The 56,087-nt window shown below is 69.0% G+C and carries 60 protein-coding genes (1 of these 60 running past the window's edge); 44 read left to right on the top strand and 16 right to left on the bottom strand.

The annotated features are described in order from the left end of the window. A protein-coding gene (locus tag ACH413_RS47175) for a hypothetical protein (RefSeq protein WP_360047391.1) crosses the window boundary here: on the top strand, positions 1-135 show its 3' end. Its footprint begins 1,149 nt before the window's first position; 135 of the gene's 1,284 nt are visible here — the last part of the coding sequence; its start codon lies beyond the left edge, outside the window; its stop codon occupies positions 133-135. Here ACH413_RS47175 and pucL read toward each other — a convergent pair. Both pucL and uraD read right to left on the bottom strand, forming a co-directional pair. Continuing rightward, the gene (gene pucL / locus ACH413_RS47170) at positions 62-940 is read right to left on the bottom strand and encodes a factor-independent urate hydroxylase (protein WP_360047390.1); all 879 of its coding nucleotides are present in this window, start codon (positions 938-940) and stop codon (positions 62-64) included. The genes ACH413_RS47175 and pucL overlap by 74 nt on opposite strands. A 4-nt stretch (positions 941-944) precedes the next feature. After that, positions 945-1,466, bottom strand: a complete 522-nt coding sequence (gene uraD, locus ACH413_RS47165) for a 2-oxo-4-hydroxy-4-carboxy-5-ureidoimidazoline decarboxylase (RefSeq protein ID WP_360047389.1) — start codon at positions 1,464-1,466, stop codon at positions 945-947. An 83-nt stretch (positions 1,467-1,549) separates the two neighbouring features. Here uraD and ACH413_RS47160 point away from each other — a divergent pair, with 83 nt between their 5' ends. The 16 genes from ACH413_RS47160 (at position 1,550) to ACH413_RS47085 (ending at position 21,078) form a co-directional block, all read left to right on the top strand. Continuing rightward, the gene (locus ACH413_RS47160; protein ID WP_360047388.1) at positions 1,550-2,296 is read left to right on the top strand and encodes a TIM barrel protein; all 747 of its coding nucleotides are present in this window, start codon (positions 1,550-1,552) and stop codon (positions 2,294-2,296) included. After that, a complete protein-coding gene (locus tag ACH413_RS47155; RefSeq protein WP_360047387.1) occupies positions 2,293-3,150 on the top strand; it encodes an NAD(P)-binding domain-containing protein in 858 nt (285 codons plus the stop codon). Before ACH413_RS47160 ends, ACH413_RS47155 begins: the two co-directional genes overlap by 4 nt. Positions 3,151-3,154: 4 nt before the next feature. Next, the gene (gcl, locus tag ACH413_RS47150) at positions 3,155-4,855 is read left to right on the top strand and encodes a glyoxylate carboligase (protein WP_360047386.1); all 1,701 of its coding nucleotides are present in this window, start codon (positions 3,155-3,157) and stop codon (positions 4,853-4,855) included. Next, the gene (locus tag ACH413_RS47145) at positions 4,852-5,856 is read left to right on the top strand and encodes a glycerate kinase (protein ID WP_360047385.1); all 1,005 of its coding nucleotides are present in this window, start codon (positions 4,852-4,854) and stop codon (positions 5,854-5,856) included. Before gcl ends, ACH413_RS47145 begins: the two co-directional genes overlap by 4 nt. Before the next feature lie 5 nt (positions 5,857-5,861). After that, a complete protein-coding gene (allB, locus tag ACH413_RS47140) occupies positions 5,862-7,151 on the top strand; it encodes an allantoinase AllB (RefSeq protein WP_360047384.1) in 1,290 nt (429 codons plus the stop codon). Further along, positions 7,148-8,140 (top strand): allantoicase, encoded by a 993-nt coding sequence (gene alc / locus ACH413_RS47135; RefSeq protein ID WP_360047383.1) that lies wholly within the window; start codon positions 7,148-7,150, stop codon positions 8,138-8,140. Before allB ends, alc begins: the two co-directional genes overlap by 4 nt. Positions 8,141-8,262: 122 nt before the next feature. Then, a complete protein-coding gene (locus tag ACH413_RS47130; protein ID WP_360047382.1) occupies positions 8,263-9,786 on the top strand; it encodes an alpha/beta fold hydrolase in 1,524 nt (507 codons plus the stop codon). A 54-nt stretch (positions 9,787-9,840) separates the two neighbouring features. Continuing rightward, a complete protein-coding gene (locus tag ACH413_RS47125; RefSeq protein ID WP_360047381.1) occupies positions 9,841-11,619 on the top strand; it encodes an FtsX-like permease family protein in 1,779 nt (592 codons plus the stop codon). Positions 11,620-11,871: 252 nt separating this feature from the next. Beyond that, on the top strand, positions 11,872-13,215 hold the full coding sequence (locus ACH413_RS47120) for an ammonium transporter (protein ID WP_360047380.1): 1,344 nt from the start codon (positions 11,872-11,874) through the stop codon (positions 13,213-13,215). Further along, entirely contained in the window at positions 13,212-13,550 is a 339-nt protein-coding gene (locus tag ACH413_RS47115) for a P-II family nitrogen regulator (protein ID WP_030479675.1), read from the top strand. Before ACH413_RS47120 ends, ACH413_RS47115 begins: the two co-directional genes overlap by 4 nt. A gap of 17 nt (positions 13,551-13,567) precedes the next feature. After that, entirely contained in the window at positions 13,568-15,892 is a 2,325-nt protein-coding gene (locus ACH413_RS47110; RefSeq protein ID WP_360047379.1) for a [protein-PII] uridylyltransferase, read from the top strand. 281 nt (positions 15,893-16,173) lie between these two features. Continuing rightward, positions 16,174-17,187, top strand: coding sequence for a hypothetical protein (locus tag ACH413_RS47105; protein ID WP_360047378.1), 1,014 nt, complete (start codon positions 16,174-16,176; stop codon positions 17,185-17,187). Positions 17,188-17,256: 69 nt separating this feature from the next. Then, entirely contained in the window at positions 17,257-17,817 is a 561-nt protein-coding gene (locus ACH413_RS47100; RefSeq protein ID WP_360047377.1) for an AAA family ATPase, read from the top strand. Further along, positions 17,814-18,428: an HAD family hydrolase gene (locus ACH413_RS47095; protein ID WP_360047376.1), complete on the top strand. Its 615-nt coding sequence runs from the start codon at positions 17,814-17,816 to the stop codon at positions 18,426-18,428. Before ACH413_RS47100 ends, ACH413_RS47095 begins: the two co-directional genes overlap by 4 nt. Positions 18,429-18,454: 26 nt before the next feature. Further along, the gene (gene ffh, locus ACH413_RS47090; protein ID WP_360047375.1) at positions 18,455-20,020 is read left to right on the top strand and encodes a signal recognition particle protein; all 1,566 of its coding nucleotides are present in this window, start codon (positions 18,455-18,457) and stop codon (positions 20,018-20,020) included. Between the two features lie 2 nt (positions 20,021-20,022). Next, on the top strand, positions 20,023-21,078 hold the full coding sequence (locus tag ACH413_RS47085; RefSeq protein ID WP_360047374.1) for an amidohydrolase family protein: 1,056 nt from the start codon (positions 20,023-20,025) through the stop codon (positions 21,076-21,078). Here the strand turns inward: ACH413_RS47085 and ACH413_RS47080 are convergent. Continuing rightward, entirely contained in the window at positions 21,075-21,554 is a 480-nt protein-coding gene (locus ACH413_RS47080; RefSeq protein WP_360047373.1) for a carboxymuconolactone decarboxylase family protein, read from the bottom strand. The genes ACH413_RS47085 and ACH413_RS47080 overlap by 4 nt on opposite strands. A 115-nt stretch (positions 21,555-21,669) precedes the next feature. Between ACH413_RS47080 and ACH413_RS47075 the strand changes: the two genes are divergently transcribed. From ACH413_RS47075 to ACH413_RS46985, 19 genes are all read left to right on the top strand, one after another. Then, the gene (locus ACH413_RS47075; RefSeq protein WP_360047372.1) at positions 21,670-22,545 is read left to right on the top strand and encodes an RNA polymerase sigma-70 factor; all 876 of its coding nucleotides are present in this window, start codon (positions 21,670-21,672) and stop codon (positions 22,543-22,545) included. Between the two features lie 319 nt (positions 22,546-22,864). Further along, positions 22,865-23,641 carry a type II CAAX endopeptidase family protein gene (locus ACH413_RS47070; RefSeq protein WP_360047371.1) on the top strand — a complete coding sequence of 259 codons (777 nt, stop codon included), beginning with the start codon at positions 22,865-22,867 and terminating at the stop codon, positions 23,639-23,641. After that, positions 23,641-24,372, top strand: a complete 732-nt coding sequence (locus ACH413_RS47065) for a 5-oxoprolinase subunit PxpA (RefSeq protein WP_360047370.1) — start codon at positions 23,641-23,643, stop codon at positions 24,370-24,372. Before ACH413_RS47070 ends, ACH413_RS47065 begins: the two co-directional genes overlap by 1 nt. Positions 24,373-24,497: 125 nt before the next feature. Next, entirely contained in the window at positions 24,498-24,941 is a 444-nt protein-coding gene (gene rpsP, locus ACH413_RS47060) for a 30S ribosomal protein S16 (protein WP_319977560.1), read from the top strand. Beyond that, the gene (locus ACH413_RS47055) at positions 24,938-25,177 is read left to right on the top strand and encodes an RNA-binding protein (protein WP_030468017.1); all 240 of its coding nucleotides are present in this window, start codon (positions 24,938-24,940) and stop codon (positions 25,175-25,177) included. Before rpsP ends, ACH413_RS47055 begins: the two co-directional genes overlap by 4 nt. A gap of 19 nt (positions 25,178-25,196) precedes the next feature. After that, positions 25,197-25,712, top strand: coding sequence for a ribosome maturation factor RimM (gene rimM, locus ACH413_RS47050; protein WP_093593367.1), 516 nt, complete (start codon positions 25,197-25,199; stop codon positions 25,710-25,712). Beyond that, the gene (gene trmD, locus ACH413_RS47045) at positions 25,702-26,448 is read left to right on the top strand and encodes a tRNA (guanosine(37)-N1)-methyltransferase TrmD (RefSeq protein WP_360047369.1); all 747 of its coding nucleotides are present in this window, start codon (positions 25,702-25,704) and stop codon (positions 26,446-26,448) included. Before rimM ends, trmD begins: the two co-directional genes overlap by 11 nt. Positions 26,449-26,600: 152 nt before the next feature. Then, the gene (rplS, locus tag ACH413_RS47040; RefSeq protein WP_360047368.1) at positions 26,601-26,960 is read left to right on the top strand and encodes a 50S ribosomal protein L19; all 360 of its coding nucleotides are present in this window, start codon (positions 26,601-26,603) and stop codon (positions 26,958-26,960) included. A gap of 3 nt (positions 26,961-26,963) precedes the next feature. Next, positions 26,964-27,704: a signal peptidase I gene (gene lepB / locus ACH413_RS47035; RefSeq protein ID WP_396426201.1), complete on the top strand. Its 741-nt coding sequence runs from the start codon at positions 26,964-26,966 to the stop codon at positions 27,702-27,704. Positions 27,705-27,708: 4 nt separating this feature from the next. Next, positions 27,709-28,572: a signal peptidase I gene (lepB, locus tag ACH413_RS47030; RefSeq protein WP_360047367.1), complete on the top strand. Its 864-nt coding sequence runs from the start codon at positions 27,709-27,711 to the stop codon at positions 28,570-28,572. Further along, positions 28,569-29,360 carry a ribonuclease HII gene (locus ACH413_RS47025; protein ID WP_360047366.1) on the top strand — a complete coding sequence of 264 codons (792 nt, stop codon included), beginning with the start codon at positions 28,569-28,571 and terminating at the stop codon, positions 29,358-29,360. The genes lepB (ACH413_RS47030) and ACH413_RS47025 overlap by 4 nt, the downstream gene beginning before the upstream one ends. Beyond that, a complete protein-coding gene (locus ACH413_RS47020; RefSeq protein ID WP_030468024.1) occupies positions 29,360-29,683 on the top strand; it encodes a DUF2469 domain-containing protein in 324 nt (107 codons plus the stop codon). Before ACH413_RS47025 ends, ACH413_RS47020 begins: the two co-directional genes overlap by 1 nt. Positions 29,684-29,845: 162 nt before the next feature. Beyond that, positions 29,846-30,217 (top strand): YraN family protein, encoded by a 372-nt coding sequence (locus tag ACH413_RS47015; RefSeq protein ID WP_360047365.1) that lies wholly within the window; start codon positions 29,846-29,848, stop codon positions 30,215-30,217. A 1-nt stretch (position 30,218) separates the two neighbouring features. Continuing rightward, positions 30,219-31,664, top strand: a complete 1,446-nt coding sequence (locus ACH413_RS47010; protein ID WP_360047364.1) for a YifB family Mg chelatase-like AAA ATPase — start codon at positions 30,219-30,221, stop codon at positions 31,662-31,664. Positions 31,665-31,669: 5 nt separating this feature from the next. Next, positions 31,670-33,193 (top strand): recombinase family protein, encoded by a 1,524-nt coding sequence (locus ACH413_RS47005; protein ID WP_360047363.1) that lies wholly within the window; start codon positions 31,670-31,672, stop codon positions 33,191-33,193. Between the two features lie 326 nt (positions 33,194-33,519). Further along, entirely contained in the window at positions 33,520-33,756 is a 237-nt protein-coding gene (locus tag ACH413_RS47000; protein WP_360047362.1) for a hypothetical protein, read from the top strand. Beyond that, the gene (locus ACH413_RS46995; protein ID WP_360047361.1) at positions 33,753-34,541 is read left to right on the top strand and encodes a phage antirepressor KilAC domain-containing protein; all 789 of its coding nucleotides are present in this window, start codon (positions 33,753-33,755) and stop codon (positions 34,539-34,541) included. The genes ACH413_RS47000 and ACH413_RS46995 overlap by 4 nt, the downstream gene beginning before the upstream one ends. Then, a complete protein-coding gene (locus ACH413_RS46990; RefSeq protein WP_360047360.1) occupies positions 34,538-35,800 on the top strand; it encodes a hypothetical protein in 1,263 nt (420 codons plus the stop codon). The genes ACH413_RS46995 and ACH413_RS46990 overlap by 4 nt, the downstream gene beginning before the upstream one ends. A gap of 124 nt (positions 35,801-35,924) precedes the next feature. Beyond that, positions 35,925-36,704 carry a hypothetical protein gene (locus tag ACH413_RS46985; protein WP_360047359.1) on the top strand — a complete coding sequence of 260 codons (780 nt, stop codon included), beginning with the start codon at positions 35,925-35,927 and terminating at the stop codon, positions 36,702-36,704. 144 nt (positions 36,705-36,848) lie between these two features. On the opposite strand, the gene ACH413_RS46980 is transcribed toward ACH413_RS46985, so the two are convergent. Continuing rightward, positions 36,849-37,040, bottom strand: coding sequence for a hypothetical protein (locus ACH413_RS46980; RefSeq protein ID WP_360047358.1), 192 nt, complete (start codon positions 37,038-37,040; stop codon positions 36,849-36,851). A 71-nt stretch (positions 37,041-37,111) separates the two neighbouring features. Here ACH413_RS46980 and ACH413_RS46975 point away from each other — a divergent pair, with 71 nt between their 5' ends. Continuing rightward, positions 37,112-38,101 carry a site-specific integrase gene (locus ACH413_RS46975; protein ID WP_360047357.1) on the top strand — a complete coding sequence of 330 codons (990 nt, stop codon included), beginning with the start codon at positions 37,112-37,114 and terminating at the stop codon, positions 38,099-38,101. Positions 38,102-38,112: 11 nt separating this feature from the next. Here ACH413_RS46975 and ACH413_RS46970 read toward each other — a convergent pair whose 3' ends face one another. The 4 genes from ACH413_RS46970 to ACH413_RS46955 form a co-directional block, all read right to left on the bottom strand. After that, positions 38,113-38,571 (bottom strand): hypothetical protein, encoded by a 459-nt coding sequence (locus ACH413_RS46970; RefSeq protein WP_360047356.1) that lies wholly within the window; start codon positions 38,569-38,571, stop codon positions 38,113-38,115. Then, the gene (locus tag ACH413_RS46965) at positions 38,568-39,182 is read right to left on the bottom strand and encodes a DUF433 domain-containing protein (protein ID WP_360047355.1); all 615 of its coding nucleotides are present in this window, start codon (positions 39,180-39,182) and stop codon (positions 38,568-38,570) included. The genes ACH413_RS46970 and ACH413_RS46965 overlap by 4 nt, the downstream gene beginning before the upstream one ends. Positions 39,183-39,309: 127 nt before the next feature. After that, complete coding sequence (locus tag ACH413_RS46960; RefSeq protein WP_360047354.1) at positions 39,310-39,933, bottom strand: 2'-5' RNA ligase family protein; 624 nt, start codon at positions 39,931-39,933, stop codon at positions 39,310-39,312. Positions 39,934-39,953: 20 nt separating this feature from the next. Then, complete coding sequence (locus ACH413_RS46955) at positions 39,954-41,210, bottom strand: hypothetical protein (protein ID WP_360047353.1); 1,257 nt, start codon at positions 41,208-41,210, stop codon at positions 39,954-39,956. A 188-nt stretch (positions 41,211-41,398) separates the two neighbouring features. Here ACH413_RS46955 and ACH413_RS46950 point away from each other — a divergent pair, with 188 nt between their 5' ends. Next, positions 41,399-41,662 (top strand): hypothetical protein, encoded by a 264-nt coding sequence (locus ACH413_RS46950; RefSeq protein WP_360047352.1) that lies wholly within the window; start codon positions 41,399-41,401, stop codon positions 41,660-41,662. Beyond that, on the top strand, positions 41,659-41,997 hold the full coding sequence (locus ACH413_RS46945; protein ID WP_360047351.1) for a hypothetical protein: 339 nt from the start codon (positions 41,659-41,661) through the stop codon (positions 41,995-41,997). The genes ACH413_RS46950 and ACH413_RS46945 overlap by 4 nt, the downstream gene beginning before the upstream one ends. A 30-nt stretch (positions 41,998-42,027) precedes the next feature. Here the strand turns inward: ACH413_RS46945 and ACH413_RS46940 are convergent, their stop codons facing one another. From ACH413_RS46940 to ACH413_RS46920, 5 genes are all read right to left on the bottom strand, one after another. Then, positions 42,028-42,792, bottom strand: coding sequence for a hypothetical protein (locus tag ACH413_RS46940; RefSeq protein ID WP_360047350.1), 765 nt, complete (start codon positions 42,790-42,792; stop codon positions 42,028-42,030). Between the two features lie 108 nt (positions 42,793-42,900). After that, a complete protein-coding gene (locus tag ACH413_RS46935; RefSeq protein ID WP_360047349.1) occupies positions 42,901-43,056 on the bottom strand; it encodes a hypothetical protein in 156 nt (51 codons plus the stop codon). 219 nt (positions 43,057-43,275) lie between these two features. Then, positions 43,276-45,435 carry a cell division protein FtsK gene (locus ACH413_RS46930; protein ID WP_360047348.1) on the bottom strand — a complete coding sequence of 720 codons (2,160 nt, stop codon included), beginning with the start codon at positions 45,433-45,435 and terminating at the stop codon, positions 43,276-43,278. Further along, on the bottom strand, positions 45,432-46,400 hold the full coding sequence (locus ACH413_RS46925) for a hypothetical protein (RefSeq protein WP_360047347.1): 969 nt from the start codon (positions 46,398-46,400) through the stop codon (positions 45,432-45,434). The genes ACH413_RS46930 and ACH413_RS46925 overlap by 4 nt, the downstream gene beginning before the upstream one ends. Then, complete coding sequence (locus tag ACH413_RS46920; protein WP_360047346.1) at positions 46,397-47,029, bottom strand: helix-turn-helix domain-containing protein; 633 nt, start codon at positions 47,027-47,029, stop codon at positions 46,397-46,399. Before ACH413_RS46920 ends, ACH413_RS46925 begins: the two co-directional genes overlap by 4 nt. Here ACH413_RS46920 and ACH413_RS46915 point away from each other — a divergent pair. Continuing rightward, the gene (locus ACH413_RS46915) at positions 46,986-47,279 is read left to right on the top strand and encodes a hypothetical protein (RefSeq protein WP_396426192.1); all 294 of its coding nucleotides are present in this window, start codon (positions 46,986-46,988) and stop codon (positions 47,277-47,279) included. The genes ACH413_RS46920 and ACH413_RS46915 overlap by 44 nt on opposite strands. A gap of 545 nt (positions 47,280-47,824) precedes the next feature. After that, entirely contained in the window at positions 47,825-49,663 is a 1,839-nt protein-coding gene (gene dprA, locus ACH413_RS46910; RefSeq protein WP_360047345.1) for a DNA-processing protein DprA, read from the top strand. A 25-nt stretch (positions 49,664-49,688) separates the two neighbouring features. Here dprA and ACH413_RS46905 read toward each other — a convergent pair whose 3' ends face one another. Beyond that, a complete protein-coding gene (locus tag ACH413_RS46905; protein ID WP_360047344.1) occupies positions 49,689-51,146 on the bottom strand; it encodes a M48 family metalloprotease in 1,458 nt (485 codons plus the stop codon). A gap of 71 nt (positions 51,147-51,217) precedes the next feature. Next, the gene (locus ACH413_RS46900; RefSeq protein ID WP_360047343.1) at positions 51,218-51,748 is read right to left on the bottom strand and encodes a hypothetical protein; all 531 of its coding nucleotides are present in this window, start codon (positions 51,746-51,748) and stop codon (positions 51,218-51,220) included. A 157-nt stretch (positions 51,749-51,905) separates the two neighbouring features. Between ACH413_RS46900 and ACH413_RS46895 the strand changes: the two genes are divergently transcribed. Beyond that, the gene (locus tag ACH413_RS46895) at positions 51,906-52,883 is read left to right on the top strand and encodes a tyrosine recombinase XerC (protein ID WP_360047342.1); all 978 of its coding nucleotides are present in this window, start codon (positions 51,906-51,908) and stop codon (positions 52,881-52,883) included. Further along, entirely contained in the window at positions 52,858-53,853 is a 996-nt protein-coding gene (locus tag ACH413_RS46890) for a FliA/WhiG family RNA polymerase sigma factor (protein ID WP_396426188.1), read from the top strand. Before ACH413_RS46895 ends, ACH413_RS46890 begins: the two co-directional genes overlap by 26 nt. Positions 53,854-55,054: 1,201 nt before the next feature. On the opposite strand, the gene ACH413_RS46885 is transcribed toward ACH413_RS46890, so the two are convergent. Beyond that, on the bottom strand, positions 55,055-55,528 hold the full coding sequence (locus ACH413_RS46885) for a M23 family metallopeptidase (RefSeq protein WP_360047341.1): 474 nt from the start codon (positions 55,526-55,528) through the stop codon (positions 55,055-55,057). 373 nt (positions 55,529-55,901) lie between these two features. On the opposite strand from ACH413_RS46885, the gene rpsB reads away from it, so the two are divergent. Continuing rightward, a partial coding sequence (gene rpsB / locus ACH413_RS46880; RefSeq protein WP_396426186.1) for a 30S ribosomal protein S2 occupies positions 55,902-56,087 on the top strand: 186 nt, incomplete at its 3' end.

Genomic DNA, 56,087 nt, shown 5'->3' with positions numbered 1-56,087 from the left:
CGCTTCGTCCGGGTCGTGCACATGGTCGCGACGCCTGCGAGCCTGCTCAACCCGGTGGTGTTCAGAAGGCTGGCAAAGTACTCCAGGCCTGGCCCGCGTCCGGAGCGTCGTCCCGCAGGATCGAGCCCTCGATGAGCCCGTACGGGCGGTCCGCGGCGTAGAACACCTCGTTGTCGTTCTCCAGGCCGAACGCGCTCAGGTCCACCAGGAAGTGGTGCTTGTTCGGCATGGAGAGCCGCACCTCGGCGACCTCCGGCCGTGCGTTCAGCACGGCCTCGCCCATCGCGTACAGCGTCTGCTGCAACGACAGGGAATGCTTGTCCGCGAACGTCTTCAGCATCACGGACCGGATCTCGGTGAACGACTTCGCCCAGTCGACGTCCGTGCCGGCGTAACGCCAGCGGGCCGTCACGGACGTCGCGAGGATGCGGTCGTTCGTCTCCTTCAGCGTCGTGTACGGGTCCTTCGGATAGCCGTGGAACTCCGAACCCGTCGACTTCAGCACCACGAGGTCGCGTACGCCCGACACGACCCAGGCCTGAGAGCCCTCGATCGTCACGGCGGTGGTGCGCTTCTCGTTCGACCCCTGCGAGAACGCGTGGTCGTGGCCGTCGATGCGCTCCCACGCGTGCTCGTCGATCAGGATCCGCGCGCCGGAAATGGCCTCCTGCGTGCCCACGAAGTGGTGGCCGAGGCGTAGCGCGAAGTCCTCGATCTCACCGACCGGCGCCTCCTTGGCGAAGGCGTAGACGGTGTTCTTCTGCGTGTCGGTCGCGAGCACCTTGGCGTTGTCGCCGGTCAGGTGCGTGTCCGAGAGGTCTCCGCGCAGCGAGGTGCTGACGGTCAGGTCTTTGATGGTGTGCACGGAACCGTTGCGCGACACCGTGACGAGGCGGTTCTCCGCCTTTCCGTACTGGTTGGGGCCCAGGACGATGGCCATGAAATCAGCTCCCGATCAGCTTCTGCAGCCGCAAGGCGGCGATCTTCGCGAGTTCGTCGTTGACGACGCGGAGCTCCACGTCCGGCGGGTTGTCCATGCGACTGGACAGGTTGCCGAGCATCTCCGCACCGCTCAGGCCGGTCGCGCACACCAGGTAGATGTGCCCGAACCGATCCTCGTACGCGGCGTTGGCCTCCGCCAGGCGATCAGCCTGGGAGGCGTCCACACCGGACTGTTCGGACCGCGACCACTTCGCCGACACCCCACCTGTCTTCTGTCGTTCGCCGATGCGCGGGTGCCCGGCGATGGCGCCGAGCACCTCCTCGTCGGAAAGTCCTTGTGCGGCAACCGAAGAAGCCGCGAGGAGAGCATCCATCGACGCGTAGGGCCTGCCCGCCACCATCGCGTCGATCCAGCGGGGTACCGCGAGGCACTCGGTGAGCAGAGGTCGCAGTTCGGCCTCCGGGGCGCTGTTGAAGCTGTCCACGGCTCTCCAAGTTTCTGTATCGCGGAATCTAACTTCCACATTCTTGACCCGGGCTGCGCGAGATGTCTAGTGTCTCCATAGAGCGAAATCCAACTTCCGCAATGTGGAAGGAACAGCCCAAGATGTTCGACGCAAACCTGTCCATGCTCTTCACTGAGCTGCCCTTGCTGGAACGCCCGCAAGCGGCGCGGGCCGCCGGGTTCGACGCGGTCGAGATCTGGTGGCCGTTCGCGGACGCCGTACCCGAGACACGGGAGATCGAGGCGTTCGAGAACGCCATCGTCGACGCGCAGGTGCGCCTCGTCGGCCTCAACTTCTTCGCGGGCGACATGCCGGCCGGAGATCGCGGGCTCGCGAGCTGGCCCGGCCGCGAGACCGAGTTCCGGACGAACGTCGAGATCACCGCGGCCATCGCGGCCCGCCTCGGCTGCCGCACGCTCAACGCGCTGCACGGCAACTTCGAGACGACCGCGCAGACCGTCTCCAACTACCGCTTCGCCGCCGACGTCGCGGCGGAGATCGGCGCCCAGCTCGTGATCGAACCGCTCAGCGGCGCGCCGAAGTACCCGATCAAGACCGCCCACCAGGCGTTCGAGCTCATCGACGAGATCGACCGCGGCAACGTGAAGCTGCTCGCGGACCTCTACCACCTCGCCACGAACGGCGACGACCTCGACCTCCTCGCCGACCACGTCGACCGCATCGGTCACGTGCAGATCGCCGACGCTCCCGGACGCGGCGAGCCCGGCACCGGCGAGCTCGACCTCTTCGGGCACCTGCAGAAACTCCGCGCCAACGGCTACACGGGCTTCGTCGGCGCCGAGTACAAGCCCGTCACCCACTCCTTCGCTTGGAGGGACAACGCATGACCAGGATCGGTTTCATCGGACTCGGCATCATGGGCAGCCCGATGGCGGCCCACCTCGTAGCCGCCGGGCACGACGTGACGGGCTTCGACCTCAGCTCCGCCTCGCTGGAGAAGCTCGCTGCCGACGGTGGCAAGGCTGCTTCGTCAGCACAGGAGGCCGTGAGCGGCGCCGAGGTCGTCATCACGATGCTGCCGAACCACCCGCAGGTCGAGGCGGTGATCGACGAGGTCACGTTCGACGACGGCACGCTGCTGATCGACATGAGCACGATCCGCCCGTCCACATCGATCGGGATCGCGAAGAAGCTGTCGAACGTCCGCGTGCTCGACGCGCCGGTCAGCGGCGGCCAGACCGGCGCGGTGCAGGCGTCGCTCAGCATCATGGTGGGCGGCGACGAGGCCGACTTCGCCGCCGCCAGGCCGTTCCTGGAGGTCGTCGGCAAGACGATCGTCCACGTCGGACCGCACGGCGCCGGCCAGGTCGTGAAGGCCGCGAACCAGCTGATGGTCGGCGGCATCTACGCCCTCGTGGCCGAGTCGATCGTGCTGCTCGAGGCGTCCGGCGTCGACCCGAAGGCGGGCCTGGACGTGCTCGCGGGCGGTCTCGCGGCGAACCGGATCCTGGACCTGAAGCGCGAGTCGATGATCGCGCGCGAGTTCCAGCCCGGCTTCCGGATCGACCTGCACCACAAGGACATGGGCATCGCACTGGACGCGGCACGCGCCGCCGACGTCGCACTGCCGGTCACCAACCAGATCGCCGCACTGGTCGCGGCGGCACGCGCGCAGGGTTACGGGTCGCTCGACCACTCCGCGCTGCTCAAGGTCATCGAGAACTTCGCGGGAAGGTCGTAGCCAGATGCCGAAGATCCCAGTCATGCAGGCGGTCGTCGAGGTCCTGAAGTCCGAGGGCATCGACACCGTGTTCGGCTGCCCCGGCGCCGCGATCCTGCCGCTGTACAAGGCGATGGAGCAGGACGGCTCGATCGAGCACCTGATCGTGCGGCACGAGGAGGGCGCCACGCACATGGCGGACGGCTGGTCGCGCACGACCGGCAACGTCGGCGTCGCGATCGGCACCTCCGGTCCCGCCGGCACGAACATGATCACCGGGCTCTACACCGCGCAGGCCGACTCCGTGCCGATCCTCTGCATCACCGGCCAGGCCGCGGTGTCGAAGCTGCACCAGGAGGCGTTCCAGGCCGTCGACATCGTCTCGATCGCCGCGCCCGTCACCAAGTGGGCGGTGCAGGTCAAGGAAGCCGCGCAGATGCCGTGGATCTTCCGCGAGGCGTTCCGGATCGCCCGCTCCGGCCGGCCGGGCCCGGTCCTGATCGACCTGCCGATCGACGTGCAGAAGCAGGAGATCGAGTGGGACTCCACGATCGACGAACCGTTGCCGGTGCCGAAAGTCGTGCCCTCCGACGCGCGGGTCGAGCGCGCGCTGGAGATGCTGCTGGCCGCGGAACGCCCGCTGCTGCTCGCGGGTGGCGGTGTCATCCTCGGCGAGGCGTCCGCCGAGCTGCTGGACCTGGCCGAGTTCCTGCAGATCCCGATCCAGGCCACGCTGATGGGCAAGGGCGCGATCGACGAGGACCACCCGCTCTACGCCGGCATGACCGGCATCCAGACCTCGCAGCGCTACGGAAACGCGTCGTTCCTGGAGTCGGACCTGGTGCTGGCTCTGGGCGCGCGGTTCGGCGATCGGCACACCGGTGACCTCGCGACCTACCGCGGCGACCGCAAGTTCATCCACGTCGACGTCGAACCGACGCAGATCGGCAAGGTGTTCGGGCCCGACCTCGGGATCGTCGCGGACACCAAGCTGTTCCTGCAGGCGTTGCTGGAAAAGGCTCGTGAACGTGGTCCGCGCGCGGCCGGCGCGTGGGTCGACCGCTGCCAGGAACTCAAGCGGACGCTGCTGCGGCGCGAGGACTTCGAGACCGTGCCGGTCAAGGCGCCGAGGGTCTTCAAGGAGATCAACGAGTTCTACGGCCCGGACACCTACTTCGTCACGGCCATCGGGCTCTACCAGATCTGGTCCGGCCAGCACCAGAAAGCGCACAAGCCGCGGCACTACCAGGTCTGCGGCCAGGCCGGTCCGCTCGGCTGGGAGATCCCGGCGGCGATCGGCGTGAAGAAGGCGCGGCCGGACGCTGAGGTCGTCGGCATCGTCGGCGACTACTCGTTCCAGTTCCTCGTGGAGGAGCTCGCGGTCGGCGCCCAGTACGACGTGCCGTTCGTGCTGATCATGCTGAACAACGAGTACCTCGGCCTGATCAGGATGGCCGAGGACCACGGTGGCTACGACATGAAGTACGAGGTCGACATCCACTACGACACGAGCGGCTCGGACAACGTGAAGATCATGGAGGCCTACGGCTGCTCCGGCGTCCGGGTCGCCGATCCGAGCGAGATCCGCGGCTCGCTGGAGTGGGCGCGCAAGGAGGCGGACAGGACCAGCCGCCCCGTCCTCGTGGAGATCATGATCGAACGCGAGGGCAACACCGCGAACGGCACGTCGATCGCCGCGATGAAGGAATTCGAGCCGCTCCCGTGAGCTCAGTGATCGTCGCGCCGGACAAGTTCAAGGGATCGCTCACCGCCCCGCAGGTCGCTGCCGCCGTCGCGCGCGGCCTGCGGGAGGCGGTCCCGGACGTGGACGTGCGCCTCCTCCCGGTGGCCGACGGCGGCGACGGCACCGTCGACGCCGCCGTCGCCGCCGGGTTCATGAAGGTGGGGCGCTGGGTCACCGGGCCGGTCGGCAAGCCGGTGCCCGCGTCGTTCGCGGTCAAGGGCACGACCGCCGTGGTCGAGGTGGCTTCGGCGGCCGGGCTGACGTTGCTGGACCGGCCCGCGCCCCTCGACGCCACCAGTTACGGCGTCGGTGAGCTGCTGAAAGCCGCTCTGGACGTCGGCTGCACCACGATCGTGCTCGGGCTGGGCGGCAGCGCGTGCACGGACGGCGGCGCGGGGATGCTGGAGGCGCTGGGCAAGGCGTCGTTCGGCGGCGTCGACCTGGTGCTGGCCTCGGACGTGGACAACCCGCTGCTCGGTCCGTCCGGGGCCGCGGCGGTCTACGGGCCGCAGAAGGGGGCTTCACCCGAGCAGGTGGAGATCCTCGAAGCGCGGCTCGAAGCGTTCGCCCAGCTCGTGGGCCCGGAGTACGCCTCAAAACCGGGAGCGGGCGCGGCCGGCGGGATCGGGTTCGCGGCGCTCGCGGTGCTGGGCGCGCGGTTCCGGCCCGGCATCGAGGTGGTGCTCGAACTGGCCGGGTTCGCCGAAGCCGTGACGGACGCGTCGCTGGTGATCACGGGCGAGGGGTCGCTGGACGCGCAGACCCGGCACGGCAAGGCGCCGTACGGGGTGGTGAAGGCCTCCGGTGACGTGCCGGTGGTCGCGGTGGCGGGGCAGTGCTCGGTCGAACCCGGTGACCTGGGGCTCAAGGCCGCCTACGCGCTGTTGGACATCGAGCCGGACGTGACGAGGTGCATGGCCAGGGCGGAGACGCTGCTGGTTGATCTCGGCGGTCGCATCGCCCGCGACTGGGTGTCAGAGTGAGTGCCATGGACCTGGTCTTCCGCGCCCGCAGGGTCGTGACCCCGCAGGGTGAGATCGCGTGCGACGTCGGTGTCGCCGACGGCAGGATCGTCGCCGTCGAACCGCACATCGACTCGCCGAACGTCGTGCACCTCGCCGACGACGAGGTGCTGCTGCCAGGCCTGGTCGACACGCACGTGCACGTCAACGACCCGGGCCGCAGCGAGTGGGAGGGCTTCGAGACGGCGACCAGGGCCGCCGCCGCGGGTGGCGTCACGACGATCATCGACATGCCGCTCAACAGCATCCCGCCGACGGTCGAGGTGGCGGCGCTGGAGATCAAGCGCAAGGCCGCGGCGACCGTCTCGGTGGACGTCGGGTTCTGGGGCGGCATCATCCCCGGCAACCTCGCCGACCTGAAGCCGTTGCACGAGGCCGGCGTCTTCGGCTTCAAGTGCTTCCTGCTGCACTCGGGCGTGGACGAGTTCCCGGCGGTGACCACCGCGGACCTGGAAGTGGCGCTGCGGCAGTTGGCCACGCTCGACGCGTTGACGATCGTGCACGCCGAGGACGCGCACACGGTCCGTGACTCGGAGCCGGACTACGCGGGCTTCCTGGCGTCACGGCCGCGCGAGGCCGAGAACAAGGCGATCAGCGACGTCGTGGAGCTGACCCGCAAGACCGGTGCTCGCACGCACGTCCTGCACCTCTCGTCGTCGGACGCGCTCTCGATCCTGGAGGCCGCCAAGCGCGAGAGCCTGCGGATCAGTGCCGAGACCTGTCCGCACTACCTCACGTTCACCGCCGAGGAGATCCACGACGGGCAGACGGAGTTCAAGTGCTGCCCGCCGATCCGTGAGGCGGAGAACCGCGAGGCGTTGTGGCAGGGACTGCGCGACGGCGTGATCGACCTGGTCGTCAGCGACCACTCGCCGAGCACGGTGGAGCTGAAGGAAGGCGACTTCGCGACGGCGTGGGGTGGCATCGCGTCGTTGCAGCTCGGGCTGCCGGCGGTGTGGACGGGCGCACGGGAGCGCGGCTTCCAGCTCACCGACGTAGTCCGCTGGATGGCAACGCATCCGGCGCGCCAGGTCGGGCTGGAGACCAAGGGCGCCATCGAGGTCGGCAAGGACGCGGACCTCGTGGTGTTCGCACCGGACGAGACCTTCGTGGTGGACAAGAACAAGCTCCACCACCGCAACCCCGTGACGCCGTACCACGGCCGCACGCTGAACGGCGTCGTCAGGCAGACGTGGTTGCGGGGCAAGGAAATCAGTCAGACCCAGGGCAAGTTGCTACGCAGAGGAGAAGCATGACCGAGTGGACCCGGCTGCCCGATCTCGCCTCGCGCGCGGTCGGAGGTGGTGTGCTGTGGGCGAACGACGAGCTGTTCGCCGAGCGGGAGAACCTGATCAAGCCCGCCGAGCCGGTCTACCAGACCTACACCTTCGGTCACAAAGGCCAGGTCTACGACGGCTGGGAGACCCGCCGCCGGCGTGAGGCGGGCGTGGACCAGGCGGTGGTCCGGCTCGGCATGCCCGGCGTTGTGCGCGGGGTCGTCGTCGACACGGCGTTCTTCAAGGGCAACTACCCGCCGTTCTGCTGGGTCGAGGGCGCCCAGGTCGACGGCTACCCGTCCGGCGACGAGATCACCGAGTGGTTCCCGCTGGTCGAACGCACGGCGCTGAAGGGCGACGAGAAGCACTACTTCGACGTCACCGAGGGACGCCGCGTCACGCACGTACGGCTGACCATCGACCCTGACGGCGGTGTGGCCCGGTTGCGCGTGCACGGCGAACCGCTCGCCGACCCGCGTCTGCTCGTGGGTGGCATCGACCTGGCCGCGCTGGAGAACGGCGCGGTCGTCACCGGCTGCAGCAACATGTTCTACAGCTCGCCCAACAACCTCATCGCCCCTGGTCAGGCCACGGTCATGGGGGAGGGCTGGGAGACCGCGCGGCGGCGTGACGACGGCAACGACTGGGTGTCGCTCCGGCTCGCCGCACCCGGTGCCGTGCAGCTCGTGGAGCTCGACACCAGTCACTTCAAGGGCAACGCGCCGGGCTGGGCGTCCGTCCGCGGCTGCGACGAGCGCACGGATCCGGACACGTGGTTCGACCTGCTTCCGCGCACCCGGCTGCAGCCCGACACGCGGCACCGGTTCGTCGTGGAGGCGACCGAGGCGACGGCCGTGCGGCTCGACATCTATCCGGACGGCGGAATGGCACGCCTCCGAATCCTCGGCACTCCTACGAGTGACGGCCTATGGCATCTGCAGTCGATGTGGGCCAAAACGACTAACTGACTGTGGTTGTACGACCACGGTCTGATTCTTCTCCCTACCTAGGTCGGTTGTCTGCGTCACACGATCGGTGGAAGCGTTCCTCCCGCAAGTTCGGGGATCCAGGGAGGAATTCCATGCAACCGATGGTGCGCGCCTTTGGCGCCGCGATCGCCAGTTCTGCATTGGTTCTAGGCGCGAGTCAGGTCGCGATCGCGGCTCCGGAAGGGCAGCCGGAGTACCAGGTCGGCGCGATCGACTGGAAGCCGTGCGAGGAGAAGCCGACGGTCGACTGCGGCTTCCTCGAGTTGCCGATCGACTACAAGAAGCCGAACGGTGAGAAGTTCAAGCTGGCCGTGTCGCGCCTGAAGGCGGCCGACCCGTCCAAGCGCATCGGCGCGATGGTGATCAACCCCGGCGGACCGGGCGGGTCGGGCGTCGACTTCTCGATGTTCGCCGACGGGTACTTCAGCAAGGAGATCATCGACAAGTTCGACGTCATCGGGTTCGACCCGCGTGGTGTCGCGCGCAGTGCGCCGATCAAGTGCTCGGCGGAGCTGCTGCAGAAGACGCCGTCGAGCTACCCGAAGACCAAGGCCGAGTTCGACGCGCTGGTCACGTTCAACAAGGCGCTGCGCGAGGACTGCGCCAAGCAGAGCGGCGCGATCTTCAACTTCGCCTCGACCGCGGAGGTGGCGCAGGACATCGACTCCATCCGCCGCGCCCTGGGCGAGCAGAAGATCAACTACTACGGCATCTCCTACGGCACGATCATGGGCCAGCACTACGCGGAGAAGTTCGGCAAGAACATCCGCGCCATGATCATCGACTCCAACATGGACCACAGCCTCGGCACCAAGCAGTTCCTCGACTCCGAGGCGCGCACGGCCGAGGACTCGTTCAACGAGTGGATCAAGTGGAACGACCGCACGGCGACCTCGCCGTTCGCCGGCCAGGACCTCCGCAAGATCTGGAAGGACCTGCTGGCCAAGGCGGAGCGCGGTGAGGTGCCCGCGCCGTGGGACCCGACCGTAAAGATGACGCCGGAGGACCTCGGTGGCGGCGTGGTCAGCATGGCCTACGGGCCGAGCTGGCAGCGGTTCGCCGAGCAGATCAAGCAGATCATCGACGGCACGCAGGCGCCGAAGTCGGCCTTCTCGGCGTTCGCCGCTGACGAGACGTTCGACAACCCGTTCCCGGGCATCTTCTGCAACGACTACAACCTCCGCGTCAGCTCGTGGGGCGAGTACCAGTCGCTGGTGAAGTCGGAGTACCGGATCGCGCCGAACACGCGTGGCTCGTCGCTCGGCCACGGAGCCATGATGGGTTGCGTCGGGTTCCCGAAGGCCACGAACCCGCAGCGCACGCTGAAGATCAAGAACTCGCCGAAGATCCTGCTCACCAACGCCAAGCACGACCCGGCGACGGCGTACGAGTGGGCGGTCAACGCGCACCGTCAGACCCGTGACACCACCGTCTTCGTGACCTACGAAGGCTGGGGCCACGGCGTCTACGACCGCAGCGAGTGCACGCTGAAGATCAACAACGAGTACCTGGTGTCGCTCAAGCTGCCGCGCAACGGCACCTCGTGCGCCGCGGTCGAGCCGCCGGCCCAGTCGGTCATGTCCGTGAAGCCGCGGATCCCGTCCGGCCCGTTCTCGGTTCGCTAACGCTGGTCAATCACTATACCCCCGGTGTATACGCCGGGGGTATAGTCCTGCGCCATGGCTGGCCTGTGGTGGCCTCGCGGAAAGGGTGCGTGGGCGCGTTTCGCGTTCACGGCAGCCGGTGTGGCCGTTGGCGTCACGGTGTTGATGCTCTGTCTCGCGGCTCAGGGCGCGATGCAGGGGCGTTCCGACCATTCGGCGTGGCAGTACACCCGCGCGGACACGCCCGGTTCCGGCTCTGTGCAGTGGCTGGCCGTCACCGACTACTTCCACGGCGAGCAGATGCTGCGGATCCACGTCGCCGACGTCGGTCCCTCCGCGCCCTCGCCGGGCTTTCCGTTGCCGCGTCCAGGTGAAGTCGTTGCCTCACCGGCGATGCAACGCCTGTTCGAGTCCACTCCGGACGATCAACTCGATGATCGCTATCCGGGCGTGGTCGTCGGCACGATTCCCGTGGACCTGCTGGCCCATCCCGCGCAACTCGTCGCCGTGGTCGGCGGGCAGGTGCCCGGCATGTTCACCGCGTCCGGCATCGCCACCGAGCCCGACCACGCGTTCTTCGCGTTCACCCGGATCCTTCTCGGGATCGCGGCGTTGCTGCTGCTCGTGCCCGTCGCGGTGTTCGTGGCGATGGCGACCAGAATCGCCGCGGCCCAACGGGAACGCCGCCTGGCCGCGTTGAGGCTGGTCGGCGCCACCCGGTCGCAGACGGCGTTGATCGCGGCCGCCGAGACCGGGATCGCCGCTGTGGCGGGAACGTTCGCGGGTTGGGTCGCCTACGAAGTGCTGCGTCGGGTGTTCGCTTCCTCGATGACGTACGAGGGCTTCCCGTTCCACGCCGCTGATGTGCGCGCGCCGTTGGCCGTGCTGGTTCTCGTGCCGTTGCTCGCGGTCGTGGTGTCCGTGCTCTCGTTGCGCCGCGTCGACATCGGGCCGCTCGGGATCCTCCGGCGTGCCGCGTCGAAACCGCCGACCGCCGTGCGCGTGCTGCCGCTGGTGATCGGCCTCGGCGGGTTGTTCCTGGTCACGTACACCTCGTCGGCCGGCTTCGACGAGCTGGCGCCGTTGTTCATGATCGCGACCTTGGTCGGCGTGACGATCGTGGGGCCGTGGGTGTGCCTGCAGATCGGACGGCTGCTCGCGCACGCCTCCAGCGCTACCACGGTGCTGGCCGCGCGGCGGATCGAGCAGGACCCGAAGGCGTCGTTCCGGGCGGCGGGCGCCCTGGTGTTCGCGGCCTTCGCGGCGACCTACCTCAGCGGCCTGGTCAGCGCGTACGGCGACCTGCCCGGCACCGCCACCCCACCCGGCGTCGTGACCGTGTTCGACGGCCGCGACCGCCAGATCGTCAGCGACGGCACGGTGGACGACGAGGAACGCATCCGCACCCGCGAGGCCGTCGCCGCGCCACGGGCCATCATCAACACCCGCCGCGAGTTCGTGCTGCGCGAGCAACGGCTCTGGAACGACGTCGAGTCGGCCGTCCACTTCTCCCTCGTCGTCATCGTGGTGGTGGCGGGATGCGGTCTGGCCGCCGGCGCGGTGGGAGGCGTGCTCGAACGGCGGCGGTCGTTCGCGTTGCTGCGCGCGTCCGGCACGACGCTCGGTCAGTTGCGCAGGGTCGTGTTGCTGGAGACGGGCGTGCCGCTGGTGGCGATGACCGGGCTCGGCGTGGTGCTGGGCGTGCTCACGCTGGCCGCGACGAAGGGACCGTTGCCGACGCTCGGGTTCGCGGTGGTGGTCGCGTGCGGTCTGGTGGCGGCGTTGCTGATCGCCTCGACACCGCTGGCTCTGCTGGGGCGGAGCACCGGTGCGGAGTCGGTCCGCCGCGAATGAGAACCCGGAGTGGCCGGCGGGCTCGCCTCGCGCCGCCGCAATGCCCCGGAAGGGGAGCCTCCGACTACGGCTCGCGACTACGGCTCGTTATCACCTCGACGCGGTGAGGTGGCCGAATCGTGTCCGTGAACGCCGCGAAACGCGGACGTAACACGTCCAGGTCGACAGTTCACCTCCGCGAAACGTTGGGCGTGGGTGGGTGAAACAGGACATCTCGATGCTCCCTGCAACCGACGTGCAGTGGAGGTCGAAGTGGATACAGGGGACACCGCCTGGGTGCTCACCAGCGCCGCATTGGTGCTGCTGATGACGCCGGGCCTTGCCTTCTTCTACGGAGGCATGGTCCGTTCGAAGAGCGTGCTCAACATGATGATGATGAGCCTTGGCGCGATGGCCGTGGTCGGTGTCCTCTGGGTGCTGTTCGGGTACTCGACGGCATTCGGCGCGGACGTCGGCGGCGGCCTGGTGGGCAAGCCGTTCGAGTTCTTCGGCCTCGACGGGCTGCTGGGTGCCGACTCGTTGTTCGGCAAGATCCCGAGCACCGTGTTCGTGGCGTTCCAGGCGATGTTCGCGATCATCACGGTCGCGCTGATCTCCGGTGCGATCGCGGACCGCGCCCGCTTCGGCCCGTGGCTGCTGTTCGCGGGTCTGTGGGCGACGATCGTCTACTTCCCGGTCGCGCACTGGGTGTTCGACTTCGCCGACAAGGACAAGGACGGCAACGTCACCGACCCCGGTGGCTGGATCGCCAACAAGCTCCTCGCGATCGACTTCGCCGGTGGTACGGCGGTCCACATCAACGCCGGTGCCGCCGGCCTGGCGCTCGCGATCGTGCTCGGCAAGCGCGTCGGCTGGCCGAAGGAGCCGATGAAGCCGCACAGCCTGCCGCTGGTCGTGCTCGGCGCCGGTCTGCTGTGGTTCGGCTGGTTCGGGTTCAACGCCGGTTCGGCTCTCGGTGCGAACGGCACCGCCGGTGTCACGTTCATCAACACGCTCGTCGCCACCTGCGCGGCGATGCTCGGCTGGCTGCTCACGGAGCGCATCCGTGACGGCAAGGCCACCACGCTCGGTGCGGCGTCCGGTGTCATCGCCGGCCTGGTCGCGATCACGCCCGCCTGTTCGTCGGTCACCCCGGTCGGCGCCATCGCGATCGGTGCGATCACCGGTGTCCTCTGCGCCCTGGCCGTGTCGCTCAAGTACCGCTTCGGCTTCGACGACTCGCTCGACGTCGTCGGCGTGCACCTCGTCGGTGGTCTGTCCGGCACGATCCTGATCGGCCTGTTCGCCAGCGAGTCGGCCCCGGCCAAGGTCAACGGCCTGTTCTACGGCGGCGGCGTCGACCAGCTCTGGCGCCAGGCCGTCGGTGCCTTCGCGGTGCTCGGCTACTCCTTCGTCCTGAGCCTCGCGCTCGGCTACCTGGTGAAGTTCACCGTCGGCTTCCGCGCGTCGGAAGAGGCCGAGGTGGCGAGCATCGACGAGTCCGAGCACGCTGAGCGGGCGTACGAGTACGGCAGCCTCACCAGCGCGCGTGGTACCGGCAAGCCGAGCGTGGCCGCGGGCGCGACCGCGGTCCTCGAGGGGAGCAACAAGAAATGAAGCTGGTCACCGCGATCATCAAGCCGTTCACCCTGGACGACGTGAAGGGCGCCCTCGAACAGCTCGGGGTGCTGGGCATGACGGTCAGTGAAGTGCAGGGCTACGGCCGCCAGAAGGGCCACACCGAGGTCTACCGCGGTGCGGAGTACTCGGTGGACTTCGTGCCCAAGATCAAGATCGAGGTCGTCATCGACGACACGGCCGTCGAGAAGGTGCTGGAAGCGGTGGTCGAGGCCGCCCGCACCGGCAAGATCGGCGACGGCAAGGTGTGGGTCACTCCGGTCGAAACCGTTGTCCGTGTGCGCACGGGCGAACGTGGATCGGATGCGCTTTAACAACTAGGAGACGGCCCGTGGAGAACAACCAAACGGCCGTCGTCACGGCTGACGACCTGGTGCGAGCACGCGAAAGGCTGCTCGTGCCAGGTCGTCGTCGCTTGGCCGCCGAACCTTTGCGCGAAGCACTCGTGGACCTGCACGAGTTCTGGTTGACCAAACATGCGGGGGGAGCGGGGATATCCGGATCGGGTATCGCGCTCGTGGCGGTCGGCGGGCTGGGGCGGCGCGAGCTCGTGCCCTATTCCGACCTGGATCTGGTCCTGGTGCACAACGGCGTCAAGAACGTCGACGAGATAGCCGAAAAGCTTTGGTATCCACTGTGGAACTCCGGCATCGGACTCGACCACTCGGTCCGCACGGTCGGTGAAGCCCTGAGAGTCGCGGCAGGCGATCTGCGCACCGCGTTGGGGCTGCTGGACATCCGCCACATCGCGGGCGACCCCGAGGTCACCCAGAAGCTCGCCGAAGGCGCGAAGCAGGCGTGGCGCGGGAACGTGCGCAACCGGCTGGACGAGATCGCCGAGTCGTCGCAGAAGCGCTGGGGCCGCAGCGGCGAGATCGCCCACCGCGTCGAACCCGACCTCAAGCACGGCCGCGGCGGGTTGCGGGACGTCACGATCCTGGACGCGCTGTCGGTCGCGCAGGTGGTGGACAGACCGTCCGCCGACGTCGACGAAGCCCGCAAGCTGCTGCTGGACGTGCGCACCGAACTTCGCCGTGCCGCACGGAAACCTCGTGACGTGCTGCGGGCGCAGGACGGCGACGAGGTGGCCTCCGCACTCGGTCTGACCGACCGCTTCGCTTTGGCCCGTTCGCTTTCCTCCGCCGCACGGACGGTCGTCTACGCGTTCGACGTGGCGATGCGAACGGCCCGTGCGGCCGCCCCGAAACGGGGGCTCGGCGCGTTCCTGAGGGGACAGCCGCCGCGCAGGCCGTTGGACGAAGGCGTGGTGCTGCACGGGTCTGAGGTCTCGCTCGCCCGGGACGCGATTCCCAGCCGTGATCCCGCGTTGTTGCTTCGTGTCGCGACGGCGGCGGCACGCAGCAAGCACCCGATCGCGACAGGCACGTTGTCCCGGCTCGCGGACTCGGCGCCGGAGCTGCGCCAGCCGTGGCCCCGCGAGGCCCGTGAGGAGCTGCTGGCGTTGCTGGGCAGCGGCAGTGGACTCGTGGACGTCGTGGAAGCGTTGGACCGCACGGATCTGTGGGGCCGGCTGTTCCCCGAGTGGGGTGCGGTGCGGGACCTGCCGCCGCGCGACGCCGCGCACATGTGGACGGTCGACCGGCACCTGGTGCAGACCGTCGCCCACGCGGCCAGGTTGGTGACCACCGTGTCGCGGCCCGACCTGTTGCTGCTGGGCGCGTTGATCCACGACATCGGCAAGGGCCGGCAGCAGGACCACTCCGAGGTCGGGGCCGCGCTGGCGACCCAGATCGGCGAACGGATCGGGCTGTGGCCGCAGGACGTCGAGACGTTGTCGATGATGGTGCGGCACCACCTGCTGTTGCCGCACACCGCGACCCGGCGGGACGTCGAGGACGAGGCGACCGTGCACCGCGTGGTGGAGACGCTCAACGGTGACGCGGTCCTGCTGGAACTGCTGTACGCGCTGGCGGAGTCGGACTCCATCGCGACCGGGCCCGGCGTGTGGACGGACTGGAAGGCCGCGCTGATGGCCGACCTGGTCTCCCGCTGCCGCAAGGCGATGGCGGGAGAGCCGTTGCCCAAACCGGAACCGCTCGACCCGGTGCACGTGGCGATGGCGGAACGCGTTGCGGCGTCGGGAAAGCCGGACGTGCTGCTGGAGAAGCAGGACCACGCGGCGCTCGTGACGGTGATCGCGCCGGACCGTCCTGGACTGCTGTCCAAGGCCGCCGGGGTGCTCGCGTTGAACTCGCTGGAGGTGCACGCGGCGACGTTGCACTCGCACGGCGGCGCGACGGTGGACGCGTTCACGGTGTCGCCGCGGTTCGGTTCGCTGCCGGACGCGACGCTGCTGCGGGAACAGCTCTCCAGGGCGATCGACGGCTCGCTTCCGCTGGCAGACAAGCTCGCCGCGAAGGAACGCGACTACGGCGGCCCGCCGCTCGACCCGCCGCCCTCGAAGGTGCTGTGGTTCGACGACGAGGCGACCGGCGCGGTGGTGCTGGAACTGCGGGCCGCGGACCGGATCGGGTTGCTGCACCGCGTGGCCGGGGCGCTGGAGCAGTGCGGTGCCGACGTGCAGTGGGCGCGCGTGTCCACGTTGGGCGCGACGGTCGTCGACTCGTTCAGCATCGCGGGCTCCGACCTCGACCGGCGCCGGATCGAACGGGCGGTGCTGGACGCGGCCAGGTAGAGGTTGAGTAGCTCTACGCACAACCTCTCCGGGTGCTCACGCTCCTGCGCGGTTCCGAAACACGGCAGTGTTCGTGGTGTCCGGAAAGCGTCCTCGAGGGGTGGATCGCTTCCCGGACGGGCAGAGGGTGGTGGTGACGAGTGACGGCGCCGGGGGAGGTACCGCGCACTCGCACCACCGCCGCTGTTTCCCGGTTCTGACAACGAGACAGCTTCCTGGACAACCTTCGCGGCGTCCGGGCAGTGTCAGGTTCTCGTTGTTCTGACTGGGGAGGAAGAACTTTGAGAACCGCCATGGTGGCCGCCGTCGTCGCGGCCCTGATCGTTCCCGCCACCGCTCAAGCGGCTCCACTGGCCGTGGAGGACCTCGGCACGTTGCCGGGTGATCTCCGGAGCACGGCGATCGACATCAACGACTCCGGCTCGATCGCCGGCGTCTCCTACGGCACAGGCACCTCGCAGCACGCCGTGCGCTGGGACCGGTTCGACGGGATCAGGAAGCTCGCGGACCTCGGATTCGACTCGCAGGCCACCGCCATCAACCGAGACGGCGTGGTCACCGGCTACGCCGTGAACTCGGCAGGCCAGGCGCAGGCGGTGAAGTGGAACCCTTCCGGCGCACTGGTGCAGCTGGCGGTGGCGGGTGCGACGAGCTCCGTCGCGTTCGACGTCAACGACGCCGGCACCGTCGCGGGGGCCGCCACGATCAACGGTGTGAGCCAGGCGGTCCTGTGGGACTCCATCGGTGACGCCAGGATCCTGGGCGCGGGCAGCGCGCACCACGTGACCGACGCGGGCTGGGCGGTCGGGTCCACCGGCAGCGATGTGGTGCGGTGGAACGCGTCCGGCGTGCGGACCGTGCTCGACAGCGGCACGTTGCTCGCGGTCAACCAGCTCGCGGACGCGGGCGGCACCGTGGGCACCAACGGCGTGCTCTGGTTGCGCAACAACACCCGCACCCAACTGGGCGCAGGCGCGCGGCCGTTCGACATCAACGACAACGGGTTCGCGGTCGGCGAGCTTTCGTCGCAGGCGATCCGGTGGGATCTCTTCGGTGGCGGCAGTGCCGTGCTGGCGCCCGCACCTTCGAGCGCCGCCGAGGTGAACAACTCCGGTGTCGTCGCGGGCACCGTGGGCACCTCGGCCGCGACCTGGAACATGGCGGGCACGCAGACGTTGCTGCCAGGGCTGCCGAGTGCCGCACGTCACTCCGTGAGCGGGCTGAGCGAGGTCGGGCAGGTCATCGGCGTCGCGAACTTCGCCAACGGCACCTATCGCGCCGTCGTCTGGCGCTGAACCCCCGTGCATTTCGGCCGAAATCGGACCAAACTGAACGAGAAGGATGGTCAAGACGTCTTCTAGGACATGACCGCCGTGTTGAACACGCAAGCCGCAGTCGTCCGGGTGCGCAAGCGCTCGCTCGTGGTCCTCGCCGGGATTCCCGGCGCGGGCAAGACGACGCTGCTCACCCGCCTCGACGCGGACGAGCCGGTCACCGTGCTCGACTCCGACCAGGTGCGCATGTGGCTCGAACCACGCGTACCCCTGCCGTACAAGTACTGGCGCGTCTTCGTGCACCTCACGCACCGGTTGCGCGTGTTCTGGTCGGCGCTGTTCTGCGCGGGCCTGCTGGTGGTGCACGAGCCGTCCACCAGGCCCGGCACGCGTTTCATGCTGGTGCTCGCCGGACTGCTGTCGGGGCGTTCCCGCCACTTCCTGTGGCTGGACGCCTCGGCGGCGCAGGCCCTGGACGGCCAGATCGCCCGCAAGCGCGTCGTCCGCACTCACGCTTTCGAGCGACACGTCCGCCGCGGCTCGTCGATGCGTGCGCAGTTCGAGGCGGGTTGGGTGCCGTTCGGATTCAGCGGCGTGACGCTCCTCACCCGTGCGGGGACCTCGGGTGGTCTGCGCATCATGGTGTCGTGATCAAGGCTGTCCTCTTCGACTTCGCAGGCACCCTCTTCGGGCGCCCGACCTACCAATGGCTCTCGCCGCGGCACCTCACCGTGCTGCGCGCCCCGGCGCCGTTCGTGGCGCGAATGAACGCCGCCGAGCGCGCGGTGTGGGACGCCCGCGACCTCACCGCGCTCGCCAACCGCTCCGCCCACTGGACCCTGTTCCGGCTCGCGGGCCTCACGATGACCGACGAGTTGTTCCAGCGCCTGCACAACCCGGCGTTCTGGCTGCCCTACACCGACACGGCCGCGGCACTGAACCTGGTGAAGCCGCTGAAGGTCGGAGTCCTGAGCAACATCTCGTGGGACATCCGCCGCGTGTTCGAGCGCGAGTCGCTGTCCGTGGACGCCTTCGCGTTGTCCTACGAGATCGGTGTGTCGAAGCCGTCCGCACGGGCCTTCGACGCCGCCTGCGTCCGGCTCGACGTCGAGCCGTCCGAGTGCCTGTACGTCGGCGACGACCCGGTGGCGGATGGAGCAGCGGTGTCGGCCGGGCTGCGGTTCGCGCAGATCTCGACTGCTCCGGTCGGACGTCGTGAGCCGGTGCTCCTGGACGCCCTGGCGAGCCACGGGATCGGGTGAACGTTCGGTTAGCTAGTCTGGAAGGCGTGTTCTCCACGCTTTCCGACCGGCTGACCACGGTTCTCCAGGGCCTTCGCGGCAAGGGCCGGCTCAGCGACGCCGACATCGACGCGACCGCCCGCGAGATCAGGGTCGCCCTGCTCGAGGCCGACGTCGCGCTGCCCGTTGTGCGCAACTTCATCGCGAAGGTGAAGGAACGTGCCAAGGGCGCCGAGGTCCACCAGGCGCTGAACCCGGCGCAGCAGGTCGTGAAGATCGTCAACGAGGAGCTCGTCAACGTCCTCGGTGGCGAGACGCGGCGGCTGAACCTCGCGAAGAACCCTCCGTCGGTGATCATGCTGGCGGGTCTGCAGGGTGCCGGTAAGACGACGCTCGCGGGCAAGCTGGCCAAGTGGCTGAAAGGCCAGGGCCACACCCCGCTGCTCGTCGCCGCCGACCTGCAGCGCCCGAACGCCGTGACGCAGCTCCAGGTCGTCGGTGAGCGCGCGGGCGTGCCCGTCTTCGCTCCCGAGCCCGGCAACGGCGTCGGCAACCCCGTCGAGGTCTCGCGCCTCGGCATCGCGGAGGCCAAGGCCAGGCAGCACGACATCGTTCTCGTCGACACGGCCGGCCGGCTCGGCGTCGACGAGGAGATGATGCAGCAGGCCATCGACATCCGGGCCGCGGTCAACCCCGACGAGATCCTGTTCGTGGTCGACGCGATGGTCGGTCAGGACGCGATCAACACCGCCACGGCGTTCCGCGACGGTGTCGGCTTCACCGGTGTCGTGCTCACCAAGCTCGACGGCGACGCCCGCGGTGGTGCCGCGCTGTCGGTCCGCGAGGTCACCGGTCAGCCGATCCTCTTCGCGTCCAACGGCGAGAAGCTCGAGGACTTCGACGTCTTCCACCCGGACCGGATGGCGTCGCGCATCCTCGGCATGGGTGACGTCCTCACCCTGATCGAGCAGGCCGAGCAGCACTTCGACCAGGACCAGGCCGAGAAGGCCGCGGCGAAGCTGCACTCCGGCCAGCTGACGCTCGAGGACTTCCTGGAGCAGATGCTCGCGATCCGCAAGATGGGCCCGATCGCGAACCTGCTCGGCATGCTGCCCGGCGCCGGGCAGATGAAGGACCAGCTCGGCATGCTGGACGAGAAGCACCTCGACCGCATCCAGGCGATCATCCGCGGCATGACCCCGGCCGAGCGCGACGACCCCAAGCTGATCAACGGGTCCCGCCGGCTGCGCATCGCGAACGGCTCGGGCGTCAAGGTCAGCGACGTCAACGACCTGGTCAACCGCTTCTTCGAGGCCCGCAAGATGATGGCGTCGATGGCCGGCCGGATGGGCTTCGGCGGCGGTGGCGGCAGCAAGACCCGCAAGGGCAAGAAGGGGAAGAAGGGCAAGGGCGGACGCGGCCCGACGCCTCCCAAGATCAAGGGCGGCTTCCCGCCCGGGATGTTCCCCGGCGGCATGCCCGGCATGCCCCCCGGCGGGATTCCGGGCATGCCTCCCGGCGGCGGCCTGCCGAACCTGGGCGGCCTGAACGAGCTTCCCCCCGGCTTCGACCCGTCGAAGTTCAAGTTCGACGGGGACGACAAGAAGAAGTGACCATGCACCTGCGCGGCGTCGTCCTGCCGGACGGCGAGCCGCGAGACCTGTGGGTCGTCAACGGCCGCGTCCGCACCCAGCCGGTGCCGAACGCGCAGACCGTCGTCGACGGCGGGTTCCTGGTTCCCGGCCTGGTCGACGCGCACTGCCACGTCGGCCTGGGCCCGCAGGGCGGCGTCGAGTTGTCCGAGGCCGTCGAGCAGGCGCTCACGGACCGCGCCGCGGGCACGTTGCTGATCCGCGACTGCGGCTCGCCGATCGACACGACGCCGTTGCAGGAGCGCCTCGACCTGCCGCGGATCATCCGGTCCGGCCGGCACATCGCCCGCCCGAAGCGCTACATCCCGTACATCGGCGTGGAGATCGAGTCGGATCTCGCGTCGGCCGTGGCCGAGCAGGTCGCGAACGGCGACGGCTGGGTCAAACTCGTCGGCGACTGGATCGACCGCGGCGAGGGCGATCTGGCTCCACTGTGGACGGACGAGGAGCTGGCGCAGGCCATCAAGGTCGCCCACGCCGCCGGTGCGCGAGTGACGGCGCACGTCTTCGGTGAGGACGCGCTGCCGGGTCTGATCAACGCGGGCATCGACTGCATCGAGCACGGCACCGGCCTGGCCGACGACACGATCTCGTTGATGGCCGAGCACGGCACCGCGCTGGTGCCGACGCTGATCAACATCGAGACGTTCCCCGGCATCGCGGACAAGGCCGGCAAGTACCCGAAGTACGCGAACCACATGCGTGACCTGCACGCACGCGTCTCGACCACCGTGGCGTCCGCGATCGAGGCGGGCGTCAAGGTCTACGCGGGCACCGACGCGGGCGGTGGCATCCAGCACGGCCGCATCGTCGACGAGATCGTCGCGCTGCACGGCGTGGGGATGAGCGCTCTGGACGCCATCGGCGCCGCGTCGTGGGGTGCCCGCGAGTGGCTCGGCTTCCCGTCGCTGACCGAGGGCGCGGCCGCGGACATCGTCGTCTACGACGAGGACCCGCGGGAGAATCTGGAGACTCTCCGGACGCCGCGCATGATCATGCTCAGGGGCCGGATCCACTAGTCCTTGAACTGGGCCATCGCACCAATCTGGTACGAGCCGCCCTTCTGGTGCGTGATGACGGCCATCCGGTTGGCGGCGTTGATCAGCCCGAGCAGGCAGACCAGCGCCGCGACCTGTTCGTCGTCGAAGTGCTTGCGCACGTTGTCCCAGGTCTCGTCGCTCACGCCGTCACGGGTGAGCACGGTGCCCTCCTCGGTGAACGCCAGCGCGGCCTGCTCGGCCTCGGTGAACACCGTGGTCTCGCGCCAGCCGGCCACCAGGTGCAGCCGCAGCGGGTCCTCGCCCGCCGCGATGGCCTCCTTGACGTGCATGTCGAGGCAGAAGCCGCAGCCGTTCAACTGGCTCGCCCGCAGGCTGACCAGTTCCGCCGTGATCGCGGGCAGCGACGTCTGGTGCACGGCCTGGCCGAGGCCCGCGAACCGCTTCGCGAGCTTGCTGCCGGTCTCGGTGCCGAAGAGGTCGAAGCGCGGTTCCATGATCTTTTCCTCCCTCGTGGACTTGCTTGACGACCACGAGATGCCGGTGCCCCGGTCCGTGTGACTGTGATCCAGCCCACTGTCACAAACCGCCGCCGGCTGGTGTCTTGTGTCCATGGACGCCGCCACCGACACGTTCGTCAGCCACCGCAACCTGCTCTTCACGATCGCCTACGAGATGCTCGGCTCGGCCGCCGACGCCGAGGACGTGCTGCAGGAGACGTGGCTGAAGTGGTCGGGCGTGGACCACGGCGTCGTCGAGAACCAGCGCGCCTACCTGGTCCGGATCGTTACCCGCCAGGCCCTCGGCCGGCTGCGCACCCTGGGGCGCCGCAAGGAGTCCTACGTCGGCTCCTGGCTGCCGGAGCCGTTGCTGACAGCCCCGGACGTCGCCGAGGACGTCGAACTGGCCGACAGCGTCTCGATGGCCGTGATGCTGGTGCTCGAGACCCTCACCCCGACCGAACGGGCGGTCTTCGTCCTGCGCGAGGTCTTCGACCTGGACTACGACGAGATCGCCGCCGCCGTCGACAAGAACCCGGCCGCCGTCCGCCAGATCGCCCACCGGGCCCGTTCGCACGTGGCCGCCCGCCGCCCGCGCGAGGTCGTGACCCAGTCGCAGTCCCGCGAGGCGCTGGCGGCGTTCCAGCGCGCCACCGAAACGGGTGATCTCCAGGCCCTGCTGGACCTGCTGGCCCCGGACGTCGTGTTCCTCGGCGACGGCGGCGGCGTGAAGCAGGCAGTCCCGCGGCCCGTCGTGGGTGCCTCGAAGGTGGCGCGGATGTTGCTCGGCGGCCTGCTGAAGGTCACCGGATGGACGATGGAGCCTGCCCAGGCCAACGGTTATCCGGCGCTGATCGTGCGGTTCGACGGCGAACTCGACACGGTGATCGCGGTGCGCGTGGAGGACGGCCGGATCAGCGGCCTGTACGCGGTGCGCAACCCGGCCAAGCTCTCGCACATGGAGCAGGAGACGACCCTGAAGCGCTGATGATCAGCGGCGCGGGGGTTTAGTAGCAGCGTTTGTACGCCGATCCACTCACCAGGAGTGGGACATCCGGCGGGACTCGATCTGACCATCTTTTGGCCAGGTGCTTGGCCCCGTTCGTGTCGGTGCCGCACAGTAGCCTCGGATTCGGGGGCGGCAGCGTCCCCCGAGGGGGCTCGCGGTCCCCACTCCAAGCGTATCGCGAGGCACCGACAGCGCATCGGTGCTTCAGAAGCCGTCGATCGCGAGGTGGGCTGATCATGAGTGTGCCAGTGCCTGCTGTTCGTCCGCTGGTAGCCGCCGCGTGACTAGATTGCAGAGCGTGAGTGAAGCGGAATCCCTGAAGCCGAAGCGCGGCTTCATCGAGAGCGTGCGGGACATCAGCCGCAACCCGGAGCCCGAGCGGGTCGGCCAGCGCTGGGGGTTCGGCGCGTTCCTGCTGGTGGAAGCCGTTTTCATCCTGAGTGCCGTGTTCATCACGGCGATCGCCAAGCAGTTCGGCGTGAACCTGCTGCAGTCGGTGCCGCTGGTGCTGGTCGGCTCGATCGTGCCGACGATTCTCGCGGCCGGCACCGCCATCGTGATCACGTACGTCCGCGGCAACGGCCCGAAGATCGATCTGCGTCTGAGCATGACCAAAGAGGACCTGGCCATCGGCCTGAAGCTCGGCATCCTCGGCCTCGTCCTCACCTACTCCGCCGCGACGATCTGGGCGAAGGTCGTCGGCGAGGAGAACGCCACGAGCGCGGTCGGCGACCTGCTGTCCGGCTCGAACCTGCCGCTCTCCGCGGCGATCACGATGTTCCTCTACGTCAGCCTCATCGGGCCGGTCTGCGAGGAGATCATCTACCGCGGCCTGCTGTGGGGCGCCGTCGAACGTCAGGGCTGGAGCCGCTGGGCCGCGTTCGGGCTCACCACGGTGATCTTCGCGATCGGTCACTTCGAGCCGCTGCGCACGTCGTTGCTGCTGGTGATCGCCATCCCGATCGGCATAGCCCGGCTGCTCACCCGCAGGCTCGGGGCGAGCATCGTGGCGCACGTGATGAACAACTTCCTGCCAGGACTCACGCTCCTGCTCGTCTCCGCCGGAGTCATGTGATGGACCTGAACAGCGATCTCGGCGAGGGCTTCGGCATCTGGAAGCTCGGCGACGACAACGCGTTGCTGGGCGTCATCACCAGCGCGAACGTCGCGTGCGGCTTCCACGCCGGTGATCCGTCCACGATGCGCAAGGTGTGCGAGGAAGCCGCCAAGAACGGTGTGAAGGTCGGCGCCCAGGTCAGTTATCGCGACCTGGCGGGCTTCGGGCGCCGGTTCATCGACGTCGACCCCGCCGAACTGGCCGACGAGGTGCTGTACCAGATCGGTGCGCTCGACGCGTGTGCGCGAGCAGCAGGCACCGAGGTCGCGTACGTGAAGCCGCACGGCGCGCTTTACAACGCGACGGTGCACCACGAGAAGCAGGCCAAAGCCGTGGTCGACGGCGTCAGGGCGTTCAAGGACCTGCCGATCCTCGGCCTGCCGTTCTCCCACCTCCTGCACTGGGCGGAAGCCGCCGGTCTGCGCGCCGTGCAGGAGGCGTTCGCCGACCGCGGTTACCTGCCGGACGGCACCCTCGTGCCGCGTGGGCAGTCGAACGCTCTGCTCACCGACACGAAACAGGTCGTCGAACGCGCTGTGCGACTCCTCTCGGGAGAGTTGGTCGCCGTCGACGGAGCGGTCATCAAGGTCCAGGCCGAGTCGTTGTGCGTGCACGGCGACACGCCAGGAGCGGTCGCGCACGCGCGTGCCGTGCGGGAAGCGCTCGGCACCGTCCAGCCGTTCGCGTAGGACCCGATTCGGATCCACCGTTCCCCATCTGGCAGAATTGCTCGCTGTCCGTCGTGGCCGGCCCCTCTGCCCGGGCCACGGCTGTGCGAATCATCAACACAGAGCTTTCGAGGAGTACCAGGCCCATGGCCGTCAAGATCAAGCTTCAGCGTCTCGGCAAGATCCGCCAGCCGTACTACCGCATCGTGGTCGCCGACGCGCGCACCCGTCGCGACGGCAAGGCCATCGAGACGATCGGCAAGTACCACCCCAAGGAAGAGCCGTCGTTCATCGCGGTCGACTCCGAGCGCGCGCAGTACTGGCTGGGTGTCGGCGCGCAGCCGACCGAGTCGGTCCAGCGCCTGCTGGAGATCACCGGTGACTGGCAGAAGTTCAAGGGCCTGCCGGGCACCGAGGGCACGCTGCGCGTCAAGGAGCCGAAGACCCCGAAGGCCGAGCTCTTCGCCGCCGCGCTCGCGGCCGCCAACGAGGAGCCGATGACCGACGCCACCACGCCGAAGGCGAAGAAGGCCAAGAAGGCCGACGACGCCCCCAAGGCTGAGGCCGAGGCGCCCAAGGACGAGGCGTGAGTTTGTTGGCTGACGCCCTCGAACACCTCGTTCGCGGCATCGTCGACCACCCGGACGACGTCCGGGTGAACCTCGTCACGACCCGCCGCGGCCGCACCCTCGAGGTCCACGTCCACCCGGACGACCTCGGCAAGGTGATCGGTCGTGGCGGTCGCACCGCGACGGCTCTGCGCACCGTGATGGCCGGTATCGGTGGTCGTGGTGTCCGGGTCGACGTCGTCGACACCGACCGCTGAACGAAGCTGCAAAGGGCAAATGGACGTCGTCGTCGGCCGCGTGGCCAAGGCGCACGGGATCACTGGTGAACTGGCCATTGACGTGCGCACTGATTCACCCGAGTTGCGGTTCGCGCTCGGGCAGAAGATTCAGGCCAAGCTGCGTGACGGGACGTCCCGAAGCCTCACCGTGTCAGCCGCCCGGCCTCATGCCGGGCGGCTGCTCGTGCGTTTCGAGGAAGTCGTCACGCGCGATGTCGCGGAGTCGTTGCGCGGCACGTTGTTGCTGGGCAGCACGGACGACCTGCCGCCGACCGGCGACCCCGACGAGTTCTACGACCACGAGCTCGAAGGGCTCACGGCCGAACTCGTCGACGGCACGAAGATCGGCACGGTCAAGGAGATCCTGCACGGCCCCGGCGGCGAGTTGCTCGTGGTCATCCGTGACTCCGGCGAGGCGCTGATCCCGTTCGTGCGCGAGATCGTGCCCACTGTGGACGTTCGCGGCGGCCGTGTTGTGATCGACCCGCCAGAGGGCCTGCTCGATGCAGATTGACGTCGTCACGATCTTCCCCGAGTACCTGGCGCCGTTGCGTGCCGCGTTGCTCGGGAAGGCGATCGACAAGGGCCTGATCAGCGTCGGCGTGCACGACCTGCGCGACTGGACCCAGGACGTGCACAAGGCTGTCGACGACAGCCCGTACGGCGGTGGGCCCGGCATGGTCATGAAGGCCGACATCTGGGGCCCCGCCCTGGATGACGTGTGCACGGACGAGACGCGTCTCATCGTGCCGACGCCAGCCGGACGCCCGTTCACGCAGGAAGTCGCGCACGAGTACGCGAACGAATCGCACCTCGTGTTCGCGTGCGGTCGCTACGAAGGCATTGACCAGCGTGTGGTCGATGACGCCGCACGGCGCGTTCGCGTCGATGAAGTGTCCATCGGGGACTACGTGCTGGTCGGTGGCGAGGTGGCGGTGCTCGCGATCGTGGAAGCGGTCGCACGACTGCTGCCCGGCGTGCTCGGCAACCCGAAGTCGCACGCCGAGGACTCGTTCCAGGACGGGTTGCTCGAAGGGCCGAGCTACACGCGGCCCGAGGTGTGGCGCGAGCTCGCGGTGCCGGACGTGCTGCGTTCCGGCAACCACAAGCTGATCAACCGCTGGCGACGTGACCAGTCACTCGCCCGCACCTTCGAACGGCGTCCTGACCTGCTGGAATCGCTGCCGGCGGAGGCGTTCGACAAGCACGACCGAGCCCTGCTCACGCGCCTGCGCGAGGGCGGGGAGTAGTCCGATTTCATTCCGGGGTGCCTGGTCTGGCACACTGGAACAGTTGCCGCAGCCGGTGTATGTCGGCATGCGCACCAAAGCCGAGCCCCCATCATGTCGTGCACAGCCATGGAACATGCTCTGGGGAGTTCAAGACACGTGAGGAACCACCGATGAACCTCCTGGACGCACTTGACGCCCAGTCGTTGCGCTCTGACATCCCGAGCTTCCGCGCGGGTGACACGCTGAAGGTCCACGTCCGCGTCATCGAGGGCTCGCGCGAGCGCGTCCAGGTGTTCCAGGGCGTCGTGATCCGTCGCCAGGGTGGCGGCATCCGCGAGACCTTCACCGTCCGCAAGGTCTCGTTCGGCGTCGGCGTCGAGCGCACCTTCCCGGTGCACTCCCCGAACATCGCCGAGGTCGAGGTCGCGACCCGCGGTGACGTGCGTCGCGCCAAGCTGTACTACCTGCGCGACCTGCGCGGCAAGGCTGCCAAGATCAAGGAGAAGCGCGAGGCCCGTCCGGTCTCCTGACCGGTGGCTTCGAGCCCAGCAGACTTCGAGGACGCCTCCGCACCGGATGAACCGGAGCGGGGGCGTACTCCTGTCTGGAGAGAAATTCTCTACGTCGTCATGACGGCCGTCGTGCTGACGGTGCTCATCCAGGCGTTCGTGGCGCGGGTCTACGTGATCCCCTCGGCGTCCATGGAGAACACGCTGCACGGCTGCAACGGCTGCGAGAACGACCGGGTGCTGGTCGACAAGATCACCTACCGCTTCGGGGACATCGAACCGGGCGAGGTGGTCGTGTTCCGCGGCCCCGAGGCCTGGACCTCCAACGACTTCCGCGCTGCCCGGTCGACGAATCCCGTCGCGGGTTTCGTGCAGAACATCGGTTCGCTGCTGGGCATCTCGCCCGCGAACGAGCGCGATTTCGTCAAGCGCGTGATCGCGCTGCCCGGCCAGACGGTGATGTGTTGCGACGAGCAGCACCGTGTCGTTGTGGACGGAAAATCCCTCGACGAGCCGTATGTGCACTGGCAGCAAGGCACTTCGCCGGCGGACCACGAGCCGTTCGAGCCGATCCGGGTGCCGGATGGACGGTTGTTCGTCATGGGGGACAACCGGATGAACTCCACCGACTCGCGCAAACAGGGCGGCGGGGGCGTAGCGGGCACCGTGCCGGTCGAGAACGTCATCGGGAAAGCCCGGTACATCGTTTTCCCGAAAGATCGGTGGAGTGTTGTGTCGGATCACAACCCCCAGCCCCTAGGCTGATCTCGTGGTCGACGACGCTCCAGAGCAGAACCCGCCCGGTGACGAGCCCAGTTCGGACGCTTCGGACAAGCCCGCGAAGCAGAAGAAAAAGGGCAACTTCTGGAAGGAACTGCCTGTCCTGATCCTGGTCGCGTTCGGCCTTGCGATCGGCATCCAGATCTTCCTCGGCCGCGTCTACATGATTCCGTCCGAGTCGATGGAGGCGACGCTGCACGGCTGCACCGACTGCTACGGCGACCGGGTGCTCGTGGACAAGGTCACCTACCGCTTCACCGATCCGTCGCCCGGCGACGTGATCGTGTTCCGCGGGCCGCCGTCGTGGCAGAACGACTTCATCTCCGACGAGCCGGCCAACCCGATCTCGCAGGGGCTGTCGTGGCTCGGGTCGCTGATCGGGCTGCCGTCGGCGAACGAGGAGGACTTCGTCAAGCGCGTGATCGCCGTCGGCGGGCAGACCGTGAAGTGCTGCGACGAGCAGAACCGCGTGACGGTCGACGGCAAGCCGTTGGACGAGCCGTACAAGCACTTCGACGAGGGCACGCCGTCCGAGCAGGAGTCGTTCGAGGAGCTCAAGATCCCGGACGGGATGCTGTTCGTGCTCGGCGACAACCGCAACCACTCGTGCGACTCGCGTTGCCAGGGTCAGGGCGGCCTCAACGGCCTCGTGCCGGTGGACGACGTGATCGGCAAGGCGCGCGTGATCGTGCTGCCTCCGTCCAGGTGGGGCGGGGTGACGGACCACGATCCGCAGACCGTGTCGATGGGTGCGCCGGGATGGCAGCAGAACGTCCCGCTGGGGCTCGGTATCGTCGCAGCGTGGCCGCTTCTGCTGCTCGGACGTCGAGTGCGAGACCGATTCCGCCGATGACCATGCTGATGCCGCCTCGCGCGGTGGTGCGGGGCTCGTCCGGGAACTGGGCTTTGCAAAGCACGCTGGAGCGCCGGGGTCTGGGGCCCGTCGCCGGCGTCGACGAGGCAGGGCGCGGGCCGTGCGCCGGCCCGTTGGTGATCGCCGCGTGCGTCCTTCGACCGGGTGATGCTTCGCGGTTCGAAGGGCTGAACGACTCGAAGCTGATGACGGCGGCGGCACGTGATCGGATGTACGACCTGGTGCTCAAGCGTGCGCTGGATCACTCGATCGTGGTCGTGTCGCCCGCCGACATCGACTGGCTGGGCATCCACGTCATGAACATCGAGGGCATGAGGCGTGCGGTCGCGCAGATGGCGACGCACCCCGGCTACGTGCTGACGGACGGGTTCAAGGTGCCGGGGATGCCCGCGCCGAACGTGGCGGTGCTCAAGGGCGACCAGGCGGCGGCGTGCGTGGCGGCGGCATCGGTGCTGGCCAAGGTCACGCGGGACCGGATCATGGCCGACCTGCACACCCGTCATCCGCAGTACGGGTTCAACGTGCACAAGGGGTACTGCACGCCAGAGCACACGGCGGCGTTGATGGAGCACGGGCCGTGTGCGGAGCATCGCTGGTCGTATGTAAATGTGGCAGCAGCGGCCGTCAAGCACGGTCTCGCCGCGCCGCACAGGGTGGCGCGCGGCACGACCGCGCAGGCTGTGGTCCAGAATGATGCAACCCCGGCTGACGCCGGGGAGCTCGCGACGAGTGAGGGCGCGGAGCAGATGACCCGCGCGGAGGCGTAATGAGTGCAGAGGATCTCGAGAAGTACGAGACCGAGATGGAGCTGTCGCTGTACAAGGAGTACCGCGACATCGTCAGCCAGTTCTCGTTCGTCGTGGAGACCGAACGGCGTTTCTACCTGGCCAACTCGGTGGACGTGCAGGTGCGCAACGCCGATGGCGAGGTGTACTTCGAGGTGCGCATGTCGGACGCGTGGGTGTGGGACATGTACCGCCCCGCGAGGTTCGTCAAGAACGTTCGTGTCATCACGTTCAAGGACGTGAACGTGGAGGAGCTGGATAAGCCGGACCTGCGGTTGCCGGAAAGCGGGCCCTTCCCCACGTAGGCCACTAGCACACCCCACCGACAATTCCGCCGTTCCAAGATCCACAACGGCCGACTTGTCCACAGGCGCTGAGTTGTCCACAGATTCCCCTCAGCCCGGTCGCCCCTCCCGCCCCGCCCTGCAAGGTCGTACCCAACGACCCGCAGGGAGGCGAGGGCAGTGGTGGCACAGGCACCGGCCGAGACCAGGCAGCAGGAGAAGGGGCGTCAGGGCGAGGACCTGGCGTGCAGGTACCTGGAGGGGCAGGGCCTGGTGGTCCTGTCGCGGAACTGGACGTGCCGCGACGGCGAGCTCGACGTCGTGGCTGTGGAGGGCGACCGGCTGGTCGTCTGCGAGGTCAAGACCAGGTCAGGCCCTGCCTGGGGCCGTCCGGACGAGGCGGTGGACGAGCGCAAGCTCTCGCGCCTGCGCCGGACAGCCCTGCGGTGGCTGGCGGCGCACGGCGTCGGCTGGTGCAACGTCCGCGTCGACCTGATCTCGGTCACCTGGCCTCCCTCCGGCGAAGCGCGCCTGCAACACCTGCGGGGAGCCTGAGATGGGCTTGGCGCAGGCGTGGTCCGTCGCCCTCTACGGCGTCGACGGCCTGGCGGTCGAGATCGAGGCCGACGTGGGCGTGGGCCAGCCCCGCACCCACCTCCTCGGGCTTCCCGACGCGTCCTTGCACGAGTCGAAGGAGCGCGTGAAGGCCGCCGTCCGCAACAGCGAGGAGGAGTGGCCGAAGCAGCGCATCGTCCTGGGCCTGTCCCCGGCGAACCTGCCCAAGGGCGGCAGCAGCTACGACGTCGCCATCGCCTGCGCCACCCTCGCCGCCGCCGGCTCGGTCCCGTGCGATCGCCTGGCCACCACCGTCCTGCTGGGCGAGCTGGCTCTGGACGGCCGGGTCCGCGCGGTCCGAGGCGTTCTGCCCGCCCTGCTGGCCGCCCGCCGAGCAGGCCTCAAGGCGGCCATCGTCCCGGTCGACGCCCTGCCGGAGGCCGCCCTGGTGGACGGCATCGAACTCCACGGAGCCCAGACCCTCCGCGAGGTCCTGGCCTGGCTGCGCGGCGAGGACGTGACGCTGCAACCGCCACCCGCCTGCGTCGACCCACCACTGCCGGACGTCCCGGACCTGGCCGACGTGGTGGGCCAGCCAGAAGCCCGCTGGGCCCTCGAGGTAGCCGCCGCAGGCGCCCACCACCTCCTCCTGACGGGCCCGCCGGGCACCGGCAAGACGATGCTGGCCGAACGCCTCCCCGGCCTCCTCCCACCGCTGTCGCGCCAGGACTCCCTGGCGGTGACCGCCGTCCACTCGGTGGCGGGCGTCCTGTCCTCCGACTATCCGCTGGTGGCCAGCCCGCCGTTCGTCAACGTCCACCACACGACGTCGATAGCGGCCCTGATAGGCGGCGGCAGTGGAATGGCCAAGCCAGGCGCGGCCTCCCGAGCCCACAAGGGCGTTCTGTTCCTGGACGAGGCCTGCGAGTTCGGCCAGAAGACCATCGACACCCTCCGCACGGCCCTGGAAGAGGGCGAAGTCCGCATCCCGCGCCGAGACGGCATAGCCCGCTACCCGGCCCGCTTCCAGCTGATCCTCGCCACCAACCCCTGCCCGTGCGCCCCGCCGAAGGAAGTCGACTGCATCTGCACGGCCACAGTCCGCCGCCGCTACCAGTCCCGCCTCTCCGGCCCGCTGCTCGACCGCGTGGACCTCAGGGTCCGGATGAGGGCCACCACAGCCATGTCCAACGCCGACGCCGCCCCACCAGAACCGACGTCGGTGGTCCGCGAACGAGTGCTCAAAGCCAGATCCCGAGCCGCCACCCGCTGGTCGGCCCACGGCCACATCTGGCAGGCCAACGCCTTGGTCCCGGGCCCGGCCCTGCGCCGGGAGTTCGCCCTCCCCAGGCCGACCACAGCCCTGCTCGACCGAGCCCTGGCCGTAGGCGCCCTGACGGGCAGAGGAGCAGACCGCTGCCTACGGGTCACCTGGAACGTAATCTAGCTGATGTGACCACGACCCACCAGCACAGCACCTCGGACCTGGTGCGGGACCTCCTGCACCGGCACCGCGAACGTCTCGCGCTCGTCCCGGAGCGAGGGGAGGTGCAAGGGGGCGTCTACCTGCGGATTAGCGAGGACCGCGAGGGCGACGAGCTGGGCATTGATCGGCACTTCGAGGATTTGCTCAACCTGTTCAAGGGGCGCGGCTGGGCGCTGGACCGGCGACACGTGTTCATCGACAACGACCTCTCGGCCGCCGGGAAGCGCGACCGTCCCAACTTCCTGCGGATGCTCGGCGTCCTCGGGCAGGGGGAGCTGAAGGTCATCACGGCCTGGATGCTGGACCGCTTCCTGCGTGACCGCCCGGACCAGCTGCGCCTCTACGAGGTCTGCGAACAGCAGGAGATGCTGCTCGCGTTCGCCCGTGGCTCCGACATCGACATGAGCACGCCCAGCGGCCAGATGGTGGCGGACATCCTGGCGGCGACCGCCCGAGCAGAGATCAAGGTCAAGGGAGACCGTCAGCGGAGAGCGCAAGAGCAGGCCGCGCGGCAGGGGCGACGCGTCGGTGGCCGGCGGCCGTTCGGCTATGACTCCTCGGGGATGGAGGTCGAGCCGGACGAGGCCGCCGCGATCCGCCGTGGGTACAGCGACCTCCTGGCGGGCGTGCCGCTCGGGCAGATCGCACGGGAGTGGAATGCGGCTGGGCTGCACAGCGGGCAAACGAGGTACCGCGACAACCGCAGGGGCAAGCGTGGTGAGCCCACCGAGTGGACCCACGACACGGTCCGCCTGGTGCTGCTCAACCCCCGCAACGCCGGGTTGCGCAGGTACAAGGGTGAGATCGTCGCTCCGGCCCGCTGGCCCGCGCTCGTGGGTGAAGAGGTGTGGCGGGCTGCTGATGCCCTCCTGAACGAGCCTGGGCGGCGTTCCGGCGGTGCTGGCCGGTCGGGGCAGAGGATGCTGACCGGCGTGGCGCTGTGCGGAGTCTGTGGGGCCACGGTGCACTCCGGTCGCGGGGAGGCCGCGCGGCGGGGGTACGCGGTGTACCGCTGCTCTGCGAGCACTGGCCACGTGGTGCGCCAGCTCGACCCCGTGGACGAGTACGTCTCCGCCTTCGCGGTTGCGCGTCTGTCCCGGCCGGACGCCGCGGACCTCCTGACGACCCGTACCGGTCCCGACGTGGCAGAGCTGCGCGACGAGGCGAATGGTCTGCGGAGGCGGCTGGAGACGCTGGCCGTCGACTTCGCGGACGACGTGCTGACTGCGAGTCAGCTCCGTGCTGCCACCGAGCGGCTGCGGACGAAGCTGCGGGACACGGAGAGCCAGCTCGCCGACGCCGGGCGTGCGTCCCTGCTCGGGCCGATCATCGCTGCGGAGAACGTGGCCAAGGCGTGGGAGGCGCTGGACGACCACCGCCGCCGCGCGATCGTGGACGCGATCATGTACGTGGTCGTCTTCCCGGTCGGGCGTGGCCGCCGCAACTTCGATCCGGACACCGTCCTGGTGCTACCGCGCATCGAGTCCTGAACTGGTCGCACGCACCCCGCCGCATCGTTGCGGCGGGGTTTTTTGCTTTTTTCTTCCGGCTCCCTAATTCCGCTCTGATCTGCACATTCAGTGAGACGATACCCCCCGCGGCGGGGGGTATAAGGCCAGGTCAGAGCCCTTTCATGGGTTGTGAGACGGCCGGTCGTCCGACTAATGTTGGTCTCGCCGCACAGCGGCGACACCCGAAGTGAGGAGCGTTCTTCTCGCCGCACAACGGCGACACAAAATTGAGGCTGGAACGACCCGAACGTAGAGGGAGAACCGCCCATTGGTCAGCACCACGGCACTACCAATGGAGAGCGGAAATGGAAGACAGGTTGGGTCGGGTCACCGCACCTGATGTGGCACGGCTGCGCGGCAAGGTCGGCATGGCGGTCACCCGTGGACGGCGTGACGAGGAGATCCAGTACCGCGCGGAGCTGAAGACGGCTCTGCTGGCGCAGCGCATCAAGGAGACGGTGGAGAGTTGGCCGCCGCTCACCCCCGAGCAGCACACCCAGCTGGCCGCGCTGCTCGCCCCGGTCGCGGGCGGTGCCGGGTGAACGCCGCACTCGTCGTTCAGGAGTTCTGCCGGAACGAGGCCGACTGTGTCCGCTGGGTCTTGATCGACGGAAAGCCCTGGTTCGTCGCCTCGGACGTGACCGCCGCGCTGGGATACGCCAACGGGCGCAGGGCCGTGGAGCAGCACGTGCCTGCGCATCATCGGAATAGCGTCCCGTTTCGGGACGGTATTCGGGGCAACCCCCACCGCTCGGTGATCTCCGAGGCCGGGCTCTACCGGCTGATCATGCGGAGCAACACCGCCGATGCCGAGGACTTCCAGGAGTGGGTCACCTCTGTGGTGCTGCCCTCCATCCGCCGGGACGGGACCTTCTCGGTCGGTCACGCCGCACTCGCGATGCCGCCGGACTACCCGGCAGCTCTGCGGGAACTGGCCGCCACTGTGGAGCGCGAGGCAGCGACCAAGGCAGCCCTGGAGTCCAGGACGCTGGAGCTGGAAGCCGCTCGCCCGGCCGTGGAGTTCCACGACCAGTTCGTCCAGGCGGACGGGCTCTACAAGGTTGCGGACGTGGCTAAGACGCTCGGCATCCCGGGCCTGGGCCAGAACGTCCTGTTCAAGTTCCTGCGGTCCCAGCGCGTGCTCATCCAGGGCGGCCAGTCCCACAACACCCCGTACCAGCCGCACGTGAACCTGGGGCGCTTCGTGGTCAAGGTGACCACGTACCAGCGCCACGGCCGGACCGTCAGCAGCAAGACTCCGTACGTCACGCCCAAGGGCCTGGAGTACATCGCGCGCTTGGTCGAACGGCACTGGGACGACCGGTGACCGCAAACGGGGAAGGCCGCCCCGCTGGTGACGGAGCGGCCTCTAAGAACCCGAACGAACAGGGCAATTCTACGGCCCCCCGCCCGCTGACGGGGCTCATGTCGAAGATCCTTCGCACTGGGACCAAGGGGAAGTACCCGCGTCCCGAGGCCGCTGTTCTGGCGGTGATGACCTCTGCGCTGAACAAGGGCTGGACCTGGGCCAAGTTCCACGCGGAGTGGTCTCAGCCCGACTGCGGCATGAGGTTGAAGCTTGTCGGCGACGCGGCCGAGCTGCTGAAGCTCTGGAACAAGGCGTCCGCCTTCGTGGCTGACTCGCCCCCGGTGCTCTCCGCCTCGGAGGCCCGTCAGGAGCTGGGGCTGATCCGTGCCGAGCTGTCCTCGGCCACGCTGGAGGGCCGCAACAGGGTCCGTGACCGCTCGATCCTGGAGTTCATCCTGGAGAGGGCTACGCGGAAGGGGCGCTTGGTCCTGCCTCTGGCCCTGAGGACGATCGCAGAGGGCACTGGCCAGAGCCCCGAAACCTCCCGCCGGGCTCTGGAATCCCTTGTCTCGCGTGGATGGATCACCGTGCACTCCACCAGTCACCGTGCACTCGCCACCGTCTACCGCGTGCACTCCCCTTCTCGCAGGTCATCGAAGGTAAGCGCCACGTCGGCACCCTCGATCTCCTCTCGCCAGACCCAGTGCACGGATGAGACACCCCTCCGGAGGAGGGACCTGGGGGAGGACTGTGTCTCGTCCGTGCACTCGATGGCCTCCACCGACGTGTTCCGGTCCTTGGGCAGGAGCGCCGCCGTGCTCTATGCCCACCTGTCCTTCACGAGCCCGATGAAGGCCGCCGAGCTGGTGGAGTCCACGGAGCTGGCGCGCAGGACCGTGTTCAAGTGGCTGGGCAGGCTCAAGGAGGAAGGTCTTGCGGCCCAGGCGGAGGAAGGGGCCTGGGTAAAGGTCGAAGTCGACTTGGAAGCTCTGGCCGAGGTCATGGGGGTCAGCGGCCTGGCCGACGCTCAGAAGGCCCAGCACGCCCGCGAACGTGAGGCCTGGGCACTCAGGATCTCCAAGCCGTCCAAGGCCGTCAGCGAGCCGTCCAGGACCCCAGAGGAGACCAGCGCGACCGACGCGGTCATCCCGATGCGGCGAAACCGGGGCGTCCGCAGGGCCGGGCGGAAGCACCGCAAGAGGGGCGGCAGCACGGTCGGTGCACGCAGGGGTCCGACAGGGCTCCCCGTGTCTGATCGTGCGGAGGTCGCCGCGTGACCGGATCAAGGCAAACCACCCTGTGTGTCCTGTACCCGAACCCGTTCGACGGTAAGGAAACGGCGCTCGCCGAGCTGCGGCGTCTTGGCCTTCCCGCCCCGGACAACGAAATGGAGGCGTCGGCATGACCACGTCCAAGACCCCGATCGAACAGGCGTACTTCACCCCGACTCCGCCGTCTAAGACTGCGATCCTGGCTGACACCAAACGGATTGCGGACCAGATCCTCCGCTCCAACCCGTTGAAGAACGCGCGTGTGGACGGTGGCCTGACGCGCTGGGAAGGCGCATACGGCGGCGAGTTCGCCTGGTTCGGCGAGTTCTACCCCGGCGACCCGAACCGGGACGGCAAGCCCCAGCGCGGCATCTCGCTCGTGCGCGACGACCCCCAGCAGAAGACGGCGTTCGCCATGTTCGACCCCCACCCGGAGGAAGGGCGTCCGCTGCGTCAGCGCATCTTCATGGACGACGCGGACGGGCACCCTCTCCTCCACGAGGGGGAGAACGGAGGCTGGGCGTACCCGTTCCTCCCGATCCAGCTGTTTCGCGCCGACCAGGGCGGCTACATCCAGACCAACCAGACGACGGACCGGCTCATCTTCACCGGCCGCTCCGCCGTTATGGGGCGACACGTCGAGTGCCAGGGGTTCGGGACCTCGGCTAACAACGAGTCCGGCCTGATCTACATGCGCGTCACCGGCAACAACGGTGAAGTCGTCACCGCCCCGGCGTTCGAGTACACCGGCGTCGGCGGCTTCACCCTCACCGCGGATCTCGGCGCGGACGGCGGCGTCCGGAACGCCACGGAGATGACCGTGGACGTGTTCGCCCGCAAGACCGGAGGACCGGGAGACATCGTCATCCAGCTGCGCTCGGTGTTCAGCTTCAGCAAGCCGAGCCTCTGACTCCGGCCGGCCATCGGGCCAGCACCCAAAAGACACCCCGCCGGGGACTCCACGGCTCATACCCCCGAGGGGTACCCCCCAGGGACAGAGCGGAGACGCGACCCCAAGGACCTGTGCGGAGGTGACCGGACCCCATAGAAACGGCTACTCGTCGGCCTTGAGGGAAGCCCATCCGGCTGGGCTGTTGGACTCGCCGCAGTTCAGGCACGCTGTATCGCCTGTGTTCATGCCGAGGTGGTACTCCCGGGCTCGCTCCTTGTGTTCGCATGGCGGCGAGCCTGCTTCTTCCCAGCGGCGACGGATCTTGACTAGTTCACTCATCTGCACGTTGCCCATGACAGACAGGCTAAGCGGCGTCTTCGCAAAGCACTGGCGTGAGTTCCTGACTCACGATAAGTTGCCATATCGTGAGTCAGGATCTGGTCCAGGTCGCCCCCGTTGACGCCCTCCCCGCCACCCCGGAGGAGCGTCTCGCCGCGCTCGACATGGCGGCACAGGAGTACGTCCGCACCCAGCGGCCCGCGAACACCCAGCGCGCCTACGCCGCCGACTGGAAGGTCTGGACGCGGTACGTCACCGAGCTGGGTATCCCGGAGGACTCCGCGACCGCCGGGGCGCTCGTCGGGTTCGTCGTGTGGCTGGAGCGCCAGGACGCCGCTCCCACGACCGTGGACCGCCGCCTGGCCGGTGCCGTCGTCGGTCTCCGTCAGCACGGTGCAGAGCCGCCCAAGGCCGCCACAGAGGCCGCCAGGGCGGCGCTGAACGGCTACCGGCGTCGCCTCGCCGAGGCAGGGGAGAAGCGCGGCCGTGGGAAGGCTCCGGCGATGGAGATCAAGCACTTGCGCGCCATCTCCGCCGCGTGCCCCGAGACCCTCACCGGCATCCGTGACCGCGCCGTGGTGCTGATCGCGTTCTCCGTCGCGGGCCGCCGCTCCGAGGTCGCCGCCCTGCTCGTCTCCGACGTTGTGGAAGCCGCAGAGGGCCTGGTGATCACCATCCGCTCCGGCAAGACCGGGGGGCGCACCGTGGCAGTCCCGTACGGCTCGCACGAGAGCACTTGTCCCGTCCGGGCCTGGCGTGCGTGGCTCGACGCGTCCGGCATCACCGAGGGTCCGGCCTTCCGGCGCATCGACCGGCACGGGCGCATCCTCGGCGGCATGGCCGCCCAGTCAGTCGGGACCATCATCACCACGGCCGGAGAGCGGGCGGGCGTCACCGTGCGCTTCACCGGCCACTCCGCCCGCGCGGGCCTGGCCACCGAGGCACGGCGGGCAGGTCACGACGCCAAGACGATCAGCCAGCACACCGGCCACGCCCCCAACTCGCCGGTCCTCTACGACTACATGCGCACCGTGGACCAGTGGGCGGACAACGCGGTGGCCGGCATCGGGATGTAGCCGCCCGCTACTCAGGCCGCCGCAGCACGAGCCCGGCCGGTCGAGCCGTCCGGAAGAAGCATGGGACTCAAGCGATACCGCTGCCCTGGCTGCGCTCCGAGGCCCTTCACGTGGAACGCGGACGGGGATTCCAGTTCCCGCATGTGCTCCACGATTTCGGGCATGGAGCCCATGACGGCTGCGGTTTCCAGCGCTATGCCGCGTATGCCCTTGATCGATGCGCCGCCCAGACCGATCCAGTGAAGGCCGTTGTGGATTAGCGCTGCGCGTTCGTCAGCGTCGCGGAGCTGGTTCTGATCGCGCGTGATGATGGCGTCGAACTTTCTGGAACCCAGCAGCTCGAACAGGGCAATGTCCGTCATTGCCGTAGTGCCTTCGTTTTCTGCGGAGCGGAACTCGTGGTCGTAGAAGAGGTCTCGCAGTGGTCCCAGCATCGTGATGGGGGCGTTCTCGTCCAGGAAGAACTTCACGCTGCCTCCCCGACGTGGTTGATCGACTCTTGGAGGCTCAGGGCGTCAAGCGCGGCTTCCCGGCCCACTCGGGGGTAGTAGTTCGCCACCCGTTCGGGAGGTAGGCCACCTTCCACCAGGCTCGCTACCGAGTCGAACGCCACTCGGGTTCCGTCGATGGTGGGCCAGCCACCAAGACGTGCAACGTCTACACGGAGAAGAGGGCGAGGCCGCTGAAAGTCCACGACTTCGTGGCCTTGAAGATTTATGAAAGGACCGTAGACGTTTTCAAGGCTCGTTATTACAATCTGCCCCTTGCGTACCAGGTCAACGGCTACGCCATTTTCTACTAGGAACACCGATTCGCCGTCGGTGGTGAATTGATAGCGGGACGGATGTTCCGTCAGGTCCAGCTCACGCAGTCCGGCTAGCGCTTTTCGGATGCGCTGGAGGGGTACCTCTTTGCGCAGGTGCACGAAAGTTCGAAGCGCCACCAAGTCCTGAAATGAGTACAAAGCCCTGGGAGAGGTTTGAATCTCAGGGACAAGGAGGGCGGGGTGCTGTCGCCAGTTGGCGAGCTGGCTAGGGGATGCGCCGGTAAGTATGGATGCCAGGGCGCTAGGAAATGCCATTTACCTCACCACCCGTCGAAGCCTAAACCGAAGCGTCATCATCACGGATGCTCACAACCCCCGCCAGTCCTGTGGTCTCGGGGATTGGTCGCTGATCCTGGCTCTGGTGTTACCACCGGGTCCTCGGCTAACCCAACCGAACCGTCGCCACGTCAGTCCACTCGTACGCCTTGCGGTCCCGGTTGAGGTCGATCAACGACACAGAGGACACGGTCACGTTCGCCGTGCGCTCTCCGTGCGCCTTCAATGCCTCGGCGACCGGTTCGGCCGGTCCAGCGGAGTTGCAGTACCCGAGGCTGACGTGAGCCCGGAACCCGTCCTCTCGCTCCGGGACGTTCTCCACGCCCCACACGTCCCCAATCGCGGCGCGGATCGCAAGGCGTAGCTCGGCCACCGGCTCCAGTGGCCGGCCTGGCATCTGGATGGTCTCGGGGTCGACGTGAGCAGGGCCGATGGTGAGCGTGAACGGCTTCAACGCCGCGCACCTAGTGCGCGCGGCCTCCACGATCCGGTCTACGTCGCCGCGGTTGACCTCGTCGGTGAAGCCGATGCCCTGGAGCGTGAGGTGCAACCACTTCACCGGTACGGGGTCGAGTACGGGGAGCTGCCCGAGCACGGGGGCGTAGTGCTCCACGAGGGCGTGCGCCTCGGGCTGGTCCGCAAAGGTGATGTGCCACGTATAGAAGGAGCGACCGACCTCCCAGCCCGGACGCCACCACCAGTGATCCCGCATCGGCTCCAGCTCGGCCACGGTTCGTGCCTCCCCGCGTTCTACGTGGACAACTCCTTGACCACCGTCTCACGCTGGAACGCCGTGATCGAGTCCCGGACGCGGCGCGCGATCGGGTCCAGCGGCTTCGCGGTCTGCGCCGCGATGGTGTCGACTTCTTCCACGCGGAGCAGCAGCGGCCGGACGCGGTGCTGCGGTGCGGTCTCCAGCACCGGTGTCAGGGTGTGCTCGGCTCCGCCCATGTCGCCGCGCATCAGGTGCGCCTTGACCTGCACGAGCCGGGTCATGCGCTCGGAGCCGAGGTTGCGCAGGTGCGCAGGTGTCGCCTCGAACACGGCCACCGCGCGGTCCGCGTAGGCCAGCGCCTCGTCCGCCTCACCGAGAGACAGCCGCGTGTCTGCCCAGAGCGATCCCGCGCGGTCCAGAGAGCACGTGAACGGACCGGCCAGCTCGTCATCGGCACGGGTGAGCCGATTAGCTGCGTCCTGCGCACGGTGCAGGGCTTCGGTTGCGGGACCGGCGTCACCGGCACGCGCAAGGTCGAGCGCCAGCGCGCTGGACAGGTACAGCTCGGCGGACCCGGTCGCTGTGTACCGCAAGCCGTCCGCCGCGTAGTCGGCCGCCGCCAAGAAGTCGTCCTGCCAGAACGCGGCGGTGTGCTGCGTGGCGCGCACCCAAGCGCGCAGCGGGTTGTAGTCGGCGCGCTCGGCGCACAACCACGCGGCGCGGGCGTGGTCCTCGGCGGCCGTTGGCTGGCCGAGGTCGACCGACATCCACGCCAGGACGGTCAGCGACCAGCCCGCTGCCGCGTACAACTCGCGCGACATCTGCGGCGCTTGGTGTCCGGCCAGCAGCGTGAACGCCCTGTCTCGCAACGCCTTCGTTCTCGCGAATAGGGGCAGCGTCGGCGTCTTGAGGTAGGAGCGTGCGATGCGCCGCACCTCGGCGTGCATCTGCTCAATCGACAGTTCGCCCACGTTCGAGGACTCGGCCCACGCGAGGAACTCGGCGGACTCGTCGGCCGCGCTCATCAACACCTCCGTCACCGTCTTGGTGCTCGCGAGGTGCGACGTGGTGACGACCGGCGCGGGCGTGGTCTTGGTGGTCGAGCTGAAGCCGAGGTCGGCATCCGACGCGACGCCCAGCACCGCGCGCAACGCGGCCCGGTAGTGATCAGAGGGCATCCCGACCGCGCCGCGCTCGATCTTCGCGATGTAGTGCGCGTCCAGCGGGAAGCGTTGGCGGGTGGTCTCCCAGAGCCAGACGCACGCGGCCTCGGCCAGCTCGCGGCGGCTCATGCGCGCACCCGTCACCTGGCGGGACGCTGTGGCTTCGCGGACCGCTCGGAGGAGGGGGTTCGGCTCCGGCACGGTTCGAGCGTAACCGCGCTGATGCGGCGAGTCATGGAGCTGCGTGCCCCGGCCTGCCCCGATCTGCCCCGCGTGATGCCCTGCACCGGCCGCTGGGACCGGTCGACTCTGAGTACATGGGTGCGATTGCGATCGTGACGATGCTGGGGGCCGTCGCCGTTGGCCTGGTCTGCTGGCTCGGTCACCACGTCCGCCGCGAGACGCTGCGCCGCCGTCAGGCCGACCGCGTCCGCGCAGCGCTGGCCGGCCGAATCAGCGTGGCCGAGCTGCGGGAGCGCTGTGGCGCTGACTCGCTGCCGCTTCTCCCGACTCCGCGCACGGCGGTCGGCGACCCCGACCCGGCCGCCGAGCGCGGTTCCATCTCGGAGCGTGCCGCATGACTCTGATCGTGCCGGGGTCTCCGGAAGCCGTCGCGGTGGGACTGTTTCCGGTGGTGCGGCCGTTGCTCGACCTGAAGGGCGGCGGGTGGACGTTCCTGCCCTACCAGGAGGGACAGGCATTCCTGGACGGCTTTCACCGGTGGCCGGGCGGCTGGGTCGACTCAATCAGGTTTCACGACGAGGGCGACGCGCTTGGTATCCGCGTGGACCGCGACAACGCGATCGTCTGGGAACTCACCGACTCCCTTGCGGTGGTCGTGAACGAGCTGCTGTTGCTGCCGACCCCCGAGGATCGACTGGCACCACGACTGGCTAGGGGGACGGGACCTGCCTGACTTGATGGGCAATGTCTGTGGCCATGTCGACTAGATGAATCGGAGCTGAGGACCTGGTTCCAGCCGCACAGATCGTGTGCGCTCCCAGCTGCTGCTCTCGTCGTCCACATCAAGGCAGCGCAGGTACACCTGGACAACCATCGGCTTCGTGATGGTCGGGGCCACCACCTCGATCTCAAAGCTGTCGTTGGTCATCATTGGCTGGGGCTCGTAGTCACCAGCCTGAATCCCGCCGACGTGATCGCCATCGCTTCCAGGCGCAGAAGAGTCAGCCGTCCAGCTTGGCCTTACCGACACGACAGGTGGACCAGAGAGCATCGTCACCGTCAGCACCCTGGAGTTGTTCCTCTTGCCGGTCTCAGCCACCGAAAACTGCGGTCCCCTCCGTTCGTGCCGCTCGGCGTTCTCGGCTTCGAGTGCTTGCCGCATGATTTCCACCTGCGCTTCAGCCGCACGGACCGCCGCCGCTGCTTCAGTTACTTGGTCTTCCGCCGTCCGCAGTGCTTGCCGCGCGGTGACCGCCTGCTCTTCGGCCGCGTCAGCTGCCCGGTCGGCCGTTCCAAGCGAGAGCATCGCGTGAGTGGCCGACTTCTCGCCTGCGGCGGCCTGCCTCGCAGACAGGCCGAGCGCCGTAGTGGAGTTGTCGGCCTGTACCTCGGTCGCCTTGCGTGCCTTGCTTGCTTCCCGCACCTGCATGATGGCGATGACTACCGCGACGATCGCGACGGCCACCGCTGCTAGCGCGATCCAGTCGCCCGCGTCGAACAGTGGCTCGGCCGCTTCTCTGCCCTGCATCGTCGTCCTTGTCTCGGCGTGTTGATGAGGACAGAAGGGTAAGGCCGAGGGATAGGACGAGGCCGCCCTGACGGAGGGCCAGGGGCGGCCTCGTATCGCGGTGTGCCGTCAGCTCGGGCAGTTCGCCGCCGGAGGCGACGTACGAGCCGGGTCAGTGGGCGTCACCGAGTTCGCCCCGAACAGGTAGGCCACGAAGCACGCGGCGGCGACAAGTGCGAGCCAGCGGCCGGGGCGAAACTCGCGGGAGCTGTTGATGGTGGGCATGGGTTCCTCTCTGATTTGGCCGGCCTCGGCGGCGTGCCGAGGGGTTGGAACAAAGCCCTGTTCGGGGCTCATGCGGGGGTGCTGGAGGGGAACCAGGCTGACCGCGCTGGAGGTCGGAACGCGCCGTGTTTGCGCATGCCAGTGCGGTCAGTGGCTCAGTGGTGGAGGTCGGAACGGCTGGAACCGGGGCCGGTCGTGTGTGCCGACCCCGTTCCGGCCTCAAGCGCCGTAGATCACCTGTCGAACGGCGTCGATGTCGGCGACGCTGACGGGGTTGTCGTGGCCCGGCATCCGGCGCTTGCCCGCCGAGGGCACCCCGGCGGCGCGCAGTGCTTCCCCGAACGGCTTGGTCTCCCAGCCGATGCGGGCGGCCAACTCGCCAGTGGGCACCAGGCCGCACTCGTCGCCGATCACGTCGGCCAGGAGCGCCAGGACCTCGGGCAGCTCGTGCACCAGCTCGGCGTCCACGGCCTCCGGGACGGTCGCGGTCACCTCGTTGGCCAGGCGTTCGGTCGCGGCCGGGTCCAGCGTGGCCAGGTCGTGGTCTCCGGCGGCGTCACCGGTGAGGGTCCCGGCCTGTTCGCGCAGCGCCCGGCCGCGCTCGCACGCCGCGCGGATGGCCGCGATGTGCAGCAAGTGGGTCCGCACGGTCACCGCGTCCCCGGCGGACAGCTCCGTTTCGCCGTCCGCACCGAGCAGCAGACCCACGCCCTTGTGGCTGGTCAGCAGCTTGGAGGCGTCCATCCCCGCCCGGTAGGTGCCTGCACCGAGGATGGTCTCCGACGCCTGGTAGGTCATGACCTTCAGCGCGAACCGGGTCCCGAGCTGGCCGCGCAGACCGTCCGGGATCACCTGGGCGTCGGGCTTCTGCGTCGCCAGGACCAGCGAGTACCCGGCGGCGGGGCCGGTCTTGGCGATGTAGGTCAGCAGCTCGCAGATCCGCGTCCCCACCTTCTTGCCCTTGGGGTTGTCGAGGTCCAGCGGCACGTCCAGGCCCAGGAAGTTCTGCACCTCGTCAATGCCGATGACGGTCAGCGGCATCCCGTGGGCCGGGTCGCGGGTGATCTCCGGCGTCACCTTGGACTCGGGACACAGCTCGTCGTCCATCTCGCCCAACCGGTCGAACCGGTCGGCCACGTCGGCGGCGCACTCCTCCAGCACGCTGATCAGTCGCCGGGCGTCGGCCTCCCTGGAGCCGCGGATGAACCGGTGCGCTACCTGCTCGAACGGCCGGAAGTCCTTGCCGCCCTTCCCGTCCGCGATGATCACGCGCACGTGCGGGTCAAGAGCGGCGGCCGTCAGCGGCAGGCGGGCGACGAACGTCTTGCCCTGGCGGGGAATCGCGCCGATCAGCAGCGAAGTCCACACGACCGGCAGGTTCACCACCGCACCGCGCGCCGTGGTGCCGAACGGAACCGGCTGCCACAGGTCCCAGGCCGACGCCGTGGCCAGAGGGCTGGGGACCGGGTCAGCGCCGTACGGGTCGGCGTCGCCCACCCACAGCGCCAGCCGCCCGGCGTGGCCGGCATCGCCCCGGACCCGCTCCACGATCAAGCGGACCTCGTCTACCGCGAGGGCGGAGGCCAGCGCCTCGCGCTTGCTGATCACGTCCGACGCCTTGCGTGACGGCGGAAGGTCGATGGTCAGCGCCCACCCGGTGCCGTCGTGGCGCGGAGCCTTGACCAGCATCAACGACTCATCTCGTCCGATCAGCTTGGCCTCACGGAACGCCACCACGAGGTGGTCTCCGTTCATCAGCCACGCCAGCGAGCGGGAGCCGAGGCGGGTCGTGCGTCCGCCAGCGCCGTCCTTGCGTCGTCCGGCCACGGCCAGCGCCGCCGACAGCGCGCCGCCCGTGATCAGCAGCGGCAGGGAACCGGCGGTCAGCTCCGTGACCAGCATGCCGAGGCCAGTCACCCCGCTGCTGACCAGCGAGATAACACCCCGGCGGCGGCGCACGGCCGCGATCTCCTGCCACTTGTCGGCCAGCCGGTCGGCCGCCTTCGACGCCTCATAGAAGTCGCTGACCCGCACCCACGCCCACCAGGTACGAGCCGACACCGCCAGGCCACGCCCGACAGCCGCCGGGTACCGCACCGGAACCAGGACCATCCAGCCCGCCAGCTCCGCGCCCGCCTGCCGCGCGGACTCGGGGGTCTGCCACTGCGCAGGCAGGCGAGACACCGCCGAGTCAGCGAGCTGCCGCGCCTTCGAGCGCCGGTACTCGGCCTCGGTGATCAGCTCCCCGTCAAGCACGGGCGGAGTGGCGTCCACCGCCGTGTTCTCCTGGCGGGCCTGGGGCGCGTCGGCGGCGGCCATGCTCGGGAACGGGATCAGCTCGCCGCCCGTCTCCGCGTCCTTGTAATAGGGGGCGCTCACGCGGCACCTCCGCGCAGTGCGTCCCGGACCTCGCGGGCGGTGTCCGTGCCGCACTCCAGCACCTCGCGGAGCCGAGTCGCGGACGGGTTGGCGGGCAGCTCCCCGGCCGCGATCATCCGGCGGACGCGGTCCACCAGGACGGCGGCGCGAGGGTCGGTAGCCCCCTGTTCCTCGATCTCCAGGCGGGGGGTGTTTTCCCTGTACTTCGGGCCAGTAGGGCTCGGAGTAGGGGAGGCCACGGTGCCGTGGTCGAGGGCTGCGAACGCGGACCAGATGATGGGCAGTACGGCCACCGCGCCGACGGCCACCAACGGGCCGATCGCGTGCGCCAGGAGCTGCATCGGGTCGAACCGGTCGGCCTGCCCCGGCAGGTACGGCCACACGTTCAGCGTCAGCGTCACCAGCAGCGCGCCGTACTCGACCACGGTCAGGTGGCGGTGGTGCAGCGCACGGCCACGGGTGGCCAGGAAGGCACGCGCTCCGACGATCACCAGCAGCACGGCCGAGATCACCGGCTCCACCGCCCACGCGCCCCACCAGGCCGCGCCCTGCTCGGTCATGGTGCGGGTCAGCGTGTGGTGCACGCCCGTGGTGGACCAGGCCAGCGCGCCAACCAGCGCCGTCAGGGCCACGGTGGTCAGGACGGAGCGGATGCGGGCGGCCTGCCAGGCACGGGCGGCCGGGTCCTGCGCCAGCTCGTGCAGGCGGGCGGCCTCGGCGGAGCGCTTGCGGCTGCGACGCACACGGTCGGTGTCGACCAGCAGGGGAGCGGTGTCGGCCTGCAACTCCAGCAGGGCGTGCGACTCGGCCACCTCGGCGCGCAGCTCGCGGACCCGCTTCGATGCGGGCAGTTCGTCAGCCGACCGTCCAGCCGGGGCGTGTCCGGCCACGAACTTCTCCAGCTCCGCCACAGCGCGCTCCACGTCGTCGTCACTCGGTTCGGGGATGGGGATGGGAGTGCTCACCGGGCACCCCCGGACCTCTGCGGCGCGCAGCGCGGGCACGAGGTGGAGTTGACGCGGTCCTTGTCCGTCCAGATGACGCGGGCGCTGATCGGATCACCGGGCCGGGCGTCGCACTGCCCGCACTCCGGCGGCACCGTCGAGCGCCCGCCGGGCGCGCTCGACGCGGGATGGTTCTTAGGACGGTTAAAGGACGGTTCGGGTGCAGTGTTTGCACCCCGTGCCGTCGCTGTTTGCACCCCGTGGCCCCGAGTTTGCACCCCGTGCTGGTCAGCGGGGCGCAGACTCTGCACCCCGTCCTGGGGGTTATCCACAGGCCGGTCAGTCCTGTGGACTGCCAGGTCCCAGCCGCGCGGGCGACGGTCGGAGCGCTTCACGTACGCGGCCACGATCGTGGGATCGGACGCGCTGATCAGCTCCAGCTCTTCCAGCGCACGCAGCGCGTACTGGACGGACCGCTCAGAGAGGCGGGTGTACCGGACCAGCGTGGACACGGCCGGGAAGGCGTTGCAGCCGTCGGGACCGGCGTGGTTCGCGAGGCTCAGCAGAACGACGGCCAGAGAGGAGGCGTCGCGCCGGTCGCGAGGGATGGGGGCGTGGTTGAGCGCCCACGTGATGGCTTCGAGGCTCACGGCGTCACCGCCGGTCGGGGCTCCTGGCACGATGAGTGCACGGCTTGGACCTCCGTTGTCCAGGTCGAGGCCCCGTCTTGGTGTTCGCGCACCGGGCGGGGCCGCCTTGTTCTGGGAGGTGGCCCGCCAGTTCAGCTACTTCACTTTGCTCGCGGTCGCCTGGACCCTCGCCGACCTGGCCGAAGCCGACCGCCCAACCCAGGACCACGTGGCCGCAGCCCTCCAGTTCCGAGAACGCCGAGCCCCCTGACCCACAGCACCCCCAAGCCGTCAGCCGCGGAGCTTCGTTCTCCGCCCCAATCCGCCGGACGCGGAGCTTCAACGCCCCGACTCCGCGTCCGGCCCCAGCAGAGCAGGCGCTCGTCCCCCTGCGAGCGCCCGCTCACCCTCCACCCCGCCCGCCCGCAGCGGCCCCCAATGCAGCTGGGCGCGGAGTCCCACTCCCACTCCGCGCCCAGCACCTTCCACCGAGACGTTCGGACGCCTGTCCCAACCCCGGCGTCCGAACCACCGGACGTGAGCCTCGAGCCTCGGCTCATGCCCGGTCCCGAGCGGGTCGCCCGCCCTTTCCCCAGCGGGCGACCCGCTCACCAACCACCTCGCACGCTCTGCACCCTCGACAAGGAGCCCGACCATGACCTCACTCTCGATCCCGGCCAGAACCCCCTTCACGGCCGCCGTACCGGCCTTCCCGCAGTTGCAGTGCACAGTCCGGAAGCGCACATCCGGTGCCAGCCCGCCAAATCCGTGGCGCCCGGCCCCTTGGCACCGCTGGCTGCCCTGGTGGTGGTTCCGTTGACCAGAACGCCAACCACCCCGCACACCACGTCGCCGACCACTGCGCCCGCCGCCCCGGCCACCGTCCCAGCGCCCAACCTGGCCACCGAACCCGCCGCAGAGCCGCCCTGCGCACCCCCGGCCGAAACCCCACCAGGTGGCTCCGCAACCACCTCGCTCACCGCGCCGCCGCCCACCGCACGCGCCGCCGAGCGCGTCGTGCCACCCAGCGCGCCCCCGGTCGGTGCCCCACCCACTGCACCTCCCATCACCACCCGGCCCGCCGCATCGCTGGCTGCTCCGGCCGCCCAGCAGGGAGCCACACCGGCCATCACCGGAGCCGTCGATCCGGCCGCCGTCCCGGCAACCAACCTGGCCACCGAATCGGCCGTCGTGCGCGTCGTGCCACCCAGCGCGCCGCTGGCAGGCAACCCGCCCACCGCATCTCTCATCACCGCCCGGCCCGCCGCATCGCTGGCTGCTCTGCCTGCCCTTCAGGCCGCCGCATCGGCCATCACCGGAGCCGTCGACCCGGCCGCCGTCGCCGTGAGCACCCCGGTCACCGAATCGGCCGTCGTGCGCGTCGTGCGACCCAGCGCGCCGCTGGCAGGCAACCCGCCCACCGCATCTCTCATCACCGCCCGGTCCGCCGCATCGCTGGCTGCGCCGACTGCCCATCGGGCCACCACGCCAACCGCCGGCCCGGCCACCGTCCCAGCGGCCAACCCGGTCACCGACGCCGTTCGCCTGGCAAGGGCCTACCTGTCCCGCGTCGCGGAGCCCTTCCCGGCGGCGCTCGCGGCGCTGGTCGCCGAAGTCGGGCCGATCGAGGCCGCGGAACGCGTGCGCGCCGGCGAAATTTCGCCGTCCGTGGCCAGTCAGACGTCTGCGCGGCGGACGGAGGAGCGGGCTCACGCGGACCTTGCCGCCATCGCCAAGGCCGGTGGGCGGCTGGTCGTTCCCGAAGACGAGGAGTGGCCGCGTTGGCCGTTGCTCGCGCTGGAGAACGTGGACGCTCGGCGGTGTGGAGGTGAGCCGCTCGCGTTGTGGGTGCGTGGGCCGCATTTCCTCGCTGACGCGGTCGACAAGGCCGTGGCCGTGGTCGGGTCGCGGGCCTCCAGTGGGTACGGCGAGCAGGTTGCCGGCGAGTTCGCCTACGGGTTGGCGTTGGCCAGCATGACCGTTGTTTCCGGTGCCGCGTACGGGATTGACGGTGCTGCCCACCGCGGTGCGTTTGCTGCCGGCGGGCTGACGATCGCGGTGCTGGCGTGCGGGGTGGACGTGGCCTATCCCGCTGGGCACCAGGGACTGCTCGCCAAGGTCGCGCGGGAAGGCCTGATCGTCAGCGAGTACCCGCCCGGCGTGATGCCCGCGCGGCATCGGTTTCTCACTCGCAACAGGCTCATTGCGGCGTTGGGCGGCGGCACCGTCGTCGTGGAGGCCGGGCGGCGTAGCGGGGCCAAGAACACGGCTGCGATCACGCTCGCGCTGGGACGACCGCTGATGGTGGTGCCTGGGCCTGTGACGTCGGCGAGTTCTGTTGGTTGCCACGAGTTGTTGCGGGACGGGCGGGCGGTGTCGGTGAGTTCGGTCGCCGAGATCGTGGAGTCGGTGGGGCGGTTCGGCGACGACCTGGCCACCGAACCCGCCGAGAAGGAGAGCGACCTCGGCGCACCGCACGGGGAGGCCATGCGGGTGTACGAGGCCCTCGGGAAGCGGAACGGGGTCAGCGACGAGGTCGTGTCGGTCGAGTCCGGGGTGCCGTTGGAGCGGGTGCGGGCGTTGTTGCCCGAGCTGGAACTCGCCGGGCTGGCGCTTCAGCTCGACGAGGGCTGGCAGAAGCTGGAGATGAGGTGAGGTTTGTCCACTGTGGACGGACGAGTCAGCGGGTGCGGAGGTAGCGCGGGACGACGAGCGCGGCCGCCACGACCACGGCCGTGAGGATCGACCAGAACGTGACGCCGAAGTCCCTCGCGACCGTCACCGCGACATCGAGCTGCTGCGTCGAGGACTGGCAGATCGGCAGGTTCCTGGCTTCCTCGGTCGGACAGCCGAGGTAGACGCCACGCAGCCTGGCTGACCAGGTCCACAAGACCGCGAACAGCCAGCCGCCGGCCACGCAGGCGCAGGGCACGGCATACGTGAGGAAGGAGGGCATTCGAGAAGCGCTCGGGTCGGTGCGTCGCCATGACGTGCCGAGGGCGTCGAGCCACCAGCAGAGGCCGAAGGTTCCCAGAGCGAGGGCGAGGAGCACGGATGGTGCGATCGGGACGCCGATCGGAGCCTGGTCGAAGATCCGGGTGTAGAGCGGCAGGTGGCTGCCGATCACCAGGCCGGCGAGCAGCGCGGCGGCGGTGAACAGAGGGCGCAAGCGGTTGCGGTCTTCCTGCCAGGCGCCGCGCCACAGGCTGAAGGCCGCGAACAGCGTCAGCGGGATGCCGATCGCCACGCCGGTGATGATCGGGGTGCTCCTGTCCTCGGCGTCGCCGCTGAGGAGCATGTCCTGCAGCGTCACGAAGGCCGTGCCCGCCGCGGCGGCACCGAGCGACACCTGGCCCATCGGTGAGGCCAGCAGGCGCAGCGGGTTCGTCAGGGCCTGGGAGCGTTCATCGGCTCCCGGGTGATGGCGCAGCCAGGAGCGGACCACCGAGCGGGTCTGGTCGGTCTCGTGCGCCTTCACGGCGGCCAGGAGGCCTTCCACGCCGAACTCGGCCGCGTGCAGGTCGGCGGCGTGTTCGCGGGCGCGCAGGAAGGCGCGGGCGATCAGTTCGGTGACGAGGGTCAGTGCGGCCAGGCGCAGTGTGCTCACGAGGAAGGAGGTGACGTCGCCGCGGTCGAGCAGGACATCCAGCCACAACACCAGCAGGGCGAAGAAGCCGGTGGAGAGGTTCGAGAACCGCAGGACGGTGGCCAGCTGGTACCACCAGAGGTCGCCCGCGTGCACGTGGGCGAGTTCGTGGCGGACCACGGCGTCGAACACGGCTTTGCGTTCGCCGGGCATCGAGTGCAGGGCCAGGAGTTCCGGTCCCAGCACGACGATCGGCTTGCGCGGCGCGCCGGTGACGTAGGCGCGGCTGCCCAGGCGTTTGCCGAGGCGGACGTCCACGTGGCGCGGCGGGTTCACCTGCCGCACGAGTTCCGCCACGGCCTTGCCGGCCTCGCGGAGGCCGGTGTCGGCGATCGGTGTGGAGCGGCGGATGCGGACCGCGGTGTAGAAGCCGTAGGCGGCCAGGCCCGGCGTCAGGAGCATCTGCAGTTTCTGCAGGTAGGAACCTGCGCCGCCCTGTTCGAGGCCGGACAGCCAGTTCGCGACGAAGAAGACGTTGAGCAGCACCGTCACGGTGAGGAGGAGAAGCAATAGGACCATCTCGGACGGTAATGCCCTGGGGTTGACCTGCGGCTTCGCTTCCGTCATCCGGAGGTGTCACCGGCCTCGCGTCTGGTGTCGCTGCCCTGGTCGTTGTCGCGGAGCACGAGTGCGGCGATGACGGCGTCCGCGAGCGCGTCGGCCTTCTGCTGCTCCATGCCGAGCGAGAGAGCGCGTTCAAGCGCTGTCTGACGCACCTCGGCGAGCTGGGCCGTGGTCAGTGGCGTGGACGGCAGTTCGAGGGGCGTGGCGGGCTTGCCGCGGAGCTTTCGCCACGCTTTGCGCACCGCGTTGGTGGTGCCGTCGCTGACGGCCTTGCCGACGTTGTCGGAGACAGCGGTGATCACGCTGCCGGACACGAGGGCGATCACCGGGGTCGCCATCGCCACGATGTCGCCCAGACCGAAGCCCAGCGGGTCGTCGTGAGCCTGGCGCAGGCGGCGTTCGGCCTGCTTGGGGCTCTCCAAGTAGGGAGCGGCGACGATGTCGAACGAGGACAGCTCCTCGGGAGCGATCTTGCGTACGACTCGGCGAGCGAGTTCATCGGCTGTTCGGACGGTGGTGCTGGCTGCCATCACTACTCCGAAAGGTGATCTGTGCGTGCCGCCAAACCCCTGCTCGTCACAGGGAGTTGAAACGTTATCGTGTTCCCGATCATGAGAGCGCTCTCAAATGGCGCGGGGGTGTGGCGATACTTGACCAAACGCCCCGACTGGCGCAGCGTCTTGGCCTATGTCCCCGCCGCCGCATGGTCGGACACGTCGTGTCGATCTCGTTCGCCTGCGCGAAAAACTGCCGGTGAACGTGGAAGACGTGGTGCGGCAGTACGAACGGCACCTGATGTTGGAGCGTGATCTGTCGCCCCACACGGTGCGCGCTTACATCGGCGACGTCGTGGCATTGCTTGGACACGTGGCGGGGAATATTCCGGAAAACGCAGATGTCGAGCGCATTGACCTGACCAATTTGCGGTCATGGCTTGCCGCGCAACGCACAGCGGGTGCGAGTCGTACGACACTCGCGCGCCGCGCTGCTGCCGCGCGCACGTTCACCGCGTGGGCGCACAGAGCTGGGCATTTGGCCTCGGATCCGGGGCCTCGGCTCGCTGCTCCGCGACCGCATCGGACGTTGCCGTCGGTGTTGCGCGAGGACCAGGCCAAGGACGCGATGAGGGCCGTATCCTCTGGCGCGTCCCAAGGTGATCCGGTTGCGCTGCGTGATCAGGCCGTGGTGGAGTTGCTGTACGCCACAGGTATCCGCGTGGCCGAACTCTGTGGTCTTGATCTCGACGACGTGGACTACTCCCTAAGGGTGATTCGAGTTCTGGGCAAAGGTGGACGCGAGCGCAGCACGCCGTTCGGCGTGCCGGCCGAGCGAGCGCTGCGGCGGTGGGTGGACGAGGGCAGAAACGCCCTGGTAGCACCGGATTCACCACCGGCGGTGTTCCTGGGCGCCCGCGGCGGCAGGCTGAACCAGCGAGCCGTTCGCACTCTTGTGCACGAGGTCGTCGCCGTCGTGCCGGACGCACCGGACATCGGGCCGCACGGGTTGCGCCACTCCGCCGCGACCCATTTGCTGGAAGGAGGAGCGGACCTGCGCACCGTCCAAGAACTGCTTGGTCACGCTACGCTCGCAACGACTCAGCTTTACACACACGTCACTGTCGAACGGCTGAAGGCGATCCATGACCGAACCCACCCCCGTTCCTGACGCCGCAGGGGGAGGATCGCGTACGGCGACCGTGCCCCCTGAACCCGTCCTGCCCGCACCAGTGTCGAAGCAGGCGAGCAACGGGCACCGTCAGAACGGCGCGCCACGCACCGAGGCGACCCCCGAGCCCGGTGCCAACACGCATGTCAACGGCACGCCCGCGGCCGTTCCGACTGCGGTGACGCGCGCGGACGTGCGGTCCGGTGACGACGTCGAGGCCGGCATCGTCGCGCTGTGGCGCAGCTACGGCGAGTCCCGCGAGCAGAGCCAGCGCGACCGCCTGGTGCTGCACTACGCGCCGCTGGTCAAGTACGTCGCCGGCCGCGTCGGCACGGGCCTGCCCGCCCACGTGGACGTGGCCGACCTGATCCAGTCCGGCATCTTCGGCCTGGTCGACGCGATCGAGAAGTTCGAGCCGGAACGCGGCCTCAAGTTCGAGACCTACGCCATGCAGCGCATTCGCGGTGCGATCCTCGACGACCTGCGCTCCCAGGACTGGGTGCCGCGCTCGGTCCGCAGCCGCGCCCGCGACGTGGAACGAGCCCTCGAACGCCTCGGCGCCAAGCTGCAGCGCACGCCCACCGACCGCGAGCTCGCCGCAGAGCTCAAGATCGGCCTGGCCGAACTGCGCGAGCTCTACGGCCAGCTCCAGCTCACCAGCGTCGTCGCCCTGGACGAGCTGATCGCCCCGAACAAGGGCGGCTCCTCCCTGGCCGAATCGCTCCCCGACGACGCCGCGGAAGACCCGGTGGCGAGCCTCGTCGACCAGGACAGCCGCCGTCAGCTGGCCGACGCGATCGCCCAGCTGGCAGAACGCGACCGCGTGGTCGTGACCCTCTACTACTTCGAGAACCTGACCCTGGCCGAGATCGGCAAGGTCCTCGGTGTGACCGAGTCCAGGGTCTGCCAGCTGCACACCCGCGCCGTCCTGCGCCTGCGCACCAAGCTCAACGAGCAGTCCGAGGCCTGACCGCACCTCGTCTCATCCAGCAGCCTGGCGAGCGCCGGGCTGCCGGACACCCGTACCGAGAAGTCGTACGGGGCCTCCTCAAGGCGGCTTGAACCCCTTTCCGTCCGTTGCCAGGGCGAATTCACTCGAACGGGTGGCCCTTGGCCCTGCTCCAAGCACACCCTGTGCCCACTCGGGCATCGAGGCGAACGCCGGACCCCGCAGTCGGGCACCGAACGCCCATGCGCGCTGAGCGCCGAACGAGAGCAGCGCTCGTCGTGCTCCGGGCGAACCGCTGTACCGAACCGCGAGCAGCTCGCGAACGGCCGGTCTGCGGTCGTATGGCGAGCGGTCAAGCGTCGCGGGAACCGGGCAGCAGGCGAACGCCTGAACCGGGAGTCGGGCAGCGAACGACCAGGTGCACCGAGCGGATGCCGCACGGGAACAGCGGTGGTCGTGGGGCTGGCGAGCCGCGGTGGCGACAGGCGAGCCGCTCGCGGACGGTTGGACTGCGGTCGCGCCGCGGGCGGTCAGGCGTTGCGGGAGCGGCGCAACGGGTGAACAGGTGGGCCGCGGGAGAGACGGGCCGGGTGACCTGGAGTCGGGCAACGAACGACCGGGTGCGCCGAGCGGATGCGGAACCGGAACAGCGGCGGTTGTGGGGCTGGCGAGCTGCGGTGGCGGCAGGTGAGCGGCTCGACGACAGCGGACTGTGGTCGCGTGTCCAGGCGCCGCTGGAACTCGAGCACGGGGTGAACGCTTGAACCGGGGCAGTGCACGACGGCGGGCGCTGAGCGCTGCACGAATGCCGAACGGGAACAGCGGCGGTCCGGCGGCTGGCGAGCAGCTTGACGACAGCCGGACTGCGGTTGCGTGTCCAGGAGCGAGCAGCGGGTAGACGCCTGAGCTGGGAGTTGGGCAGTGCACGACTGCGGGCGCCGTGGGGCTGGCGAACGGGAGCGGTCGTGGGGCTGGCGAGTCGTGGTGGCGATGGGCGAGCCGCTCGCGGACGTTTGGTGGGCGGCGGGCGGCGCGGGAACCGCGCTGCTGGGGAACAGGTGGGCCGGGAGACGGGTGGGGTGAGCGGACGGCCGTCTCCCGGCCACCTGGCGGGCGCTGGCGGCGGCGTGTCGGGGTGCGCCGCTGCTTTGCCGCCGTGGGAGCGGCGGCAAGCGCCCTATCGGAGCGTCGCGCGGGGGACAGTGCCGCGTGACGGAGGTGGCTAGCCGCCTCGGGAAGGTGTGGTCAGGGGGAGCAGGCGGACGCGGCCCGTGCTGAGCAGGCGGAGCGGGTCCAGGTACGCGTTGGCTCGGCGGGCGCCCCAGTGCAGGCAGGGGGACGAGCAGTGGCCCGGCTGCAGGTGGCCGATCACCTCGCCGCGGCGTACTGGGCGGCCCGGCGTGACGGTGGGGGCGATCGGTTCGTAGGTGGTGCGCAGGCCGTTGCCGTGTTGCAGGGACACCAGGGTTCTGGCTGCCACCGCGCCTGCGAACACCACTGTGGCGTCGCCCGCTGCCAGGACCGCTGTGCCGGCGGGCGCGGTGAGGTCCACGCCTCGGTGACCGGGGCCGAACGGGGAGGCCGGCGCCTCGAACGCGCGCACCACCGAGTGGGGCGGTGGCAGCGGCCAGGCGAACCGGACCGGGGCGGGGGCCAGGAGCGTCGAGACGAGCAGTGCGGTGGGGAGGAGGGGCATGGGGTCAACGGTGGCGGGAGGGCGTGGCGGGGACCAGCGGGTATTGGGGATCTGTGGATTACTCGCCGGTTGTGGACAACTACCCCCTGCGAGATGGGGGCGATTCGAAGTTTGTCGGGGGTGGGGAGTAGACTTTTGGGCGCGTCCCGTCTGTGCGCGGGACGACTTCGCGTGCCAACGCAGATCCGACCGGCTGATCCCAGCTGGGTCGAGTCACGACGTTCGACGGTCCCGACGGAGCAGAGATGTTCCGTGGGTACGAACGGCGGCTTCGGCACCAGGGCTGAAGGCCGAACCCGGCCGGAAGCGAAAACCGAACTGACGCGCAAAGGCGAGACCTCGCGCGTCCCGACAGATGAGGTGCGAACCGGCCATGGCCGTCGTAACCATGAAGCAGCTGCTTGACAGCGGCGTGCACTTCGGGCACCAGACCCGGCGCTGGAACCCGAAGATGAAGCGCTACATCACTGAGCGCAACGGCATCTACATCATCGACCTGCAGCAGACGCTGACCTACATCGACCGGGCTTACGAGTTCGTGAAGGAAACGGTCGCGCAC

This window comes from Lentzea sp. NPDC020367 (assembly GCF_044387305.1).
Lineage (GTDB): Bacteria > Actinomycetota > Actinomycetes > Mycobacteriales > Pseudonocardiaceae > Lentzea.
Note: the sequence above shows the minus strand (reverse complement) of the source record. Positions and strands in the feature narration are given on the sequence as shown.

What these genes read in the sequence shown, in the direction of transcription:
- pucL (WP_360047390.1), bottom strand. Translation starts at nt 940, where the DNA reads ATGGCCATCGTCCTGGGCCCCAACCAGTACGGAAAGGCGGAGAACCGC.
- ACH413_RS47160 (WP_360047388.1), top strand. Translation starts at nt 1,550, where the DNA reads ATGTTCGACGCAAACCTGTCCATGCTCTTCACTGAGCTGCCCTTGCTG.
- ACH413_RS47155 (WP_360047387.1), top strand. Translation starts at nt 2,293, where the DNA reads ATGACCAGGATCGGTTTCATCGGACTCGGCATCATGGGCAGCCCGATG.
- gcl (WP_360047386.1), top strand. Translation starts at nt 3,155, where the DNA reads ATGCCGAAGATCCCAGTCATGCAGGCGGTCGTCGAGGTCCTGAAGTCC.
- allB (WP_360047384.1), top strand. Translation starts at nt 5,862, where the DNA reads ATGGACCTGGTCTTCCGCGCCCGCAGGGTCGTGACCCCGCAGGGTGAG.
- alc (WP_360047383.1), top strand. Translation starts at nt 7,148, where the DNA reads ATGACCGAGTGGACCCGGCTGCCCGATCTCGCCTCGCGCGCGGTCGGA.
- ACH413_RS47130 (WP_360047382.1), top strand. Translation starts at nt 8,263, where the DNA reads ATGGTGCGCGCCTTTGGCGCCGCGATCGCCAGTTCTGCATTGGTTCTA.
- ACH413_RS47125 (WP_360047381.1), top strand. Translation starts at nt 9,841, where the DNA reads ATGGCTGGCCTGTGGTGGCCTCGCGGAAAGGGTGCGTGGGCGCGTTTC.
- ACH413_RS47115 (WP_030479675.1), top strand. Translation starts at nt 13,212, where the DNA reads ATGAAGCTGGTCACCGCGATCATCAAGCCGTTCACCCTGGACGACGTG.
- ACH413_RS47100 (WP_360047377.1), top strand. Translation starts at nt 17,257, where the DNA reads ATGACCGCCGTGTTGAACACGCAAGCCGCAGTCGTCCGGGTGCGCAAG.
- ACH413_RS47085 (WP_360047374.1), top strand. Translation starts at nt 20,023, where the DNA reads ATGCACCTGCGCGGCGTCGTCCTGCCGGACGGCGAGCCGCGAGACCTG.
- ACH413_RS47080 (WP_360047373.1), bottom strand. Translation starts at nt 21,554, where the DNA reads ATGGAACCGCGCTTCGACCTCTTCGGCACCGAGACCGGCAGCAAGCTC.
- ACH413_RS47075 (WP_360047372.1), top strand. Translation starts at nt 21,670, where the DNA reads ATGGACGCCGCCACCGACACGTTCGTCAGCCACCGCAACCTGCTCTTC.
- ACH413_RS47065 (WP_360047370.1), top strand. Translation starts at nt 23,641, where the DNA reads ATGGACCTGAACAGCGATCTCGGCGAGGGCTTCGGCATCTGGAAGCTC.
- rpsP (WP_319977560.1), top strand. Translation starts at nt 24,498, where the DNA reads ATGGCCGTCAAGATCAAGCTTCAGCGTCTCGGCAAGATCCGCCAGCCG.
- rimM (WP_093593367.1), top strand. Translation starts at nt 25,197, where the DNA reads ATGGACGTCGTCGTCGGCCGCGTGGCCAAGGCGCACGGGATCACTGGT.
- trmD (WP_360047369.1), top strand. Translation starts at nt 25,702, where the DNA reads ATGCAGATTGACGTCGTCACGATCTTCCCCGAGTACCTGGCGCCGTTG.
- rplS (WP_360047368.1), top strand. Translation starts at nt 26,601, where the DNA reads ATGAACCTCCTGGACGCACTTGACGCCCAGTCGTTGCGCTCTGACATC.
- ACH413_RS47025 (WP_360047366.1), top strand. Translation starts at nt 28,569, where the DNA reads ATGACCATGCTGATGCCGCCTCGCGCGGTGGTGCGGGGCTCGTCCGGG.
- ACH413_RS47020 (WP_030468024.1), top strand. Translation starts at nt 29,360, where the DNA reads ATGAGTGCAGAGGATCTCGAGAAGTACGAGACCGAGATGGAGCTGTCG.
- ACH413_RS47010 (WP_360047364.1), top strand. Translation starts at nt 30,219, where the DNA reads ATGGGCTTGGCGCAGGCGTGGTCCGTCGCCCTCTACGGCGTCGACGGC.
- ACH413_RS47000 (WP_360047362.1), top strand. Translation starts at nt 33,520, where the DNA reads ATGGAAGACAGGTTGGGTCGGGTCACCGCACCTGATGTGGCACGGCTG.
- ACH413_RS46985 (WP_360047359.1), top strand. Translation starts at nt 35,925, where the DNA reads ATGACCACGTCCAAGACCCCGATCGAACAGGCGTACTTCACCCCGACT.
- ACH413_RS46980 (WP_360047358.1), bottom strand. Translation starts at nt 37,040, where the DNA reads ATGGGCAACGTGCAGATGAGTGAACTAGTCAAGATCCGTCGCCGCTGG.
- ACH413_RS46965 (WP_360047355.1), bottom strand. Translation starts at nt 39,182, where the DNA reads ATGGCATTTCCTAGCGCCCTGGCATCCATACTTACCGGCGCATCCCCT.
- ACH413_RS46955 (WP_360047353.1), bottom strand. Translation starts at nt 41,210, where the DNA reads ATGAGCCGCCGCGAGCTGGCCGAGGCCGCGTGCGTCTGGCTCTGGGAG.
- ACH413_RS46950 (WP_360047352.1), top strand. Translation starts at nt 41,399, where the DNA reads ATGGGTGCGATTGCGATCGTGACGATGCTGGGGGCCGTCGCCGTTGGC.
- ACH413_RS46945 (WP_360047351.1), top strand. Translation starts at nt 41,659, where the DNA reads ATGACTCTGATCGTGCCGGGGTCTCCGGAAGCCGTCGCGGTGGGACTG.
- ACH413_RS46940 (WP_360047350.1), bottom strand. Translation starts at nt 42,792, where the DNA reads ATGCAGGGCAGAGAAGCGGCCGAGCCACTGTTCGACGCGGGCGACTGG.
- ACH413_RS46935 (WP_360047349.1), bottom strand. Translation starts at nt 43,056, where the DNA reads ATGCCCACCATCAACAGCTCCCGCGAGTTTCGCCCCGGCCGCTGGCTC.
- ACH413_RS46915 (WP_396426192.1), top strand. Translation starts at nt 46,986, where the DNA reads ATGGGGGCGTGGTTGAGCGCCCACGTGATGGCTTCGAGGCTCACGGCG.
- ACH413_RS46900 (WP_360047343.1), bottom strand. Translation starts at nt 51,748, where the DNA reads ATGGCAGCCAGCACCACCGTCCGAACAGCCGATGAACTCGCTCGCCGA.
- ACH413_RS46895 (WP_360047342.1), top strand. Translation starts at nt 51,906, where the DNA reads ATGTCCCCGCCGCCGCATGGTCGGACACGTCGTGTCGATCTCGTTCGC.
- ACH413_RS46890 (WP_396426188.1), top strand. Translation starts at nt 52,858, where the DNA reads ATGACCGAACCCACCCCCGTTCCTGACGCCGCAGGGGGAGGATCGCGT.
- ACH413_RS46885 (WP_360047341.1), bottom strand. Translation starts at nt 55,528, where the DNA reads ATGCCCCTCCTCCCCACCGCACTGCTCGTCTCGACGCTCCTGGCCCCC.